Raw genomic sequence first — 54,683 nt, 5'->3', positions numbered from 1 at the left:
AGACCGGACCCCGGGTTCTCGGCGCGGACCCAGCTGGTCCGCCGTCGTGCCGCGGAACTCCGCGCTTCCTCGCTGAGCAGTGCGACAGCTTCCGACCCCCGTCCGGGTGACGTGGTCCGTCGGTGGAACCACTGACTGTCAACTGGTTCCACTTGCTCACTACAGTCAGCTCACCGCAGCCCACGAAGCCGCTGGGAACGCCCGGCCGCACGCGCGGACGGCCGACCGGCGGCGGGCTCCCCCGAGAGGACCCCGACGTGCACCGACGCCCACCGACTCCCCGGTCGACCATCCTGTCCACGAGGCCCCGGACCACCGCGTTCGCCCTCGCCACCGCTGCCTGCACCATCGGTGCCGTGCTGTTCGCTGCCGGCCCCGCCGACGCTGCGACCCGGCACGTGCTGCCCGACTCCGTGCCGACGTGGGCCACCCCGGCCGATGACACCGGCACCGTCGCCGCCTCGACCGACGTCGAGGGCGAGGTCTACCTGCCCCTGAAGGACCAGGCCGGTGCCGAGGCCCTGGCGACCGCGGTCTCGACACCGGGGACCAGCCGCTACCGGAAGCCGCTCAGCCCGAAGGCGTGGATCGCGGCGTACGCGCCGACCAAGAGCGACGTGGACCAGGTCACCGGGTTCCTGCGGGCCCAGGGCCTGTCGATCACGGCCGTCCCCGCGAGCCACGAGTTCGTCGTGTTCCGCGGAGCGGCGTCGGTCGTGAACTCGGTGCTCGGGATCTCCCTGCACTCCTACCGGCACGCGCAGCAGACCCTCGTCGCCCCGTCGACCGCCCCGAGCCTGCCCGCGTCCGTCGCGGGACTCGTCAGCGGCGTCAGCGTGGACCAGGGGCGGCTGCTCACGCACCCGGAGCTCGTGCAGCAGGGCGAGACGCCGGCGTCCGCGGCCCCGACCCACACCCTGCGCCAGCAGGCGGCGGCACCGACCGGCATCAACGCCCAGTGCTCGGCGTACGACGGCCAGCACACCGCGACGGTCCCGGCCGCCTACGGTCGCACGAGCGTCCCGACGTTCGCCTGCGGCTACGTGCCGAACCAGATCCGGTCGGCGTACGGCGTCGACGCGCTCGGCAAGCGGGGCATCTCCGGCCAGGGGCAGACCGTCGCGGTCATCGACGCGTACGCCTCGCCGTCGATCATCCACGACACGGACAGCTACTCCGCCCAGCACGGGGAGCCCGCGCTGACCAGCGCGACCTTCGCGCAGCGCATCCCCGCGCCGTTGCAGTTCACCGACCAGGTGCTCTGCCAGCAGCCGAGCGGGTGGCAGGGCGAGGAGACGCTCGACGTCCAGTCGGTGCACGCGGTCGCCCCGTCGGCGAAGATCCTCTACGTCGGCGGCACGAACTGCGGTGGTGGCCTCGACGTCGCGATGTCCCGGATCCTCGACCAGGGACTCGCGGACCTGGTGAGCAACAGCTACGGCGACGTCGGTGAGAACCTGTCGCTCTCGAGCATCCGCGGGCAGGAGAACCTGCACGTCCAGGCTGCCGGCGAGGGCATCGGCCTGTACTTCTCGAGCGGTGACAACGGCGACGAGTCCGCCTCGCTCGGCAGCGCGCAGCCGGACTTCCCCGCCTCGAGCCCGTGGGTGACCGCGGTCGGCGGCACGAGCCTCGGCGTCGCGAAGGACGGCCACAAGACGTACGAGACCGGGTGGGGCGACCTGCTCGACCAGATCGTCACGAGCCCGCGCGGCAACGTCTACACGACGCCGCTCCCCGGCGGCACCGTCGGCGGCGGTGCCGGCGGTGGCCGGAGCACGCTCTTCGACCAGCCCGCGTACCAGCGCGGTGTGGTGCCGGCCGGACTCGCGAACGGCAAGCGCGTGTCGCCCGACCTGGCGGCGCTCGCGGACCCGTACACCGGGTTGTCGATCGGCATCCGGCCGATCACCGACGACGGCACGCTCGCCACGGGTGCGTTCGAGAACGAGACGTACGGCGGCACCTCGCTCGCCTCGCCGATCACCGCAGCGTTGTCGGCGCTCGTGCAGCAGTCGACGAACACCCGGCTCGGGTTCGCGAACCCGACGCTGTACGCGACGTACCGGGCCGCCCCCGCGTCGTTCACCGACGTCGCGCCGCCCGCGTCGCCGATCGCGCTCGCCTACACGAGCGCGACCTCGGGGCACGACTTCCTCGTGACGCTCGACCACGACACGTCGCTGACCACGGCGACGGGCTACGACGACGTCACCGGTCTCGGGGCGGTCTCGTTCCGCGGGCTGTCAGCGGTGGCGCGCCGGTAGGCGCACGGCCGGGTCGTGGGGGGGGGGGGGGGGGGGGGGGGGGGGGGGGGCCCCCCCCCCCCCCCCGCCTCCAGGCCGTTGGTCGCGTCAGCGACCTACTTGCTCCACGTCCACTGGGACGGGTGGAAGTTGGCCAGCGAGTCCTGCTCGAACCCGGTCAGACCGTTCTTGACGACCGAGATCTGGTAGTCCGGGCTCGGCAGCCAGATCACCGGTAGGTCCTTCGCGACCGCTTCGCTGTAGTCCTGCACCGCGGCGGAGTCGGTCGACGTCGTGGTCGCGCTGACCAGGTCGTCGACGGACTTGTTCGAATAGCTGCCGAAGTTCGCCGAGCCGCCGGTGGAGAACAGCGCCTCACCGGTCGGGTACGCCGGGAAGTACCAGCTGCCCGCGGTGCCGAAGAAGGACAGGTCCCACTTGCAGCTGTCCTCGTCGCTGGTGCACGTCGGGGTCTGCGAGAGGACGCTCGACACCGGCGCGGTCTTGATGGTGAAGCCGATGCCGGTCTTGGCGAGCGAGGACTGGATCGCGCTCATCATGTTGTCGGTCACGGACGAGCCGGACTGCGACAGCACCTGCATGGTGAACTTCGTGCCCTTCGCGACGCCCTCGCCGCACTGGCTGTCGCCGCTGCCCGGGTCGGTGCAGACCATCGTGCCGCCCTGTTTCGTCCAGCCGTGGCTGGTCAGGAGCGCCGCGGCCTTCTTCGTGCTGAACGGGTACGGATTGTCCTTCTGCGCGTCGGAGACGTAGTCGGACGCCTGGGCCTGCGGGACGGGGCCGTAGGTCGGGGTGGCGGTGCCGTTGAAGACGACCTTCGACAGGCTGGCCTGGTCGACCGACATCTGGACGGCCTGGCGGGCGTAGAGCTGCTTGAAGACGGCGCCCATGGTCGGGTTGTTGAAGTTGTACGGCATGTACGTGATCGCCCAGCCGGTCCACGGCTTGACGTCGTAGCCCTTGCCCGTGAACGAGTCCTTCTGGTCCATGTCCGTGGCCTGGATGTAGCCGTAGTCGACCTCGCCGGAGCGCACCGCGTTCGTCTCGGCGTCAGCCGTGGTGAACGGCAGCAGGTTGACGGTCTTGATCTGGGCCTTCTGGCCGCCGTCGTACTTCGTGTTCGCGACGAGCTGCACCTTGCCGGCGGTCGTGAACGACTTGACGCCGTACGGGCCGGAGATGGTCTTCCACAGCGGGTCGGAGTCGTAGTCCGCGATCTTGCCGGCGGCGGTGTTGATGTACTTCCAGACCTGCTTGGCGCCGGCGGGGGTCTCGTCGGCGTCGGTCACCGTCGCGTCCGCGCCGGTCTTGTCCCAGGCGTGCTGCGGCAGCGGGACGACCAGGCTGAGCTGGTTGGCGAGCATCCAGTCCGAGTTGTAGGCCTTGTCGAACGTGATCGTGAAGTGGGTGTCGTCGACGGTCTTGAACGCGGTCCAGTTGTCCGGGACCTTGCCCTCGGAGTAGGAGCCCCACTGCGCCTTGTTGGCCTTGATGAGGTTGTACCAGAACTCGACGTCGCGGCTGGTGATCGGCTTGCCGTCCGACCACGTGCGGTCGCCCAGGGTCACCGTGACGCTCTTGCCGTCGCTCGCGAAGTCGGCGGCGGTGGCGATCGAGCCCTTCTTGTTCCAGGCGATCTTGCCGGTGGAGCCGTCGTACGCCACCAGGGGCTCGTACAGGGACTGCGCGATGGAGCCGTTGTTCGTGTTGAGGTGCGCGGCGGTGCCGATCGGCAGGATCCAGTTCGGCGTGAAGTTCGCCGGCAGCGCGTAGTTGATCTCGTCGGACTTCGCGTTCGTGGTGGCGGAACCGCCTCCGGAACACCCGGCGAGCAGTGCGCTCACCGCGAGCGCGGCTCCGGTGAGGAGGGCCCAGCGACGGGGCTTGGTCATGCGGACTCCTAGTGCGAGTGGTTCTGGTGGTCGGGGTGGGCCACAGTCAATGGCAAAAGGTGTTGGAAAAACAAACGTTCTCGTGTAAATACTTCGTTTCTGCGGATCGGGCGAAAGGGCTCCCGGCTCCGTCGGGCGGTTAGGCTCCCGGAACGACGGCGGTTTCCGTGCCGTCACCGGCCGCAGTGCTGGTCTTCGTGCCGGATTGGAGAAAGTCGTGCCGGACCTCAGTTCGCGGGTGCTCGAGCTCGTCGCGTCGGGGCAGGCGTCGAGCCGCACCGAGATCGCGCAGCTCCTCGGCGCCGCGCCGTCGACCGTCTCGCACGTCGTCGCCCAGCTGCTCGACCACGGGATCCTCGCCGAGGAGGGCACCGACGTCTCCACCGGCGGTCGCCCCCGCAAGGTGCTCCGGATCGGCGGGGTGGACGAGTACGCGGTCGCCGCGGACGTCGGTGGCGGACACGCGCGGGTCGGCATCGTCCTGCCGGGAGGCTCGCTCGAGTCCGTCTCGAACGTCCCGTTCGCGCTCTCCGACGGTCCGACCGCCGGGCTGGCCCGGCTGGCGGAGCTGCTGGGACAACTCGTCGAGTCGCGCGGGCGCGACGGCCTGCGCGGTGTCGGGCTGAGCCTGCCCGGCCCGGTCGACGTCGAGGCCGGGGTGGTCGACCTGCCGAGTCGCATGCCCGGGTGGAACGGCTTCCCCGTGGCCGCCTGGCTCGAGGAGCACTTCGGCGTCCCCGCGGCCGTCGACAACGACGCGAACTGCATGGCGGCGGGTGAGCAGACCGTCCAGCCGTCGTCGCGGCGGCAGGCCATCACGATCAAGGCCGGGTCGGCGATCGGTGCCGGGATCGTCATCGACGGCCGGCTGTACCGCGGCTCGACCGGGGCCGCCGGCGACATCACGCACGTGCGGATCGACGCGGCCGGGGACACCCCGTGCTCGTGCGGCAACACCGGGTGCCTGGAGACCGTGGCGTCCGGGGCCGCCCTCGTGCGGATCCTCAGCGCGGCCGGCGTGCCAGTGTCCTCGACCGCCGACGTCGTGCGGCTCGCGTCGGACGCCGACCCCGAGGCCACCAGGGCCGTGCGCCTGGCCGGTCGGTACCTCGGCGAGGTGCTCGCCGCCAACGTGAACTTCTTCAACCCGGACGCCGTCTACCTCGGCGGCATCCTCTCCACCCTCGACCCGTTCGTCGCCGCGGTGCGGAGCCAGCTCTACGAGAGCTGCCACCCGCTCGTGACGCAGCACCTCGTCATCGAGCGCGCCTCGCTCGGTGCCGATGCGGGTCTCGTCGGTGCCGGGCAGTTCGCGCTGCAGCGGGGTCTCGCGGCCTCGTTGCAGGAGCTGTCCACGCCGATCCCCCAGTCGACCACCAGGAACAGGAGTGTCCGTGTCTGACACCGTGCCCACGCATCGTCCCGTCATCGCCATCGCCGGGTTGGCCATCGAGACGTCGACGTTCACGCCGACCAGGACCCAGGCCGAGGCGTTCCACCCGGACCGCGGGGACGAGGTCGTGGCGCGCTACGACTTCCTCGCCGAGCTGTCCGCCGTCGCCGACTTCCGCGGTGCACTGATCGGGCACGCGCTGCCCGGCGGCATGGTGACGCGGGAGGCGTACGAGTCGCTCGCCTCCGAGATCGTCTCGCGGCTGCAGGCGCTGGTGTCGTCGACGTCCTTGGACGGCCTCTGGTACGACATCCACGGCGCGATGGTCGTCGAGGGCCTGGACGACGCCGAGACCGACCTGCTCGGACGCATCCGCGCGGTGATCGGCCCAGACGTCATCGTGTCGGCGTCGATGGACCTGCACGGCAACGTCACCGCGGAGCTCGCCCACCAGGTCGACCTGGTCACCTGCTACCGGATGGCCCCGCACGAGGACGCGATGGAGACGAAGGAGCGCGCGGTCCGCAACCTCGTCGACGTGCTCACCACCCGCCCGGTCGGGTCGCAGCGCCCGGTGAAGGCGTGGATCCCGATCCCCGTGCTGCTGCCCGGTGAGCAGACCTCGACGCGCCTCGAGCCCGCGGCGTCGCTCTACGCCCAGGTGCCCGCCGTCGAGGCCGTCGACGGCGTGCTCGACGCCGCGATCTGGGTCGGGTACGCGTGGGCCGACCAGCCGCGCGACCGTGCCGTCACCGTCGTCACCGGGTGGTCGTCGGACGCGGTCGCCGCAGGTGCCGAACGGCTGGCGCAGGCGTTCTGGGACGTCCGCGAGGACTTCGTGTTCGTGGCGCCGACGGGCTCGTTCGCCGAGTGCCTCGACGCCGCGCTCGCACCCGGTGCCGCCCGGCCGTACTTCGTCTCGGACTCGGGCGACAACCCGACCGCCGGTGGGTCCGGCGACATGACGTGGGGGCTGACCGAGGTGCTCGCACGGCCGGAGTTCCAGTCGGCCGACGGCCCGACCGTCATCTACGCGAGCGTCCCCGGCCCGGACGCCGTCGCCACCGCGGTGGCCGCGGGCGTCGGTGCGACCGTCACCGTGACCGCCGGTGCGGCGGTCGACGACCTCCACGCCGGACCGATCACCATGACCGGGCGGGTGCACGCGGTCAAGCACGGTGACCGCGACGCCGAGACCGAGGTCGTGCTGCAGGTCGGCAGCGTCTTCGCCATCCTCACGACGCTGCGCAAGCCGTACCACCACGAGCACGACTTCACGGACCTCGACCTCGCACCGCGCCAGGCCGACGTCGTCATCGTGAAGATCGGCTACCTCGAGCCGGAGCTGTTCGACATGGCCGCCGACTGGATGCTCGCGCTGACGCCCGGCGGCGTCGACCAAGACCTCGAGCGCCTGGGACACCACCGGATCGCGCGGCCGATGTTCCCGTACGATCGGGTGTTCCCGTCGGCGCCCGACCTCGGTGCCCGGATCATCCCGCCCTCGAACGAACCGCTCGGAGCCATCGCGTGACCACTGCCCCCTCCGCCGCTCCGGCCGCCGCTGCTGCTCGCTCCGTCGCGCTCGAGATCGCGGTCACCTCGCCGGCCGGGGCGGTCGTCGCCCGTGACGGTGGCGCCGACCGCGTCGAGCTCTGCGTCGGGCTCGAACTCGGCGGGCTGACCCCGTCCCAGGGGCTCGTCGAGGCCGCGGTCGCGACGGGCGTCCCCGTGCACGCCCTGGTCCGGTGCCGCCCGGGTGGCTTCGTGTACGGCTCGGACGAGATCGACCTGATGGACCGCGAGCTCGAGGCCGTCGTGCGCTCGGGCGTCGCCGGCGTCGTCGTCGGTGCGCTCGGGGCGGACGGGTCGCTCGACCTCGAGGTCCTGCGACGCTTCGTCGGCACCGCCCGCGCACTCCGTGACGACGTCGAGGTCACCCTGCACCGGGCGATCGACCACGCGGCGGACCCCGTCGCCGCCGTCGCACTGCTCGCCGACCTCGGGTTCACCCGCGTCCTGACCTCCGGCGCGGCCCCCACCGCCCTCACCGGCGCGGCGACGATCGCCCGCATGGTGTCGGCCGCCGGGCCCGTGCAGGTCATGGCCGGCGCCGGGGTCATCCCCGCGGACGTGCCGGCCCTGGTCGCCACCGGAGCTGCTGCCGTGCACCTCTCCGCGAAGCGCCCGGCCGCCGACAGCGCCCACGCGGGCGTGCCGATGGGCGGTGCCGACGACGGCTCCGCGCACTTCGTCACCGACAGCGACGTGGTCCGGGCGGCGCGGGCCGCACTCAGCAGCTGACGAGCCCGTCACGGGTCAGCGGAAGTCTCGTGCGCTCGTCGGCATCCGGAGGAAGGGACGATCTGCACGGTCGATCGCGACAGCGACCTCGAAGGCCTGAGATCCGGTGATCTCGTTGAACGCCACGAGCTCCTCGAGGACATCGCGTGAATCGCGCGTGATGATCCCCATGGTCCGCGCAACGCGAAGGGCGCCGCCGTCCTCGCTCATCCAGACGCTCCCCGCGAACTCTGGGCGGGTCCAGAGCAGGTGCAGGGTCTGGCTCTCTCCGAGGTGTTCGAGTGGACGTTCGTCGTCGCCGCCGAAGCGGATCCGACGCGTGCTCTCGATCGCCCGCTGGTCCTTCTCGTCCTGGAAGCTGATGGCATCACCGAACCACTCGTTCGTGTCGAGACCTCGGAGATGCGGGACGTGTGCAGAAGACCGCTCGATCTCGTACTCGACGGCTTCGACGATCCGTCCGGAACCGTGAAGACTCGTCCGCAGGAGTCCGAGTTGATCGACGGCGGCGAAGTTGCAGATCAGTGAGTTGTCCGGGAACCAGTGGATCGGCATGGCTCAGTCCTCGATCAGACCGGATTCTGCGTCGAGCTCGTCACCGTCGAGCGCGAAGAACGCTTCGGTCTCCTCCGTGGTCCATCCGAGAAGACGCGCGACAGGCTTCACTGTCGTCTCGCCAGCGCGGTACGCGTCGACACAGGCGTTCACCAGCAGCCATCCCGGGCGTGGTTCTCCTGCCGCGAGGGCCAGGTCGAAGTAGTCCGCAGGCTTGCCCATCTGGAGGTAGATCGACTTCGCAGTGAGTCCGCGGAGCCGCTCGCGGGTCGTCTCGTCGATCAGGTCCTCGTTGAACAACCGCCAGGCCATCGCGTCCGGGGAGAGCTGGAACCGCTCCACGAGCTCGGGGAAGACGTCCGATGCCGATCGGTCACCGAGCAGGTTCCGGAGTTCCTCCGCTGGCGCGAGGAACGCGGCCGCGAACGCGTTCGCCCGTGACTCCGTGTTCGACCGGACGGCCCACAAGCGTTCCTCGAGCATGCCCTGGCGGGCGTCACCGAAGGCGATGTGCGCGAGCTCATGAGCGAGCGTGAATCGCTGCCGCAGCGGGTGGTCGGTCGGAGCGAGGATGACCACACGGGCATCAGCGTCTTCGTAGGACAAGCCGTCGATGCCGTCCGGGAGCTCGTCGATCACGACGATCACGCCGAACTCGCGCTCGATCGCCGCCACCAGCTCCTGCATCGTGAGACCTGCGACACGGCGTCCGAGAGCGTCGACGTACCGAGCTGCGAGTTGCGCGGCTTCGACGAGGTACCAGCTCGATCGCTGCGCGAGCTGCGGAAGCTCGGGCAGCGCAAGGGGGCGGTCGAGTTCTGCGAGACCTCGCACAGCCAGGACCAGGCGTTCCACCACGCTCGCGCCCGCCTCGTCTCCGACGTCGACAGCTCGCGCTCGTCGGGCGAAGACCGGGCGGAACGGTGCGCTCCCGGTGATGAGCCAGTCGACACTCATCCGGCCGACATCAGCGACCCTGGCCAACTCCAACGACGAGAACCGACGCCGTCCCGACAGCGACTTCGAGAGTTTCGTCGGGTCCATGCCGATGGCGTCAGCGAACTCGGCCTGGGCCATGCCGGAGCCGTCGATGACGCTCCGGACGCGTTCTTCGAGCGTTTCGGACATGCCTCGATCGTACCGAACTTGCGATTTTCGCAACAGGCTTCTCACCTGTGCGAACCAATAGGGTTCTCCCCATGCAGGTAGCCCTTCTCCGTCCCACCGTCGACGACGTCCGCCGCGCCGCCCGCGCGGCCTGAGACCGGGGACCGCACATGTCCGTGGGACTGCTCGCCGTCGTCGACGACATCCTCTCCGCCGCGCTCAAGGCGAGCGCGAAGACCGCCGGGGTCGTCATCGACGACGCCGCCGTCACCCCGCAGTACGTGCAGGGACTCGCGCCCGCCCGCGAACTCCCCGTCGTCGGGCGGATCGCCCTCGGCAGCCTGTTCAACAAGTTCGTCATCATCATCCCGGTGGCGCTGCTGCTGTCGTCGTTCGCGCCGTGGGTGCTGCCGTGGCTGCTCGTCATCGGCGGTACGTACCTCTGCTTCGAGGGCGCGGAGAAGGTCGCCGAGTGGTTCGGCCACCACCACGTCTCCGCCGAGGACGACTCCCGCGACGAACGCAAGCTCGTGTTCGGCGCGATCCGGACCGACCTGATCCTCAGCACCGAGATCATGCTCATCGCCCTCGCCAGCCTCGACCCGGACATGGGCTTCTGGCTGACGCTCGGCGCGCTGGCGCTCATCGCCCTCGGCATGACGGCGCTGGTCTACGGCGCAGTCGCACTGCTGGTGAAGATCGACGACGTCGGGCTGCGGCTCATGGAGCACCCGTCCCAGGGGCTGCGCCGCTTCGGCGACGGTGTGGTGCGCTCGATGCCGGCCGTGTTCCGCACCATCGGCATCGTCGGGACCGTCGCCATGCTCTGGGTCGGTGGGCACCTCGTGATCGCGAACCTCGCCGAGACGTTCTGGCACGGGCCGTACGACCTGCTGCACGTCATCACCCACGCGGTGGAGCCCGCCGGCCCCGTCGTCGAGTGGCTCGCGGACACGGCGTCCTCGGCCGTGTTCGGTCTCGCGCTCGGCGCCGTCGTCGTGCTCGTCGTCACCGGCATCCGCCGCCTGCGTCCCGCGCCCGCCGAGACGCCGGCGTCCCACCCCCAGACGCCGGCGTCCCACTGACCCCGGCCTCACCCCGCACGCAAGACACCGGCGTCTCGCTGAGCTACCGCGCGCACCACGTCGAGACACCGGCGTCTCGATCTCAGACGCCGGTGTCTCACTGGAACACCTCCGAGTGCCCGAGACGCCGCCGAAAACCACGGCGTCTCGCGAACAACGAGGCGTCTCGCACAGACACCGGCGTCTCACACCCACACGCCGGCGTCTCGACAACGACCAACGACCGACGACCGGCGATCGGTCATCTGCTCCGTCGGCGCTGGACACGGACCGCGATCAGTGCGGCCCAGGCGAAGCCGGCCAACATCGCGATCGACGCGAACGCAGCGAACGCGATGAACGCGACTCGTCTCGGACCGTCACCAACCGATGCCGAGGGCGCCTGCTGCATGAGCGACACCAGCCACAGCGGCAGTGCGATCGCGCAGAGCGACAGTGCGATGGCGACGACCAGGAGCAGGACGACCCACCACGGCCACCGTCGGCGCTGCGTCTCTGTCGTCATCCTCCGACCGAACCAGAGCGACCTGGACGACTCCTCGGTTGACAGTTAGAGATCGAACACTTAGAGTTCTGATCATGCAGGCACCGCACTTCGACACGCCCCTCCAGCTCATGCGTTGGATCGGGTGGGCCCAGCGCAAGGCCGCCGAGGAGTGGGTGCGGGAGCGCGAGCTCTCGCACGAGCAGAGCTTCGTGCTCGGCTACCTGCAGCAGAACCCGGGCGCCATCCAACGCGACATCGCCGAGATGACCCGGACCAGTGCGGCCAGCGTGTCGAGCCTCCTGCAGGGGCTCGAGAAACGGGGCCTCATCGAACGACGAGCCGACGCCGGCAACGCCCGGACGAAGCTCGTGTACGCCACCCCCACCGGCATCGACCTGATCGCCGGGTTCGAGGACGCGATGCTCGCCCTCGACGACCGCCTGCTCGCCCCGCTCAGTCCGGACGAGCGCGCCACGCTCCGCGAGCTCCTGCTCAAGGTGACCGCAGAGCTGCCGGAACCCACCCGGTAACCGCAGCAGAGCCTCCCGGCCGTCCGCCGGAGGCGCCAGCCTGCCCACGCGACGGTTCCGCCCGACGCGCCGTCCGCCATGCCGTGCCGACGCCCCGTCGGCGCGCGATCCGTGCTGCCCGCACGGAAGGGAACGACCATGACCACCACACCCACCACCGCAGCGGAGAAGAACCGCTGGTACCTCTCCGCCGCCCCGATCGCCAGGGCCCTCGTGCACCTGTGTGTGCCGATGGCCGCCGCGATGGTCGTCAGCGCCCTGTACAACGTCATCAACGCGGGCTTCATCGGCGCGCAGCACGACACCTCGTTGCTGGCGGCGATCACGTTCGGCACGCCGCTGCTCGGGCTGGTGATGGCGGTCGGCGGCGTGTTCGGCGTCGGCGGCAGCTCGCTCATGTCGCGGTTGCTCGGCGCCTCGGAACACGACCCGGCGAAGGCCGGCGAGATCAAGCACGTCGCGTCCTTCGCCGTCTGGGGGTCGGTGGTGACGGGCATCGTGCTCGGTGGCCTGGGGCTGCTGTTCCTGCGGCCGCTGGTCGGCCTGCTCGGGGCGGATGCCGCCGCGGTGCCCGCGACCAGCGCCTACGTCAGCGTGATGCTCGCCTTCGTGCCGGTGCTCGCCGCGTCGTTCTGTCTGGAGCAGATGATCCGCGCCGAGGGTGCCGCCCGCCAGGCGATGGTCGGGCTGATCCTGTCCACCGTCGGCAACCTGGTGTTCGACGTGCTGTTCATCCTGGTGCTGCACTGGGGCGTCGCCGGGGCTGCACTCGCGGTGGGGCTGGCGAACCTCGTGAGCATCGTCTACTGGGTGCACTGGCTGGGGGTGCACAGCGAGAACGTCAGCCTGTCGCTCCGCTGGTTCACGCTCCGTCGCTCGGTCCTGCAGCCGGTGTTCGGCATCGGCGTCAGCGAGCTGCTGCAGGCCGGGTTCCTCATCGTCACGACGCTCGTGCTCAACAACCTGGCCGCGCAGTACGGCGACGACCCCCTGGCCGCGATGGGCGTCGCCGTCCGCATCGCGCAGGTGCCGGAGTTCCTGGTGATGGGCGTCACGATCGGGGTCCTGCCGCTGCTGGCCTACGCGTACGGCAAGGGCGACCGGGAGCGTCTGCGCTCCGCACTGCGGGCATCGGCACTGACGGTCGGGGCGATCGTGCTGCTGTTCTCCGGCACGGTCTTCGTCTTCCGGGAGCAGGTCTTCACCGTGTTCTCCTCGGACCGCTCGGTGCTGGCGATCGGCCTGACCATCCTGGTCGCGCAGCTCGTCGCGACGGTGGTGAACGGGTTCACGGGGCTGTTCACGTCACTGTTCCAGGCGGCGGGGCTCGCCACGCCGGCGATCGCGATGTCGCTGGCGCAGGGCGTGCTGTTCATCCCGATCGTCCTGCTCGGCAACCTGTGGTTCGGGCTCGCCGGCATCATCTGGGCGCTGACGATCACCGAGGTCCTGGTCTTCCTGGCCGGTGTCGTCATCTGGCTGGCAGCGCGAGCCCGCATCGACCGCGGGCTCGACGCGGGCAGCGCGGAGCGCGCCGAGGCGGTGCTGGAACAGGCGGCGGCCTGACGGGCGGGCGGACCACCGGACTGGAGGCTCCCCACCGGTCCGGTGGGGAGCCTCCAGTCTGTTCACCCGCGCGTTCACCGCAGGTGGCAGGCTGGTCGGCGGGCACCGCCGCCCGCAGCCCCACCAGCCGCGAGCGGAGACCGATGCCAGACCCCGACCTGATGGTCGTCACCGACCTCGACGGCACCCTGCTCGACCACCACGACTACACGTTCGCCGCGGCGCTGCCGACGCTCGACCGGCTCCGGCGAGCGGAGGTCCCCGTGGTGTTCTGCAGCAGCAAGACCGCGGTCGAGATCACGGCGCTGCAGGCGCGGACGGGGCTCACCGGACAGCCGTTCGTCGCCGAGAACGGGGCGGTCGTCGTCGGCGTGGACCGCCGAGTGCTGGTCGGCCCGATCGACGGCGACCTCGACCGGCTCCGCACCGCACTCGAGCGGGTCCGGCGGGCCCTCGACCTGCACTTCGCGACGTTCTCCGGCGCGTCCGACGCGGAGGTCGCAGCCTGGACGGGCCTCGACCTCGACGCGGCGAGCGCTGCCCGCTGCCGGACCGCGTCCGAGGTGCTGCGCTGGGACGCACGCGACGACGACCGCGCGGAGACCTTCCGGTCGGCCCTGACCGAGGTCGGCTTCGACCTGGTCCGCGGCGGCCGGTTCTGGCACGTCCTGCCCGTTGGACGCGACAAGGGCGCCGCCGTCCGGACACTCATCGCCGACCACGAGCGACGGACGGGCTCCGGGCCACGGACCATCGGCCTCGGCGACGGACCGAACGACACCGCGCTGCTCGACAGCGTCGACCTGGCCGTCGTCGTCCGCGGCGTCGGACCCGCACCAGGACCGCTCGCCGACGACCGCGCCGAGCGGGTCCACCGCACGACCACCACGGCCCCGCAGGGGTGGGCCGAGGGACTGAACCACTTCCTGAGGGGCGACCGATGAGCGACTTCCACCAGAACGGCGTCATCACGACGTTCCACGACCTGACCCGACGCAGCACCGCGAGCATCGAGGACGAGCTCCGGGGCTTCGCCGAGAAGCGCCCGATGAGCCTGATCCTGCCGGCGCTGTACTCGGAGCTCGAGCGGCCGGCACTCGAGCGCATCGTCGACGAGCTGGCCGAGGCGGACTGGCTCAGCGAGATCGTCATCGGGCTCGACCGGGCCGACCGCAAGCAGTTCGAGCACGCCCGCGAGTTCTTCTCGCGCCTGCCGCAGCGGCACCGGATCCTCTGGAACGACGGCCCACGCCTCCGTGCCCTCGACGCCGAGCTCGACCGCGCCGGGCTGGCACCGGGCGAGCCGGGCAAGGGCCGCAACGTCTGGTACTGCACCGGGTACGCCCTGGCGTCGGAGCGGGCCGAGTGCATCGCCCTGCACGACAGCGACATCACCACGTACGAGCGTGGCATGCTCGCGCGGCTGCTGTACCCGCTCGCGAACCCGGCGTTCGACTACGAGTTCTCGAAGGGCTACTACGCCCGTGTCGCCGACGGTCGGATCAACGGGCGGGTCGGACGGCTGCTCGTCGGGCCGCTGCTCCGGTCACTCCGCCAGGTCTACGGGGAGTCCGAGTACCTGGAGTACCTCGCGAGCTTCCGCTACCCGCTGTCCGGCGAGTTCGCGATGCGCGCGCACGTGCTCAACGGGCTGAAGATCCCCGGCGGCTGGGGGCTCGAGATCGGGATGCTGTCCGAGGTGTACCGCGACTACGCGACGCGGCAGGTCTGCCAGGTCGAGATCGCCGACGACTACGACCACAAGCACCAGCCGCTCGCCGAGGCCGACGGCAGCGGCGGGCTCGCGCGGATGGGCAACGACATCGTGCAGTCGCTGTTCCGGAAGCTCGCGACGATGGGGGTCCCGCTGACGTCGGACTCGTTCCGCGTGCTCAAGGCGACGTACTACCGGAACGCGCTCGACATCGTCGAGGTCTACCGGCACGAGGCCGTGATGAACGGGCTGGCCTTCGACCAGCACGCCGAGGAAGCAGCGGTCGAGCTCTTCACCCAGGCGGTCCTCGACGCCGGCGGCGCGTTCACCGCGAGGCCCAACGACAAGCCGTTCATCCCCAGCTGGAGCCGGGTGCGGTCGGCGGTGCCGGACGTCCTCGAGCGCCTGAGCGCGGCGGTCGAGGCCGACCAGGTGGACTGAGCCCGACGGCTCAGCGCACCCAGACGTTCGGCGCGAGCGCGTGCATGGCGTCGGTGCCGCGGTCGGTGAAGCCGTCGGACACGAGTGCGGTGTCGTGGCCGTCCTCACCGAGCATGTCCACCACGACGCCGGCACGCTCGATCGGGCCACCGCCGCCACCGCACACGGAGTAGTTCTCGGCGCTGGCCGCGTCGGGGTTCGCCGCGATCAGGCACGCCCCGCCGTCCCGCAGCGCTGCGATCCAGTACGTCGTGCCGTCGTGCTCCACCGCGCGCCGTTGGCTGTTCAGCACCATGTCGTCCGGCGGGTCGACCACGTCGTCGGGCAGGGCGTCCGTCGCTGCGAACGCCCGGTGCAGGATCGCGAACCGGTCCGCGGCGTCGGACGTCGAAGCCCGTGTGGGTCCGGCCACGGCGGACCGGGTCGGCGTCGCGTCGGACGTGACCCCACCCCCGGTGCAGCCCGTCAGTCCCACCACCGTCAGCGCCACCGCCGCCAGTGCCACCGTGCTCACGGCGATCGTCCTCACCGTGACTGCAGCGCGCAGTGCCCCCATCGTCGCTCCCCCGTTCGGTGCCCGAAACGTAGCAGCCCGGCGCGACCGACCGGAAGAGCGCACCGCTGACGTCAGCGCTGCAGTGCCTCGGCGAGCTTGACCCGACCACCGGTCCGGAGCAGGGCGTTCGAGTAGACCCGGGCACCGATCACCACGACGAGCGCTGCCGACGCGACGACGACGAGCAGCGACACGATCGGTTCCCACCACTCGGCGGACCCGAGGAAGATGCGCATCGGCATGCCGATCGGGGCACTGAACGGCACGTAGGACATGATCCCGAGCACTGTGGGGTCGTCCGCCGCGAAGATGATCAGGAAGTACGGGATCATCACGAGCATCATCACCGGCATCGTCACGCTGCCGACGTCCTCCTGGCGGGACACCAGCGCTGCGGACGCCGCGAACAGCGCCGCGATGAGCACGAACCCGACCGCGAAGAACACCACGAACCAGAGCATGCTCGGCCCGAGCAGCGTGAACAGGTTGTCCTGCCCGGTCACCGCGAGCGCCACCGCCGCGGCGATCGCGACCGCGACGATCTGCGCGAGGGCCATCACGCTGTTGCCGAGCACCTTCCCCGCCAGCAGCGCACGAGCGGGGATCGCGGCCATCAGGATCTCGACGACCCTGGTCGACTTCTCCTCGACCACGCTCTGGGCGATGGACTGCCCGAACGTGACCGCGGCGGCGAAGAACACGACGCCGAACGCGATCCCGACGAACGACACGAGCCCCGGCGGCAGGGCGTCCGGGTCGAGGAGCTCGACGGGCGGTGAGACGGCGAGCGCCTGCACGACGTCCGTCGGCGCCTGGTCGAGGCCGACCACCCCGAAGCCGAGCGGACCGGACTCGGGGACGATCGCGGCGTCGACGTCACCGCTGCGGACGAGCTGCTCCGCGGCGGCGCGGTCGTCGACGCGCGTCACGTCGAGGCCGCCGGTGGAGGGCAGCGAGACGCCGTCGACGACCGCGACCGGGGTGGTGTCGCCGGCGCTGGCCTTGCCGACGATCCCGCCGACGACGATCGACGCGACGACCATCACGAGCAGGATGGCGGCCGACACGACGAAGGCCTTGCTGCGGATCCGTGCCTGGATCTCGCGGACGGAGACGAGCCGCACCGCCTGGCTGAAGCTGTTCACTTGACGACCTCCCGGAAGACCTCGCTGAGGCGGGGCACACGGCGGCCGAACGACCCCACCGTCCCCGTGGTGACCGCGCGCTGGAGCACGCGTTGGGCGACGGCGTCGTCGGCCTCGAACACGGCGTACCCGCCGTCGAACTCGCGCACGTGCACGCCGGGCTCGTCGCGGATCCAGGCGGCGTCCCCGTCGACCAGGAGCTCCCACGCGGCCGGGCCGGCGCTGCGTCGGAGTTCCTCCTGCGGACCGGCTGCTCGGATGCGGCCGTCGGCGATGACCACGACGTCGTCGCAGAGCCGCTCGACGACGTCGAGCTGGTGGCTGGAGAACAGCACCGGGACGCCCGACGCAGCGGTCTCGCGGAGCACCCCGAGCACGGTCTCGACGGCCATCGGGTCGAGGCCGGAGAACGGTTCGTCGAGCACGAGCACCTCGGGCCGGTGTGCCAGCGCCGCGGCGACCTGCACGCGCTGCTGGTTGCCGAGGGACAGCTTCTCCACCGGGTCGCCGGCGTGCCCGCCGAGCTCCAGGCGGTCGAGCAGCTCCGCGGTGCGGGCGGCGGCAGCCCCGCGCTCGACGCCGTGCAGTCGGGCCAGGTACGTGACCTGCTCGGCCACGGGCATCTTCGGGTAGAGCCCGCGTTCCTCGGGCATGTACCCGAAGCGACGACGATCGGCCGGTCCGACGGTCTGGCCGTCGATGGACACCGTCCCGCCGTCGGCGGCGAGCACCCCGAGCATGATCCGCATGGTGGTCGTCTTACCGGCACCGTTGCCGCCCACGAACCCGGTGAGCCGTCCGCGGCCGACCGTGAACGTGACGTCGTCGAGCACGCGGCGGTCACCGAAGTGCTTCGTGACCCCGTCGACACTGAGCATCGCGTCTTCCCCTCTCGGCGGCGGGGTCCCCCACCGCACGTCCGACGGTACGGAGCGGGCCGACCCCGCGCCTCCCTCCCGGGGCGGGTCCTGGCCCTCCCCCGCGGGGAGGAGACCGGTCACCCGCGCGAGCGGACCACCCCGTGCTCGTACGCCCACACCACGGCCTGCACCCGGTCGCGGAGCTGGAGCTTCTGCAGCACGTTCGACACGTGCGTCTTCACCGTGGCGTCGCCGACGAAGAGCAGGCCGGCGATCTCGGCGTTGCTCAGGCCCCGACCGAGCAGCTGGAGCACCTCGGTCTCGCGCTCGGTCAGTCCCGGCACCACGCACGGCGCAGCGACGTTCGCCGCGGACGGGACGGCGACCGCAGAAGCCGCAGACGGCGCGGCCGTGGGCCCAGCACTCGCCCCCGCCGTCGCCCGGCTGATGACGCGCCTGGTCACGTCCGGCGCGAGCAGTGCGTCCCCCGCGGCGACGGTCAGCACGGCGTCGACGAGCTGCTCCGGTGAGGCGTTCTTCAGCAGGAACCCGCTCGCGCCGGCGTCGAGGGCCTGGAACAGCGTGTCGTCGTTGTCGAACGTCGTCAGGACGAGGACGGCCGGCGGGTCGTCCAGCGCCGCGATCCGACGGGCGGCCTCGATCCCGTCGACACCCGGCATCTGCACGTCGAGGCACACGACGTCCGGCCGGTGCTGCTCCACCGCGAGGACGGCAGCGGCACCGTCCACCGCCTCGCCGACGACCGAGATGCCCGGTTCCGACTCGAGGATGACCCGGAACCCGGCCCGCACCAGGTCCTGGTCGTCGGCCAGGACCACACGGACGTTCACGATGTCGGCAGCCATGCGCGCACCAGGTACCCTCCCCGGGCGCGCGGCCCGATCTCCACGGTCCCGCCGACGGCGGCCACCCGTTCGCGCATCCCGACGTGGCCGAGTCCGCTGCCCCGGCTGCGGTCGTCCTCGTCCCCGGTGGACGGCCTGGAGGCTCGGCCCCCGTTCCCGGTGTCCGTCACCTCGACCTCGACCGCGTCCGGCAGGTAGCGCAGGCGCAGGTCCGCGCTGGCGTCCGGCCCGGCGTGCTTGAGCACGTTCGTCACGGCCTCCTGCGCGATCCGGAAGGCCACCGTGGCGACGGTCGGCGGGACCGGGCGTTCCTCACCGACGACGGAGTACCGCGACGGGTGCCCGGCGGTGGTCGCAGCGTCCACGAGTTCGGCGAGACGGCTGATGCCCTCGGTGCTCGGGGCGTCGTCGAGGGGCGCGCGCGTGCCGTCGCCGTCGTTCTCGCGCAGCGTGCCGAGCATCCGCCGGAGCTCCTCCACCGCGGTGCGCGCGTTCTCCTCGACGACGCCGAGCGACGCCGCGGCCTGGGCGGGGTCCCGCTCGAGCACCCGTCGAGCAGCGCCCGCCTGGACCCCCATGAGCGACACGTGGTGCGCGACGACGTCGTGGAGCTCGCGCGCGATGCGGACCCGCTCGAGCGTGACGGCCTGCGCCGCGGTGCGCTCGCGCTCGACGGCGAGCTCGAGCGTCCGTTGGTCGAGGGCGTCCTTGGCGACCGCCGAGGCCCAGGCGCGGTTGCCCGAGTACCAGGCGGCGGCGAAGTAGACGAGGTTGATGATGATCGTCAGGAGCGAGCTCGCGACGTACGACGGGATCAGGGTGTCGCTGTCCCCGGACACCGCCGAGGGGACGGACCAGCGGAACACGATCGCCAGGAACACCCACGCGAACATGCCCACGATGAGCGTCCACCGCACCGCTTCCGCACGCACCCGGTCGGAGCACCACGCGCCGACCGTGTACAGCCCGATGAACAGCGTGAAGTTGATGAACAGGCCCTCGGGGACGCGGAGGAGCTGCGTGGCCGCGAACGCCAGCGCGACGAGCACCGCCACGGTCATCGGGTACCGGCGCCGGAACGCGATCGGCCCGGCGTTCGCGACGACCATGAGGGCACACACCCACCACGCTGCCGGGTCGTCGAACATGCCCGACGAGCCGTACAGCACCGTCGAGATCGCGATGCCCCCCGCGAGCACCAGGGCGAGCACCAGGTCCTGCCGGTGCTCGCGAGGCCCGACGGGCAGGCGGGACCACTCCCCGCTCGTCGCCCCCGCGCTCGTCATGCCGACAACGGTAGCGGGTGCCACGTCCGGCCCGCAGGCCCCGACGTCGCCCCACACGACCCCTCGCGCCGGACCCCGTCCGTGCGTAGCATCCTCACCACCGGGGCCAGGGGTGTCCCCGCCAGGGATCAGGGGCCCTCATGACCGCACGACGATGGACGACGGTCGGCATCACGACCGCGATGACACTGATCGGGGTCCTCGCTGCCCCGGTCGCCGCATCTGCCGCGACGGAGGACGGTGCACTCACCGTCATGCTCACGGGCCCGGACAAGCGCCCGCTCGCGATGGACGGCGTCGTGGTCGACCTCCGCGACGCGTCCGGCCGCACCGAGGACACCGCCACGAGCGACCAGCGCGGGCGGCTCACCTTCGACGACGTCCCGGCGGGGACCTGGCAGCTGCACGGGGAACGCCCGGGGTCGCACGGCTTCGACGACGTCATCCCCGCCGACCGCTCCGGGGTCGTCGTCGCACCCGGCAGCCACGACGCCGTGGTCCTGGTCGTGCGACGCGGTGCCTCCATCGGCGGCACCGGCCACAACCCGTACGGCGCCGACCTGTCCGGCGCGGCCGTCGTGGTCCGCGGATGGAACACCGGCACGGTGAAGCGGACCGTGACCGGCGTGGACGGGCGCTACTGGGTGCACGGGCTGCCGAGCGACGACTACAGCGTGCAGGTCAACGCGCACGACGAGACGCTGCCGTCGTGGCCGTCGCACAAGGACCAGTCGTGGGGCTTCCACCGCGACCCGGGCAGCACCGCCGATCGCACCTACGTCCGGGTCGCGCACCAGGCCGCCGGCCGAGCCGAGACCGTCGTCGACGGCATCGACGCGAGCTCGACCGAGGGCGTGTTCATCACCGCGATCGTCAACCCGCAGCTCGACACCGACTTCACGAACGCCCAGGTACACCTGTACGGAGAGTCGATCGGCAGCAGCTTCGACACCCGGCTGATCTCCTGGTCGCCGGGCCGCGGCGGCCTGGTCGGCTCGGTGCTCAGCCCCGGTCGCTACAAGCTGGAGATCGTCGGCTGGTCGCCGAGCCAGCACCGGTGGATCTCGTACTGGTACGGCGGCGAGGGGAACCGGCCCGTCGCCGACAGGGCGTCCTCCCACACCATCGTGATGCGGGACGAGAGCCGGACCGTCAACTTCTGGAGCACGCGCTGACGCGACGGACGGGAGGCTCCCTGCCAGCTGGCAGGGAGCCTCCCGTCCGTCACCTGCTCAGTTGGCGGGCGGTGCGTACAGCTGCAGGTCGTTGCCCTCGCTGTCCTTGAAGGGGACGATCTTGCCCCACGGGTGCTCGCTGATCTCGCCCTGGATGTCGGCGCCCTTCTCGCGGAGCGAGGCGAGCTCGTCCTCGATGCTGCCGTCGGGCTGGAAGGACACGACCGCGCCGCCGTCCTTCGAGGGACCGGCGGACTCGCGCGCGTTCAGGCCGATGCGCAGGCCGTTCGCGTCGATCTCGCTCCAGTCCTCGGACTGGTCGGTGACGGTGAGCCCGAGGGTGTCGCGGTAGAACGCGACAGCGCGCTCCATGTCGGTGACCGGGACCCAGACTGCTGCAACTCCAGTTGCCATGGTGGTGCTTCCTCTCGTCGGTGGTACGCCCGGAACGGTAGGCAGCATCGGTGCGTACCGGCTCAGGAATGCGCCGGGAGCGCTGCCGGCGTAGGTTGCGCCCCATGAAACGGCTGACGGTCTCCATGAGCGTCTCGCTCGACGGGTTCATCGTCGGGCCCGACGGCGGCTTCGACTGGGCACCGCCGGACGAGGAGGAGTTCGGCGCCTTCCTCGACGAGATCCGCGGCGTGGACGTGCACCTGCTCGGCCGACGGCTGTACGAGACGATGTCGTACTGGGAGGACCCGGACCAGACCGACTCGTGGGACGCCGCCGAGCGGGAGTGGGCCGAGCGCTGGAAGCAGCTGCCGAAGGTCGTGTTCTCGAGGACCCTGACGAGCGTGACGGGCACGAACACCCGGCTGGCCACGGTCGGCGTCGCCGAGGAGGTCGCACGGCTCCGCGACGAGCCCGGCGACGGCGAGATCGCGGTCGGCGGGGCAGAGCTGGCGGCCTCGGTGGCGGAACACGACCTGGTCGACGAGTACCGCCTGCGGGTCTGCCCGGTGCTCGTGGGCGGTGGCCGGCCGTTCTTCCCCCGCGGCGAGCGCCAGGTGGGGCTCGAGCTGCTGTCGACGCGGACGTTCAGCACGGGGGCGGTGGCGCTGCGGTACGGGGTCCGGCGCTGATCCGCGTCCGGCCCGCGGGCTGCCATGACCGGTCGCGTCCATGGAGCATCCCCGTCTCGCGCGCTGACGGATCCGGTCGGCGGAACCCGACGATCGTGAACCGGATCCGTCACGGCGCGATCCGAACTCCCGGGCACCGGTGGCCGACACATGGGAATGGACGAGACGCGCTCGGCTTTGCACCGGCCATGACATCGTCAGCAGAGCGCCGCGGGTGGCTCAGCGTGGTCTCCGTCGCACTCGGGTCCTTCGTCCTGGTGCTCTCCGAGTTCCTGCCCATCGGGCTCCTGCCCGCCATCGCCACCGACCTCGACGTGCCGATCGGCACGGCCGGCCTCATGGTGGTGGCGACCGGACTGGTCGGTGCCGTCGCGGCCCCGGTCGTCACCGTCGCCACGTCGCAGCTCGACCGCCGGGTCGTCCTCGTGGCCCTGACCGTCCTGCTCGTGGTCGCCGACGGCCTGGCGGCCATCGCCCCGACGTTCTGGCTGCTCCTCATCGCACGCATGCTCCTCGGCGTCGGCATCGGCGGCTTCTGGGCGATCGGCGCGGGCATCGCCGGGAGGCTCGTCAAGCCCTCCGCCACGATCCGCGCGACGTCCTTGATCACCGCCGGCGTCTCGGTCGCCACCGTCGTGAGCCTGCCGCTCGGCGCGTTCGTGTCGTCGATCGGCAGCTGGCGGCTGGGGTTCGTCATCGGCGGCGTGCTCGGCCTCGTCGCCCTGGTGCTGCAGCTCGCGATGCTGCCGAGCATCCCGGCCGTGCAGCGGGTGCGCTTCGGCACGCTCGGCGCGCTGCTCCGAGTCCCTCGGGCGCGTGTCGGGCTCATCGCCGCCGCGTTCGTCTTCGCCGCGCAGTTCGCCGCCTACACGTACGTCGCGCCGTTCCTCCAGCAGCTCGTCGGGGTCGGCCCGGACACGGTGACGCTCGCCCTGCTGGTCTTCGGCGTCGCCGGCATCGTCGGGAACTTCGCCGCGGGCTGGACCCTCAACCGCAGCGTGCTCGGCACGATCGGGGCGTCGAAGTTCGTCCTCGCCGCCGCCGTCGTGGCGCTCCCGCTCCTGGCGCACTCGGTCGCCGGCGTCTTCGCCCTGCTGGTCGTGTGGGGACTGGTCTGGGGTGCCCTGCCGCTCGGGATGCAGACCTGGATGTCGACCGCCTCCCCCGGCGGCAGTGAGACCGGGCTCGCCCTGTTCGTCACGACGATCCAGCTCGCCATCGCCGCGGGATCGGTCCTGGGCGGACTGGCCGTCAGCACCGTCGGCATCGCCGGGGACTTCTGGCTGTCGGCAGCGATCGCCGTGGTCGGGGCGGTCGTGCTGGTCGGGCTGGGCCTGCGGCGGTCGAGTGCCGTGCCGCAGGTCGCGGCCGCCGAGGTCGTGGACCCGACACCGACGGCATCGACGCCGGTCGCCTAGCTCGCAGGCGACGCGAGCGCTCGGTGCCGCGCCGTCACCAGGCCGACCGCCACGCGTGCTGCCCGGTCGGAAGCGTCGTCGAGGTGCAACCGGAACTGCTCCCCCGTCGGCGCGCAGAGGTCGCTGATGCCCCGCACCGAGACGAACGGCACGTCGTGGACGTGGGCGAACTGGGCGATCGCCGCCGACTCCATGTCGACCGCACCGACGTCCGGGAAGACCGCTCGGAGCGCCTGTGCTCGCTGGTCCGCCACGAAGACCTCGCTCGAACCGATGACGTGCTCTCGGACGCGGAACGGAACGACGGCGTCGAGGGCGTGGTCGACCAGGTGTGTGTCGGCGGCGTAGCGCTCCGGCATCCCGGGGACCTGCCCGAGTCGGTAGCCGAAGACGGTGGCGTCCGCGTTCAGGTTCACGTAGTGCCGACCGACGACGACGTCACCGAGTTCGACGTCCGTCGCGAGTCCGCCGGCGGAACCGATGCTGATCATGGGCACCGTCGACCCGAACAGGTGGAAGCAGCGGGCGGCGGCGATCGTCGCGTTCGTGAACCCGATCCCGCTCCGCACCAGTGCGACGCGCGCTCCGTCGACGGTGACGAACCAGGGCGCGCCGCCGACGGGTTCGACCGGCGGGTCCGTGGCGAAGGCGGCAAACGCCGCAGCTTCCTCGGCCATGGCGGCGATCACCACCACCGACGGGGCACCCGGGGCTGCTGGTCCCGCCGCAGCGTCGTTCTCCATGGTGCTCACTGATTGATCCTGACACGGATGTCAGCTCGCCCCGTCATCGCGCGAGCAGCAGGACCACCAGGGTCGCGACCGCGAACACGAACAGCACCGCCGCCGGCTGCAGGTGCTTCTCGTGCGCCCGCACGTGTGCGACGACCGCGCCAGCGAAGTAGACGACCGCACCGATCGCGGCGGCGATGCCGATCCCGGGGACCCACAGGCCGACGACGAGTCCGATCGTGGCGAGGACCTCGAGCACGCCGAGGACGCGCATCTGCGGCACGGACACGTTGACCACGCGCATGTTCTCGGTCATCTGCGCGGTGCCCATGAGCTTCATCACCCCCGACCCCAGCATGGCGACGGCGAGCAGGAGCGAGAGGACGACGGCGGCGATCTGCACGGGGACTCCAGGGTCGAGACGAACGAGGTCTGCTCATTCTCCCTGGGTGGCGGCCCCGGCGGCAGTGGCATGCTGCGTTCACGTCGTCCAGGGCGGACGGCGGGTGGAGGAGAACTCGATGTCCGGAGTGACGCACGTGGTCCTGGTCCAGTGGAACGCCGACGGGGACCGGTCCGCCGAGGCCGACGCGCTCGCGCGGGAGCACCTGACGAAGATCGAGGGGGTGCTCTCCGTGCAGTCGGGGTCGAGCGTGAGCACCGAGGGCAAGGAGGGCGACTTCGACTGGATGCTCGTGGTCGAGTTCCGTGACCGCGAGTCCCTGGCGGCCTACCTGCCGCACCCGTCACACCAGCCCGTCGGCCAGTTCATCGGTGCCGGCAGTCAGCACGTGGTCGTGTTCGACATCGACCAGAGCTGACCGACGACGACGCCTGCTGGCTCAGCTCGCGAGCTCGAGGTCCCAGACGGGAGCGACGTACTCGCGCGCCCAGCCCTCGCGCAGACGGGTGACGGCTCGGTCGTAGGCCTCGAGCAGGTCCATGTCCGGCCGGACCATCGACTGCAGCTGCAGGCCCTCGTACGTGGCGAGGAGCTGCTCTGATCCGCGGGCGGGCTCCATGGTGGCGGGTTCGCGGCCGAGCTGGACGTCCCGCTCCAGCGCGCGCTGCACGAAGGCGTGGAACCGGCGCCACCGCATGTGCAGCATCGGTGCGAGGGGGTGGTCGGGTGCGGCGGCGATGTTCAGCGTCGAGGTCAGGAACCGCATCAACGACGGGTCGGCGATGTTCGACGTCACGATGGCGCGCAGGAACCGGATCGTGCCGTGCTGTTCGGCGATCGGCATGAGCGGCCCGGTGCGGTGCTCGTTCCACTGGTCGATCGTCGCGAGCAGCAGGCCGTCCCAGCTCGGGAACACGGCCTCGACGGTCTCGACGGTGGTGTCGGCCTCGTGGGCGACGCTCGCGACGGAGACCTCGTGCAGGGGGTGGGTGCGCAGCGACTGCATCATCCCGGCGACGATGCGCGATCGCATCGAGTCGGCGTCCCCGACGGGTGCGTGAAGTTGGTGCGTGTGCATACACCGATCCCACCAACCGGCCAGTCGTCGAGCCAGCCCCAGAAAGAGGGGAACGCGCTTTCCGGCAGTCTGCTGGACCGCCCGACCGCCTTGGTAGCGTGCCCCCATGACGACGCTGCCTGCCGACCGACCGTCCTCCGAAGCCGAGGTCCGCGCCGCACTGCTGGCCCTGGACTCCTCGACGAAGCACCCCTTCACGGTCGTGCTCGAGGACGGTGCCGTCGTCGCCGGGTGGCGCGGCGAGACCGGGATCGAGCGGTTCACCTACCGGTACGTCGTGCGGCTGCTGCCCGAGACGGCCGAGTACACGCGCCTGACGAAGACGACCACCAGGACCTCCAGCAGCTCGTCCGGCTCGTACACGTTCAACTCCCTGTGGATCTCGAAGCCCGTGAACGAGGTGCTCCGGGCCCACGGGTGGCGGCCCCGGCGGACCGCGGTCGGGAAGTTCCTCCGGCGGCTGGTCGGGCTCGCGGACTGAGCGCGCCCTGCCCCGCCGGTCAGCTGATCGCGGCGAGCAGCACCGTCGGGTCGCCCTCCATCCAGCGGCAGTCCATCGTGAACCGGGCCACGCGCGGCCCCTCCGGGGTGACACGGACGTGGAAGGTCCAGGTGTTGCCCATCAGGGCGTGCCGGGTCGAGGTCGTGTCGGGGCCCTCGCCGGGCAGGAAGTGCTGCGCGAGGGCGTAGGCCTCGACCAGGTAGCCGTCGCTGAGGCCGCGGGCGGTGACGTTGCTGACTGCGTGCATCGTGTCGAGCGGACCGACGGCGCCGATCATGGTCGGGATGACCGTCTCGCGCCCCTGCAGGACGGGGAACTCGAGGCCGATCTTCGTGGTCGCCGGCGTCATGTCGACGACGACGTCCTCGGTGAGGAGCCCGTCGAGCACGGAGGCGTCGGCGGTGTCCAGCGCGCGGGCCCAGAGGAGCGGCAGGCGCCCGAGCTCCCACTCGGTCTCGAACGGCAGGGGCGTGGTGGTCTCGGTGCTGGTCGCGGTGCTGCTCACGGTGGTGTTCCTCCGGTCGTGGGGTGGTGGCGCCGCCCCTGCTGGGGCGGATGTGGACGAGCACACCAGCGCCCTGTCGACATCGCGTCGACGGCCGATCGACGACTCGTCGACACGACGGACATCGTCGCCGGGACCGACCCCGCCGTCATCCGTGGAAGCACGGAGCGACGGCCACCGGTCGGGATGCTGCATGATCGGTGGGGGACCACGCACGCTGACGGGGATCGGGGGGCTCGTGAAGCGACCACGGCTGCTCGTCGCGCGCGCTCGCGCCCGGCTCGCGCTCCTGGTGCCGGTCGCGTCCGTCCTGGCAGCGGCCGTCGCCCTGCCGCTCCTGGCGATCGGGATCGGCGACGCGGGAGCCGAGTCGGGCGCCGCCACCGTCCTCGCCGCACAGCCGGCGCACGCTGCAGCCGCCGTGGTCACCCAGCAGCTCGGCGACACGCCCGCCACCCAGGCTACCCGGGTGCGCGCAGCGATCGCTGACCGACTGCCTGCCGGCAGCGCCCACGTGACCTGGTCCGCATCGGTGACCGCGGCCGTCGACGCGGGGAGCACCGGACAGGAGGCCCGGATCACCGCCGTCCCGAGCCTCCCGTCCGTCACCCACGTCGTCTCGGGCACGTGGCCGGTCGACCCGGCCACGCGCGGTCCGGTGCCCACCGCCGTGCAGGCGGACGCCGCACGGCGCCTCGGTCTCCGGGTCGGCGACACGGTCGCCGTCGGTCCCCGCTCGTCCCTGACGCTCCGCGTCGCAGCGACGTGGCGAGCAGACGACGCCGGCGCCGCGGTGTGGTCGGGCGCCTCCGACGTCGGGTCGGGGACGGACGACGGCGTGGCCGGACCGTTCGTCGTACCCGCTGGGTCGATCTCCGGGGTACCGGGGTCCGCCACCGCGACCTGGACGATCACGCCGACCACCGACCAGGGGCGACTCGTCGCGCCGGACGGGCTGCGTCGTGGGCTGCGTGCGGTCAGCGCGGCGACCTCCGGCGACACTGGTCCGCTGGCGGGGGCGGACGTGTCCGGCACCCTCGCCGCGACGCTGGCGCGGATCGACGTCGGCATCGCGACCGCGCGCGCCCTCGTCCGGATCGGCATCGCGATCGCCGCGGTCCTCGGCGTCGTCGCCGTGAGCGTGCTCTTCGTGCTCCTGCGCGACGCACGGACCCGCGAGGACGCGCTCTTCACCGCCCGCGGCGCGACCCGCGCCCAGCTCGTCCGCTGGACCTGCCTGGAGGCGCTCGTGGTGGCGGGTGCCGGCGCGGTCGTCGGTGCCGTCGTGGCGGTCGTCCTCGCCGGTGTCCTCGGGCACGGGGCCACACCGCCCGTGTGGGTCGGCGTCCTGACGCCCGTCGTCGCGGTCGTCGTCGCGGTGGCCACCGCCGGGGTCGTCGCGGCGCGGCGGACGTCGTCGTCCGTCGGGACCACCGGCACCTGGGTCGCGGTCGTGCTGACCGTCGCCGTGGTGGCGGCGGCGGCGTTCGCGACCTGGCGGCTCTTCACCGTCGGCGTGCCGGTCTCCCGCGTCCGCGGACAGGTGGAGACCGACCCGATCGCCGCCGTGTCACCGGTCGTGACGGTGTTCGCGAGTGCGCTGGTCACGGTCGTCCTCGTGGGGGTGGTCGCCGCACTCGTCGCCCGCGCCGTCCCGCGGTGGCGCGGGTTCCTGCCCGGTCTCGTCGTCCGTCGGCTCGCCAGGACTTGGGCGTCGACGGCCCCGGTCGTCGTGCTCGTCGCGATGGCGGTCGCGGTGGGCGGGCTCGCGGCCGGACTCGCGGCGACGACCTCGGCCGTGGACGACGCGACCGCCTCCGCCGTCGTCGGCCCCGCGGTCCGGGTGTCCGCCGACGGTGACGACGCCGTGGACGACGGGGTCACGGTCGTCGCGCCGACGGCGGGGGTCACCGGGCGTGACACCGTCTCGACACCCGTGCTCACCGACGAGGTGACCGCGGGGGACCGCCGCGTCCCCCTCGTGGCCATGCCGGCGGCTGCGGCGACGGACGTGCTCGGACGCGCGGGTGCCGCGGCCTTCCGGGACGTCGCCGTGCCGGGCAGAGCCGGCACCGCGCTGCCCGCCGGCGCCCGCCGGGTCGAGGTCACCGTGCGTGCTGGGCAGGCCACGCTCGACGGCACGCCCAGGCCCGACGCACGCGGCGCGGTCAGGTCCGCGCTCTGGGTGGCGGACCAGGACGGTGTGGCCGCCGAGCTGCCGCTCACCGCCGACGACGGCGCCGACGTGGCGCTCGGGGAGACCGCCCGCCTGCACGCGGTGCTCCCCATCACCGCCGGGGCGCGGGGGACGACCTGGCGGCTGCTCGCCGTCGAGCCCACCCTGACCTTCAGCAGCCGTCCCGCCGACGTCGACGCGGGGATCACACCCTCGCGGCTCCGGGTGACGGTCGCCGTCGCCGTGGCCGACGTGCCGGCAGCGGCTGGTGACCGCGTGCTCGAGGACCTCGGTGCTCTCACCCGGATCCCCCTCGGAGCGGCGGCGTCCGGGAAGCCGCTGCCCGTCGTGGTCACCACCGCGCTCGCGGCGGAACTCGGGCTGCGGCCGGGGTCGCCGCTCGACCTCGGCGCGGCGTCGACGGCGCGCACCCTGCACACCCGGGTCGCCGGTGTGGTCGAGCGGGTGCCGGGCAGCGCCTCCACGACCGCGGTCGCCGCCGACCTGCCCGCACTCGTCGACGCGTCCGTCCTCGGCGGCCCGGCGGTGGACGGCACGGCGGGCGCGGTCCCCCGGGTCGACGAGACGTGGATCGCCGGCCCCGACCCGACGACGCTCGCCGCTCAGGCCGCTCGGAACATGACCGTGTCCGGGTCCGTGAGCACCCGGGCCGCCGTGTCGTCGACGCCCGTGCTCACCCCGGCGGTCGGAGCCCTCGCGGGGGTGGCGGCGTTCGGCACCCTGCTCGCACTCCTGGCGTTCGTCGGGGGTGTCGTCAGCAGTGCCGACCCGCAGCGCTCCGCGACCTCCCGAGCGCTCGGCGTCTCCCCCGCTGCGGCAGGACGGGCCCGCGTCGCGGAGCTCGTCCCCCCGGTCGTCGCTGCCACGCTCGGCGGGCTCGTCGGCGGAGGCGTGACGGTCGCGACGGTCGCCGCTCCGTTCGCGATCGCCGCCGTCCCCGGTGCGACCGGCCTGGTCACGGCCGATCCCGTCGTGGTCTCCGCCGGCACCTTCCTCGTGCCCGTCGTCGTCCTGACGGGAGCCGGTCTGCTGGCGGCCGTCGCTGGCCGCCGCACCCGCAGAGCCGTGGCCGAGGGAGGACGCCGATGAGCGGCCGGCACACCCGTCGGCGTCCTGGCAGTCCCCTCGGGCGAGTCGTCGCGGAGCACCGCGCACCCCTCGTGGCCATCGCGGTCGTGACCCTGCTCGCCGCACTGCTGGCCGGGTCCGTGCTGTCGGTCCTCGGCGCGCTGGCGACGGCCGGCACCCGAGCCGACCTCGACCGGGCGACCGCGACGGACCGGGACCTGCAGACGACCTTCGCCGTCGTCGCCGGGGACGCCGAACCACCCGCGACGGCGCAGACCGTGTTCGACGGGCTCGGCGACGACCTCGACGCCGTGCACCGGTCGATGCCCGGTGCACTGCGCGCCGCCACCGGACCGGCCGGCTGGTACGCGGCGACCGGGTACCTCGGGCTCGACGCCCTGCCGTCGAAGGTCCCGGCGTCGGTGTCCGTCGCGACCGACCCCGCGTTCGCCGACGTGGTGCGCTTCAGTGAGGGCCGGGCGCCACGACCGGCGCGGGACTCGGCCACGATCGAGGTCGCCGTCTCCCCCGCCGTCGCCGCGGCCGTCGGGTGGCGGGTGGGCCAGGTCAGGACCGTCGCCGGCGAACTGTCGCTCGAGCTCGTGGGTGTCTACCAACCGCTCGACCGGCACGACCCGACGTGGGGACACGTGCCCACGACGCTGCGGCCGGCGACCGCGGGAACCGGGGACGGCGGCACGACGGTGTCGGCCACGGCGTTCGCCGCGGCGGGGTCCTTCGGCCACGTCGCCGACGACGGCCGCACCACCCAGGGCCACGCGTGGTTCCCGGTCCGCACGGACACCGTCTCCGCGGCCGGACGCCCGGGCCTGGTGGACGCCGTCGGTCGGTTCCTCGCCACCCGGCAGCCCCTGCCGAGCACGGCGGCCGGGTCGGTGGCCTTCTCGACGGGCCTGCCGGGGCTGCTCGACGCCGCCGTGGCCCGCGACGCCACGGTCGGCACGCTCGCGGCGGCCATGGGCTCCGGGCCGGCCGGCGCGCTCGTCGCACTCGGTGCACTCCTCGCCCGACTCGTGCTCGACCGTGCCGAGGCCGGCCTGCGGCTGCTGGGAGCGCGCGGCGCCTCCGACCGTGTGGTCCGCTCGGTCGCCGCCGGGCTCGTCGCCGTCGCCGCGGTCCCGGGTGCCGCCGCGGGCGGGGTGCTCGCGGTCCTCGTGCAGCTGACGCCGCTGGGCGGGTCGGCCCCGTCCCCGGTGCAGGCCGTGGTCGGTGCGCTGCTCGCCGCCGTCGTGCCGTGCGCCGCGGCGGCGGTCCTCGCGCCGACGCTGCGGGTCGGAGCACGTCGTCACGCCGTGCGACCGGTCGTGGAGGCAGCCGTCCTCGTGGCGACGGCGGCGGCGGTCGTCGTCACGACCAGGAGCGGCGTCACGACGAGCGCGCCCGGTGGCTCGGTGGACCCCCTGGCCGCGGTGCTGCCGCTGCTGCTCGCGGCGTCCGGCGTCGTGGTCGTCCTGCGCCTGCTGCCCGTCGTGCTCGGACGACTCGTCGCCGTCGCACGACGTCGCCGTGGCGTCGCGATGCTCGTCGGGGTCGTGACCGCCGCGCGCTCCGCCGTCGCGCAGGCCGTCCCGCTCGTCGTCGCCGTGATCGGCATCGCGGTGGCCCTGTTCGCGACCGTCGTCGGCAGCACGCTCGAGGACGGTGTCGCCCAGGCAGCCCGCCGGAGCGTCGCGGCGGACGTCGCCGTGTCGTCGGTCGCCCTCGACCCCGACCAGGTCGCCCGCATCGCCCGTGTCCCCGGCGTCGCCGCCGCGGTCGGTGTCTCCACCACGGACGAGGTGTCCTTCGACACCCCGGACGGCGCGGTCCAGGCCGTGGTCCTCGTCGCGGACTCGGACCGACTCGCCGCCGTGCAGCGCGACGTCCCAGGGGCACTCCCCGCTCCGGCGGCACTCCGGACGACCCGCGGCGACCGTGTCCCCCTCGTCGCGTCGCGGTCCCTCGCCGAGGCCACCGGGCGGGACTCGAGCGTCCTGGGCACGGACACGCGCGTGGTGACGACCGCCCCGGACGCGGTCCCGTTCACCCTCGCGAAGCGCTGGGTGCTCGTCGACACCCGCACCGCAGAGGCCCTCACCGAGACCGGCAGCGTCGACCGGGTGCTCGTCCGGACGGCTGACGGTGCGTCGCCCGACCGCGTCGCCGCGGCCCTCCGACGCCTGGTGCCGTCCGGGGACGTCGACACGGCCGTCGGGGTGGCGCGGACCATCGACGCCGACCCCCGGATACCGGGCACGCGTGCCGTCGCGGTCTCGGCAGCGGTGCTCGGTGGCGTGCTCGGCCTCGGCACGCTCGTCGTCGCGGGGCTGTCGGCAGGGGCGTCGCGCCGCGCTCGCACCCGCCTGCTCGGGGTGTTCGGCACGACCCCGGGCGACGCCCGGGCCGTCGTCGTGGCCGAGACGCTCCCGCTCCTCGTCGCCGCACTGGTCACGGGGACCGCCGTGGCCGTCGGGGTCGTCGCGACCACGCTGCCCTCGGCCGACCTGCGCTCGTTCACCGGCGCCGTCGTCCGGCCGGTGGTCTCGGTCGACCCCGGGCTGCTCGCCGGGGTGGCCGGTGGGCTGCTCGTGGCGCTCACGGGTGTCCTCGTCCTGACCGTCCGTGCCGGCGCCCCCGCGCACCACCGCCCGACCAGGAGGAACCGATGACCCCCACCCTCGACATCGTCTGCCGCGACCTCGTGCGGATCTACCGGTCCCGCGACGTCGAGGTGCAGGCGCTCCAGGGCCTGACCCTGACAGTCCGAGCGGGCGAGATGGTCGCGCTCGTCGGTGCCTCGGGCAGCGGCAAGTCGACGCTGCTCGGGATCCTCTCCGGGCTCGACGCCCCCTCGGCCGGGCAGGCCGTCGTGGCGGACGTCGACCTCGGGTCACTCGACCGTCGCGGTCGCACCCGCTTCCACCGCCACAGCGTCGGCTTCGTCTGGCAGCAGACCGCGCGGAACCTCGTGCCCTACCTCACGGTCACCGAGAACGTCGCAGCGGTCCTCAGGGTCGCGGGCGTGCGTGGCCGTCAGCGCGACGAGCGGGTCCGCGAGGTGCTCGACCTGGTGGGCATCGCCGACCACGGCCACGAGCTGCCCGGGGCGTTGCCGGGTGGTGTGCAACAGCTCGCCGCGATCGCCGTGGCCCTGGCCAACCGCCCGCGGGTCCTGCTCGCCGACGAGCCGACGGGTGCGCTCGACCGTGCCGCTGCCCGGGCAGTGCTCGCGACGATGCGGGCGGTGAACGAGCACGAGGGCGTCACCGTCCTCATCGTCACCCACGACCAGACCGTCGCTGAACAGGTGCGGCGGACGGTCCGGATCCGGGACGGACGCACCTCGACCGAGACCATCCGCGACGACCTCGGGGACAGCCCGGGAGAGGAGTTCGCCGTGATCGACGAGGCGGGGCGCCTGCAGCTGCCCGAGTCCTTCCAGCTGGCGCTCGGGCTGCGCGACCGCGTCCGGCTCAGCCTGCAGGACGACCACGTCGTCCTGCGCCGCGGCGACGACGAGGTGGACCGGTGAGCGGCCCCGTGCTCGAGGCGTCCGGCCTCGGGTGGGACGTGACCACGCCCGCCGGTCCGCTCCGGGTCGTGCACGACGTCGACCTGCGCGTCGACCGTGGCGAACTCGTGGTCGTCCGCGGTGCCTCCGGTTCCGGCAAGACCTCGCTGCTGCGACTACTCGCCGGCCTCGAGCGTCCGGACCGCGGCACGGTCGCCGTCGACGGGACGACCTTGGCCGACCGGAGCGAGGACGAGCTCCGCGCACTCCGCCGCGACCGCCTGGCGATCGTCTTCCAGGACTTCTCGCTCCTGCCCGTGCTGACCGCGGCCGAGAACGTCGAGGTGCCGCTCCGCATCCGGCGGACCGACCCGGCCGAGCGGGACGCGATGGTGGCCGAGGCGCTCGAGCTCGTCGACCTGACCGGCCACGAGCACCAGCGCCCCGACGAGCTCTCCGGCGGTCAGCAGCAGCGGGTCGGCATCGCCCGAGCGGTCGTGGGTCGACCGGGGCTCCTGCTCGCCGACGAACCGACGGCCCAGCTGGACAGCGCGACCGCCGCGGGGATCGTCGACCTGGTCGCCGGGCTCGTGCGCGACACCGGGCTCGCCGCGGTGGTCACCACGTCCGACGACGCGTTCCTCGACCGGGCGACACGGATCGTCGACATCGAGCGCTGAGGGGCAGCGGCCGTCAACGCCAGAGGAACAGCAGCACCACGAGCCCCGACATCGTCAGCGCCATCGCGCTGCAGATCACCGCGACCACGACGTCGTCCTGCGGCACCTCGTCCACGTCGACCTCGCCGGTCCGACGGGGTCCGTACGGCTCGACCTGGCCCGTCCGCCCGTCCCCGTTCACGAGAACCGCGCGACGAGGCCGGGCACGACGGCGTGCGGCTGGATCGCGACGAGGCGGTAGGACGCGCCCTGGTCGAACGTCAGCACGACGGTGTGCGGGCCGAACAGGTACGGCGCCGCGGTGAGCCGGGGCCGGTTCGCGGTGAACTCGTAGACGACGTCCGTCCTGGCGATCCCGGAACCCGTATTCTCGTAGATCGACACCTCGTCTGGTGAGGTCGCCGTCGCGCCGTCGCAGGTGCTGTCGACGAGCCACTGCGTCGTGCCGATGCCGCGCAGGTCACTCGCGCTGATCACCACGGACGACACGTCGTCGCCGCAGATCTGCAGGCCGGGGTGGTCGGCGGCGCGGACGGCCGCCGTCAGCCCGGGGACGGTGTCCGTCCACGGCAGCGGGTCCTGCACGCCGGGCCGCGGTGGCTGACCGGGTGGGAACACCGCGGGCGACGCCGACGCAGCATCCCCGTCCGCGGCCGGCGCGTCGGTCCCCTGGCCGGACGCCGACGGGCTCGACGACGCGGCGCTCGACGACGACGCGGGGCCTGACGACGCCGTGCGCGACGGCCCCGGGCTGCCCGACCCCGTCTCGGGCTCGGTCACGACCGGCGACTGCGCGCAGCCCGCGAGCAGGCCGGACACGACCAGCACCGCCGCGACGACGGCCCCCGCCGTGGTCCTCGTCCGTTCCATGGGTCCTCCTCCTCGTGGGGCACGACTGGGTGTCCGCTCCCGATGTCTGCGAACCTACGGAGCCACGGTGTCGACGACGTGACGGCCGTACCGGCAGGATGGCACCGACGGCACGGACGCCCGCGGCCCCGCGCGGCTCACGCTGTCACCGGACTGTCACACGCCTGCCGCCGTCGAGCCACGCCGGCGCTCCAGACTCATGGGCATCCGGACCAGGAGGACCCCATGCCGAGAACCGCCAGACTCCCCCGCCGCACCGGGCTGACCGCGACCACCGCTGCCGTGGCCATCGCCGTCGTGACCTGCGTGGCCGCCTCGCTGAGCATGAGCGCGCTCGGCGCCCCGCTCGACGACGGCAGGCCCGTGTCGACGACCACGACCGCCACCAGCGCGTACTTCGCCGGCTGCGGGCGCGAGGCCGTCTCCTCGCCCCTCACGATCCCGATCTGGTGCGCGTCGACCGACCAGGTGCTGCAGGACCTCACGTGGTCCTCGTGGGGCGGGCAGACGTCCCGCGGCGTCGGGAGCTTCGTCGACAACCCCTGCGACTGCGCGAGCGGGGAACTGCACCGGTACGCGGTCGCGGTGGCCTTCCACGACCGGGTCGACGTCACCGGCACCACCCGGTACGAACGTCTCCGGATCACCTTCGCGAACGGCCGCCCCGCGTGGGCCACCCGGCCGACGATGTCGTTCCGCTGGAGCGACCAGGGGTTCGTCACCGACCAGGTGCTCCCACCCCTCGAGCGATCCGTCGGGCGGCCAGCGTGACGGACGCGGGTGACGGCGGCGCGATGGTGCTCCTGGCCGAGGACGACGACGACGTCCGCGAGACGACGCGCCTGCTGCTCCTCCGGCGGGGGTTCCGCGTCCAGGAGGCCCGCGACGGCGTCGTCGCCCTCGAGCTCGCCCGGGCCGCCCTGCCCGACATCGCCCTGGTCGACGTCGCCATGCCGCGGATGGACGGCATCGCCCTGGCGCGGGAACTCGCCGAGCTGGCCGTCCCCGTGGTGTTCCTCACCGCCAGGGACCTGCCGACCGACATCGCCGGCGGGCTCCACGCCGGTGCGGACGACTACGTCACGAAGCCGTTCGACCCCGACGTCCTCGCGGCCCGGCTCACCGCCGTCCTCCGTCGGACCGGAGCACGGCCGGCGCGGACGGAACGGCTCGGCGCCCTGGTCGTCGAGCACGACGCCAAGCGGGTGCTGCGCGGATCGACCCCGATCACGCTCAGCGCGACGGAGTTCCGCGTCCTGCAGGCACTCCTCGCGAACCGCGGTGCCGTGCTGTCCCGCGAGCAGGTGGTCGCGATCGTGTGGGGCTCGACGTGGCAGGACCCGCGCATCGTCGACACCAACGTGCAGCGCCTCCGCCGGAAGCTCGGGGGCGACGTCGTCGAGACCGTCCGCGGCTTCGGCTACCGGGTCGCGGCGGCCGTAACGTGACGACCTGGAGCTCGACGCCGGGGACGACGACCCCGCGCCCGGTCATCACCACGCACGTGCCGTGGCACCGCTCGCTCCGGGTCAGGACCGCCGCCGCCATGGCCCTGCTCGCCCTGACCCTCGTCCTCGCCGCCGGGGCCGTGTTCGCGCACACCTCCATCACGGGTGCCCGCGACCAGCTCCGGGCGCAGGCCACGACGCAGCTCCGGGAGATCGCCGCCACGGACGCGTTCGGCGGCGCGCTGCCCTCGCGTGCGACCCGTGACCCCGCGGCACTCCCCGCGCGGCTCCGCGAGGCCCTCAGCGCACGAGCCGTCGTGACCTACGACGACGGCACCTCGATGTGGGCCGCCCGAGGACAGGGCGACGACCTGCTCGCCACCCGGGTCTCGGGTGCCCCGGTCCGGCAGCAGTGGGCCGACCTGGTCCGCACCTTCGCGGTGAGCGGAGCCGGTGCCGCGCTGATCGCCGCGCTGGTGTCCTGGTTCGTCGCCGGACGGCTCACCCGACGGCTCCGCACCACAGCCAGCACCGTCAACGACGCCATCGCGGGTCGGCAGGCGGAGCGCCCCACCGCCGAGGACGACGAGGTGGGCGTGCTGTCCCGCGGCATCACGGACACGGCAGCGGCGCTCGCCGTCCGGCTGGAACAGGAGCGCGCCGTCAGCGCCGACGTCGCCCACGACCTGAAGACCCCGCTCACCGCGCTCAGCAGTGCGGCCGCGCTCCTCGGGGACGACGAGGACGCCGAACGCATCCGTCGGCTCGTGCGGCGGCTGCGGGACCTGGTCGACGACCTCCTCCGGCTCGCCCGCGCACAGCACGACGCCCCGGCATCCGACGTCCGCCCCCGGTCCCTCGCGCGGTCCGTCGAACGGGTGCTCGCCGACTCCCCGTCGAGCCAGATCCCGGTCCGGGTGCTCGCGGACGCCACCGTCGGGCTCGACCCCGACCGGCTGGCCCGTGCCCTGACGAACCTCGTCGTCAACGCCGAGCGCCACGGCGACGGCGACGTCGAGGTGGTCGTCGACGGCACCGAGGTCCGCGTCACCGACCGCGGCCCGGGCTTCCCCGAGGCGCTCCTCGCGGACGGACCGCGGCGGTTCGGGGCCCTCGGCACCGCCGGCGGCACCGGGATCGGCCTGGCGATCGCCCTGCACCACGCCGACGCCACGGGCGCCCGGCTCGTGCTCCGCAACACCGACCGGGGCGCGAGCGCGAGCCTGGTCTTCGACCCCGCCGGCTGAGCCCCACCGATCGCCCCGGCCGGCTGAGCCCCGCCGACCGACCCGGCCGGCTGAGCCCCGCCGACCGACCCTGTCACCGGACTGACACACGGCTGCCGCAGCCGAGCCACGTGCCGGGCACACGCTGGACCCATGACCACAGCACGCGTACGGACCATCCTGCCGATCATCGGCATCACCGCCATGGCGGTCCTGCTGACCGCCTGCTCCGGCGGCGGCAACGGAGCAGCAACGGCCGCGCACCCGCCGACGGGGGCCTCGACCGGCACCTCGACGTCCGCCAGTCCCACCACCGGCCCGACCACTGCGCCGAGCCGCTCCACGCCCGCCGCGACGGCACCCTCCACCGTGGGCAGCACCTCTGCCCCGGCGCCCTCCCGCGGCTCCGGCACGGCCGCCGCGCCCGCCCCCGCCGGCACCGGCGCGTCCGCAGCGGGTGCCCGGTGCGCCACCTCCCAGCTCTCCGGGTCGGTCGCCGACGGCGGCGGCAGCAGCGCGGGCGCCACCCGGGTCGCGATCATCCTGCGGAACACCGGCGCACAGTCCTGCACGCTGCAGGGCTGGCCCGGCATCTCCTTCGTGGGCGGCGGCAACGGCACGCAGATCGGCAACGCGGCGACGCTCGACCGCTCGACGCCGCACCAGACCCTCACCCTCCGCCCGTCCGGCGAGGTCCAGGCGGTCGTCACTGTCCGGGACGCCGGCGACTGGGACTCCGCCACGTGCCACCCGCGTGTGACGGACGGCTTCCGCGTGATCCCGCCGGGGTCGCGCCAGGCGCTCTTCGTGCCCGCCTCCGGGGCGCTGTTCGAGTCCTGCGCCGCGCCAGCCGTCCACCAGCTCAGCACCAGTGCGCTCGCGTCGTTCTGACGCCTCCACCCACCGGACGGGAGGCTCGTCCCGCGACCGAGCCTCCCGTCCGGCACGTGGTCACCGCCGCCGGCAGCGCCGGAGGTGCGCGACGGCCGCCGTCGCCCTAGGGTGGCAGCTGCACCACGCTGTCGGGGGATCTGGGGGGACCATGGCTGGGGAACTGCGAGTCGACGCGGGCGGGCTCTCGTCGCTGGTCGGCGACCTGAACGTGAACGGCGGGACCGCCGGCGTGCAGGCGGCTGCCGCTGACGCCGCGCTGAGCGCGGCCGCCGCCGCTGCCACCTCGCCGCAGCTGAGCGGTGCCCTCGGTCGGCTCGCCGGCCGCTTCCGCGGGCGCAGCGACGACGTCGGTGTCCGCATGACGAGCCTCGCCGCGTCGCTCACCACGGCGCACGACGCGATCACCGCGACCGACAGTCACCTCGCTGCCGATGCCAGCGGCATGGGTCGGTGAGCGTCCTCGCGGGCGCGCTGACCGCCGCCGACGTCACGGACGTCACCGACGACGCCGCCGCGCTCCGCTCCGCAGCACAGCGGTTCGCGACCGCCACCGACGGCGTCCTGTCCGCCGCGACCGCCGCGTCGCGGTCCTGGTCCGGCCTCCCCGCGGTCTTCACCTCGGACGCCCTGCAGCCGGCGCTGACGCCGCTGATGGACCCAGCCGTGACGAAGGCCAGGCACCTGCAGAGCGCCGGGGACGCGTTCCTGCGGGTCGCCTCCCGCGCCGCCAACCGCATCGAGGAACTCGAGCAGAGCCACGACGCGCTCGTCCGGCAGATCGACGCCTTCCACGCCTCGGCCCCCGGCCAGGTCGCCGCCGAGGCCGCCAAGGCTGCCTCCCAGGGGGACCTCCTCGGCGCGGTCGGGGCCGTCGTCAGCAACTGGCAGCAGGTCCCCGCGCTCGTCACCGAGGAGCTCGGGCTGCGGATGCGTGTGCAGGCCCACAACGACCACGTCACCTCGACGCTCGACGCCGTCGCGGCCGAGCTCGACGGGATCACGCCGTCGACGGTCGACGCCCACGCCGTCAGCACCGCTGCGTCGGCGACCAGCAACGAGGCCGGCGGCGGTGACAACTGGTTCGAGGACGCCTGGCACACGGTGAAGACCGTCACCGAGCTCGGGGTGACGATCGCGGGCGTGCAGGCCACCGCCGGGCTGCCCTACCTGCAGGACGCAGCCGCCACCGCCGGCAACGTCTTCGCCTCCCTCGGCAACGCGATGGTGAACCACCCGGACGAGGTGCTCGAGCTCCTCGGGGGCCTGGCGACGATGGCCCTCGGGACCGCGATGGAGGGCGGCGGGGTCGCCCTCGACCTGACCGTCGTCGGAGCCCCCGCCGGCGTCGCACTGAACGTCTCCGGCGCCGGCGTCATCGCGGCCGGCGCAGCCCTCGCCGGCACCGGTGCCATCGGGCTCGGCGTGCACGCGATGACCGACGACCGGAGCACCCCGTACCGGACGGACAACGCCGAACGCGCTCGGAACGCCAAGGAGCCGAACGAGCAGCACCCGGGGCGCAGCAACGACGGGACGTACCGGTCGGACGGGAACCAGCTCTCGCAGGCCGAGGTCAAGGAGAAGGAGCTCCGCGGCGTCCGCGAGGTCGCCGAGGACGAGGGGCTGCCGTTCCGCACGGACCAGAAGCTCGCCCATGTCGACGGTGCACCGAACGGTCGCCTGTTCGACGGTCTGCTGGAGAAGCCGGACGGCACGCTCGCCGGGGTCGAGGTGAAGAGCGGCACCGCGTCGAGGAACGCGCAGCAGCGGCTCTTCGACGACATGGTCAGCTACGACAACCCCGCCACCGTCACGATCGACGGCAAGGTCTGGAAGATCACATCGGTCATCCTGAAGGAAGTCCCGTAGCGTCGACTCCGACGCCCACACAGCCGCGCGCTCCGCCGTGCTCACACCACCATCCAGACGGGGACCTCGTGTTCATCCACACTGTCAACAGCGCCAGCAACTCGAAGCTGTCGAACGAATTCCGCTCTTACCGCGACCAGATCCGGCGCATGCTCGGGCTGCTCGACGGCACGAGCGAGGGCCGCTTTGCCTACCAGCTCTGGTTCGTCCCGGACGAGGCTGGCTGGCCCGATGCTCCGGGCTACTCGAACGAGGACTGGAACAGCCGGTACCTGCAGGCCGGTGGCAGCGCCGACCGCATGAGCGTGGAGCTGCAGCGCGTCGAGGACGGTCAGCTGCGCCACTACGTCGTCGGGCGGCCGCACGACCTCGGCGAACCACTCACCGAGGCCGTGAACGTCGCGGGCACCGACCACGCCGTGCACTCAGCAGAGGTGTTCGACGCCGACGAAGCCACCGACCTGTTCTTCCACTACATCGGCGACAGCGGCACCGTCCCCGACGGGTACGTCCTGCGGCTGCTCGACCTGTCGTAGGACGTCATCCTCCAGGGCGCCCCGGTCGGGGGAAGGCAGCTTCGCGACATGCGTCGTGCGAATCCATCGCGTACTGTTGTCCACGGCTCGGAGCTTCTCGAAGTTCCGTGGCCGTGCACCCCGACGGTCTCGCCACCGTCGGGGTGCTTCTGCGTGAGCCGGCGCTGAGGTCGCCGTCAGACCGTCCTCCGCGCAGATGGATTGGGCATGGTCATCCCGCGACGGGAGGCTCCCTCCGGCAGGACCTCAGAACGGCACGCCGCACACCAGCACCGCGTTCGCGAAGGCCGTCGCTTCTCCCGTCCGAACGAACAGCCGGGCGTCGGCGGACATCGCCTTGAGCTCCTCGTGCGACACCGCACGTCGCTCGGGGAACCGCTCCGCGAGCCACGCACCGGCGTCGGTGCCAGCCGCCTCGGTCGCGACGACGCACTCCTGGAACACTGCGTCGCCGAGCAGCGCATCGAGCACGTCGACGAATCGCGGAACCCCGTGCACGAGCGCGAGGTCGACGACCTGGACCCCGGGTGGGATCGGCAGCCCACAGTCCGCGACGACCACGAGGTCTCCGTGCCCGAGTCGGCTGAGCCCGGCATTGAGCTCCGCGTTGAGGATGCCTGTCTTCTTCATGGGGTTGCTCCGGTCGTGGTGCTGACGCCGTTGGGCGCGGGCTCCGGCAGGACGTCGGAGATCGTCGGGTACGACGGCCGCGTCCCGGCGGACTGCACGGCGAACCCACCGGACCGGACGGCCGGACGGGCAGCTTCGAGCAGGCTGTCGCCCGCGGTGAGCCCCGCTGCGAGCGAGTCGATCCCCTTCGACATGAGCGCGCCCTGGGCCCCGGGCCTCACGACGACGGAGCGCATGCTGAGTGCACGGAGGGTCGGGTCGTCGATGTTGAGCGACTCGCTGTCCATGGCCCCTCCCCGGGTCAAGCGAATCATAGGTCGGGTCCCCACTCGCGCTTCACGGCACGCCGGCTCCGCGAGGGCACAACGTTTGCACCAGAGGCGCTCGCACAAAGAAGAAAACCCCCGCGTGAGCGAGGGTTTTCTGTGGCGGTACCGGTGGGATTTGAACCCACGGTGGAGTTGCCCCCACACATGTTTTCGAGACATGATCCTTCGGCCGCTCGGACACGGTACCGGGAGAGAGTTTACACGATCCAGGAGGCCCCCGGCGACACCGCAGGTCGGCCTGCCCTCCACAGGCGGCCGACTCGAAGGCCGCTCCACACACCCAGCGTCCGCTCTGATCCGATGAGTCCCGCGGGCGTAGCGTCCTCGACATGAAGACGCGCACCCTCATCGCCCTGATCTCCTCCGTCGGCGGCGGCCTCGTGGTCGCCGGTGGCGCGGCCGTCGGCGCGCGCGCCGGGGTCAAGGGACAGAAAGCGGCCTCGCAGCGCGTGGTCGAGATGCTCCCCATCCACGCGGACTGGTGGCGCGAACGGCTCCACCACGAGGGGCAGATCACCTACCTGGCGATCGGTGACTCCGCGGCGCAGGGCGTCGGCGCGACGGTCCCGTCCCGTGGGTACGTCGGCCTGCTCGCCCGACGGATCCGGCACCGTTCCCGCATGACGGTGCGGGTCGTGAACCTCAGCGTGTCCGGAGCGACGACGTGGGGCGCGAAGCGGGACCAGCTCCCGAAGCTGCAGCACTTCACGCCTGACGTCTGCACGGTGTCGATCGGCGCGAACGACATCGCCGACTTCCACCCCGACAAGTTCGAGCGCAACATCCGGGCGATCTACGGCGCCGTCCCCTCGCACGCCGTGGTGGCCGAGCTGCCGTGCATGTTCTCCCCCGACCGCGAGCGCAAGGTCGCCGTCGCGAACGAGATCATCCACCGCGTCGCCGACGAGCTCGGGCTGACCGTCGCCCCGCTGCACGGCATCACCAAGCGCGTGGGCATCCGCCGCACGTTCTTCAACACCTACGGGGACCTGTTCCACCCGAACGACCGGGGCTACGAGGTCTGGGCCAGCGCCTTCGAACCGGCGGTCGACGCCCGCGTGGACACCGTCGCCGCGATCCGGCACTACCTCTCCGCGCGAGAGGCCGAGGACCTCGGCCGCGAAGCCGGCGCCGTCGCGAACGCCCGCGCGGAACAGGACACCGAGGGCGCCGACGACCTCGACCTCGCCCACCAGGCCGGTCCCGTCGAGCGCCTCCGGCAGCGGATGACCGGGTCGGTCCCCACGCAGCAGGAGCCCGACGAACCGACCGACCCCGACGCCCCGTCTGAGCAGTCGGGTGATGTCGGCGGCCGGGCCTAACCTCGTCGCATGGCCCGCCCCCAGTCCACGTTCCGCTGCTCCGAGTGCGGGTGGACCACGATCAAGTGGGTCGGCCGCTGCGGTGAGTGCCAGTCCTGGGGAACGGTGGAGGACACTTCGGCCACCACCGCCAGTGCCCGCGGCACGAACGCCATCGCGGTCACCGGCACCCGCGTCGCGCAGCCGATCACCCAGGCCCGCGTCGGAGCCGTCCCCCGCTGGCAGACCGGCATCGGCGAGTTCGACCGCGTGCTCGGTGGCGGGATCGTCCCCGGTGCGGCCGTCCTGCTGAGCGGTGAGCCTGGCGTCGGCAAGTCGACGCTCCTGCTCGAAGTCGCCTCGCGTGCGGCAGCGATGGGCAAGCGTGTGCTCTACGTCAGTGCCGAGGAGTCCGTCGATCAGGTCCGCCTGCGCGCCGAGCGCACCGGTGCGATGCACGACGACCTCTACCTGGCGAGCGAGGTCGACCTCGGCGTCATCCTCGGGCAGATCGACCAGGTGCAGCCGGACCTGCTCATCGCCGACTCTGTGCAGACGATCTCCTCGGCCTCGATCGACGGCATCGCCGGTGGCACCTCGCAGGTCCGCGAAGTCGCCTCGACGCTCATCCGCGAAGCCAAGCAGCGCAACCTGCCGGTGCTGATCGTCGGCCACGTCACCAAGGACGGCAGCATCGCCGGCCCGCGTCTGCTCGAGCACCTCGTCGACGTCGTCTGCCACTTCGAGGGCGACCGCCAGACCGCACTCCGCTTCGTCCGGGCCTTGAAGAACCGCTTCGGCCCCACCGACGAGGTCGGCTGCTTCGACATGGCTGGCGACGGCATCCACGAGGTCCCCGACCCCAGCGGCCTGTTCATGTCCCGCAACGGCGCCCCGGTGTCGGGCACGTGCATCACCGTCGCGATGGAAGGCCGCCGCGCGCTCCCCGTCGAGATCCAGGCCCTCGTCGTCCCCAGCTCCGCGCCGCAGCCCCGCCGGGTCGTGAACGGGGTCGACTCGTCACGCGTGGCGATGCTGCTCGCGGTCCTCGAACGCCGTGCGGGCATCAAGCTCTCCGACGTCGACGTGTACGTCTCCACCGTCGGCGGCATCAAGATCACCGAGCCGGGCGCCGACCTCGCCATCGTGCTCGCCCTCGCCAGCGCTGCGCGGGACCGCCCCTACCCGCATACGCTCGCGGCCATCGGCGAGATCAGCCTCGCCGGCGAGATCCGTCAGGCCACCGGAGCGAAGCAGCGTGCCAGCGAAGCCAGACGCCTCGGCTTCACGACCGTCCTCGGCGCAGATGCCGAACACCTGCGTGAGGCACTCCGCGTCGCGTTCTCGATGACGAAGTCCGTTCGAGAACGTGAGCTCGACGCCGCGTTCTGACCGAACGGTGGGGCTCAGGTGCGCAATGCGGCCAGCAGGTCAGCGGGGTCCGACTGCATCGTGTTCGGGCCGGCGATGTCGAAGAAGACGCCCTCGAGCGAGTCGAGGTGTGCGGCGAGGAACTCCTCGAGGCGCTCGGCGTCGTAGACCATGACCTGCCGGACCTTCTCGTCGGGGACCATCGCGGTGTAGGCATCAGCCGACGAGAACAGCAGCAGGATGCGCTTCTCGGACCCTTCGCGGCCGAAGACACGCACCTGCATGTCCTTCTTGCCGGTGACCAGGCGGGGGACGATCACGATGTCGTTCCGCAGCGCGAACGCGACCGCGGCGACGTCCTGCTGTGCGAGGGCTTCCTCGAGCTGTTCACTCCGGAAGCGCTGTTCCTTGTCTGCCATCAGGACCAAGTTCACCAGATTTTGCTCGATCACGGCGACTTCGTCTGGTCCTGGCGCTCCAGACGCGCTAGGTTGGTGGAACCGCTTCGGCGGCGCCCAACGTCTGGACGAGGTGCAATGCCCCTCAACCGGACTCACGGGTCACTGGCCTCCGGGTCTGACCCCGAACCCGTCCCGCCGGCACCTGCCCGCGTGGCGCATCACCCTCGTCGACATACGACGAGGCTCCGTCTGCGTGTCATACCGCGATGGAAAGCAAGAACAGTTAAGGAAACGCCATCATGGCAACTGGAACCGTCAAGTGGTTTAACAACGAAAAGGGCTTCGGGTTCATCGCCCCGGACGACCAGAGCGCCGACGTCTTCGCGCACTTCTCGGCGATCTCGGGCAGCGGCTACCGCGGCCTCGAGGAGAACCAGAAGGTGGAGTTCGAGATCACCGAGGGCCGCAAGGGCCCGCAGGCGGAGAACATCACCGTCATCGGCTGAACCCCTGAGGAACGCTGACCGTCATCCGGTCGGCTGACCTCGAACACGACCGCGGTCGGACTCGATCGATACTTCGTCATGACGAAGTTCGATCGGCCGGCCGCGATTGTGTTTTCATGCACAAAACACTTGCAGCAGTCGCCGCCCTCGCCGCGGTCACCCTCACCCTGACGGGCTGCTCCCAGCTCCACCAGCAGGTCGGCGACGCCTGGGCGGTCACGTACCAGGTCAGTGTCGACGCCCCCGACGCCAGCATCCTGCACGACGTCCGCTACCTCGGTGCCGAGAAGCGTGGCGACGCAGCGACCACCCGCACGATCTCCAAGGCCGCCACCCGCCCCGGCGCTGCCCACGGCGGTGTGGCCACCTGGACGCACGAGTCCATCGTCCTCGCGAAGGACCCCGCTTCGGTCCGGGCAACGCCTCCTGCTGGCCGGACCGCGAGCTGCAAGATCCTGCTCGACGGCCAGAAGGTCATCGCCGAGGAGCACGGCTCTGCGGGCAAGCCGGTGCGGTGCCACGCGGAGACACCCGCGTTCAAGTAGCACGCGACCCGCGCTCGAACCTCGGTCGCAACCAGTCCGCTGATATGCTGCCGTACCATGTCCAGTGGGTACATCGTTTACGTGGACGAGAGCGGCGATCACAGCCTCACGAAGATCAACCCGGACTACCCGATGTTCGTCCTGGCCTTCTGTGTCTTCCCGATCGACGTCTACGTCGACCACGTGGTGCCCCTGGTCCAGCGGATGAAGTTCGACTTCTTCAACCACGACATGGTCGTGCTGCACGAACGCGAGATCCGCCAGGCCACCCCACCGTTCGACATCCTGCTCCGAGCCGACGTCCGCGCGTCGTTCATGGACCGGATCGACGCCGTCTTCGAACAGCGGTTCGGGATCGTGGCGACCGCCATCCGGAAGACGGAGTTCCGAGAGCAGAACGGCGGGGCGAGAAGTCCCTACGACGTCGCCCTCGAATTCGGACTCGAACGCGTGTTCCTCCAACTCCAGCGGTGCGCCGCCGCGGGTCAGGAGACTGTTGTCATCTTCGAGAGCCGAGGGCGACGGGAAGACCAGGATCTCGAGCGCGAGTTCGACCGGATCATGTCGACCACCCGCATGCGTGGGATGTCCGGCTCGTTCCGTTTCAGGATCGCCAGCAAGCAAGCGAACAGCACAGGGCTACAGATCGCGGACATGGTGGCACGTCCGATCGGTACGCACCTCCTCAAGCCGGATCAGCCCAATCGGGCGTGGGAGGCGATCCTGAGCAGGATGCCTCGCTCACCACAGGGACGGGTCGAGGGGTGGGGGCTGAAGATCTACCCCTGAGATCGAGCCGTGGGACAGCATCACCCAGGACAGCGAAAACCCCCGGACAAGCCGGGGGTTGAACGCCGATCGGGCTTTCCCAATCCACTTGATGAAATGTTACCACGCACCGCGGCCACCCCTCAGTTCAGGACGAACTGCGCCGACCCCTTCGCCTTCACGTCGCCCACCGCAACCTCCAGGTGGTAGCTGGCCCCACCGGCGGTCACGGCGGGCCGTGCGGCGTCGCAGGTGTCCTTCGACGACCGGGTGCGGTCCCACGCGATCGCCGGCGTGGTCAGGGTTTGCCCGGCCTTGATCGTGACGTCCTGGTTCGTCCCTCCGGTCTGGCAGTCCTTCGACGACCAGTACTGCTCCGCTCCGGAGCTGATCGTCAGGACCTGCTGCGCCGAGCCGAGGTCCATGCTGCACGCGTTCGACCCGGTGTTCGCGATCGACATCGCGATCTTCGGGTCCTCGGTCGGGCCGTAGGTGCTCTTGTCGAGGACGGGCTCCAGCGTGATCTGGTCGGCCGTGCACGCTGCCCCGTCAGCGGCAGCGCTGGCCGACGGCGCCGGGGCCCCCGACGCGCCAGACCCGGACGGACCAGACGGCCCGGAACCCGCATCAGACCCACCGGCGTCAGCAGCAGCACCAGCGCCCGCGGACGCAGACGCTGACGACCCAGCCACCGGAGCCCCGGTCCCCCGCCCCACGACGATGAGCACGACGACGACCACGATGACGACGATGGCCGCGATCACGAGCAGACGACGGCGCCAGTAGACGACCGGCTTCTCGGGGCCGACGGGGTGACGGAGCGACGACATGCGCTCAGGCTAGACAACGCCGCCCAGCCCAGAGCGGAACCCCGCCGAGCACCGGGAGAACCCGTCAGAGGATCTTCAGCATGCGGGTGTTGCCGAGTGTGTTCGGCTTCACCCGGGCCAGGTCGAGGAACTCCGCGACGCCCTCGTCCGACGACCGCACGAGCTCGGCGTACACGTCCGGGTCGACGACCTGCTCGCCGATCTCGAGGTAGCCGTGCTTGGCGAAGAACTCGACCTCGAACGTCAGGCAGAAGATCCGGGCGACCCCGAGTTCACGGGCGTCGTGCTCGAGCGCCTCGAGCATCCGGTGCCCCACGCGCTTGTGGATCCAGTCCTCGTCGAGGGCGAGCGTGCGCACCTCGGCGATGTCGTCCCAGAACACGGCGAGGGCACCGCACCCGATGGGCGTGCCGTCGGGTCCCTCGGCGATGCGGAACTGCTGGATCGAGCCGTACAGCGCGACGTTCTCCTTGCCGAGCAGGATGCGTCGGTCCACGTACGGGGAGATGAGCCGCTGGATGTGCGGCACGTCCGACGCGAGTGCGGGGCGCACCAGGATGCCGTGGTCGTCCCGTTCGTCGAACGCGTGCTTCCCGTGGTGAGTCATCCGCACCACCCTACGGCGGGCTGGCGGACCAGGCGGACAGCAACGACACCCACGGCCCAGCAGAGCCGTCCCGACAGCACGAGCGCGCCCGGGGGACATCGACGGGGCCCGCGTCCAGGGCATCGGCCTACGTTCGGCAGGGCAAGACGACGAGACAAGAAGCTCAAGGAGTTCCAATGCCCCAGATCATCGAGACCGTCGACGTCAGCGTCCCCGTTCGCGCCGCCTACGACCAGTGGACTCGCTTCGAGGAGTTCCCCACCTTCCTCGACGAGGTGGAGAAGATCGTCCAGGTCGACGACACCACCACCGACTGGACCGTCAAGGTCGCGGGCCAGGAGCGTCAGTTCCGCGCGGTCATCACCGAGCAGCACCCGGACGAGCGTGTCGCCTGGACCGTGAAGGACGGCGAGACCGACCACGCCGGCGTCGTCACGTTCCACAAGCTCGCTGACGCCGAGACCCGTGTCACCGTGCAGATCGACTGGCAGCCCTCCGGCTTCCTCGAGAAGCTCGGCTCCGCAGTCGGTGTCGGTGGCCACGCCGTCAAGAAGGACCTGCAGAACTACAAGGAGCGCGTCGAGGCGGCCCCCACGGCCGACGGCTGGCGCGGCGACGTCCAGGCCTGATCAGGCCGACTCGCGTCGCATGACGTGAGCGCAGACGGACGGGAGGCCCGGTGCCAGCTGGCACCGGGCCTCCCGTCTGTCATGTGGTGACGTGACGTCCCTGTCGGGACCTAGCTCTCGATCTCGCCCTGGGGCGCGTCGGTGCCGGCCTCGACTGCCGGCGCACCGGCGAGGACCTCTTCGCGGCCCGGCTGACGCCCGGTCTCGAACTCGAACTTGCCCTCGCGGAAGTCGACCTTCACGTGGTCGCCAGCGGTGAGCTCACCCTGCAGGATGTGCTCGGACAGCTGGTCCTCGACCTCGTGCTGCATCGCGCGACGCAGGGGGCGAGCACCGAGGGCGGGGTCGAACCCGACCTTGATGAGCTGCTCCTTGGCGGGGACCGTCAGCTCGACGGTCATGTCGCGGTCCAGCATGCGGTCCGACAGGCGCTTCACGAACAGGTCCACGATCTGCAGCAGCTCGGGCTGCGACAGCTGCGGGAACACGATCGTGTCGTCGACGCGGTTCAGGAACTCCGGCTTGAAGTGCTTCTTCAGCTCCTCGTTCACCTTCGAGCGCATGCGGTCGTAGCCGACGCCCGAGTCCCCCTCGACCTGGAAGCCCACCGGGCCACCGGCGATGCCCTGCGAACCGAGGTTCGTGGTCATGATGATGACGGTGTTCTTGAAGTCGACCACGCGGCCCTGACCATCGGTCAGGCGACCTTCTTCGAGGACCTGCAGCAGCGAGTTGAAGATGTCCGGGTGGGCCTTCTCGATCTCGTCGAACAGGACCACGGAGAACGGCTTGCGGCGCACCTTCTCGGTGAGCTGGCCGCCCTCCTCGAACCCGACGAACCCGGGAGGGGCACCGAACAGGCGCGAGACGGTGTGCTTCTCGCCGAACTCCGACATGTCGAGGGAGATCAGTGCGCCCTCGTCGTCGAACAGGAACTCCGCGAGCGCCTTGGCGAGCTCGGTCTTGCCGACGCCCGTGGGCCCGGCGAAGATGAACGAGCCCGAGGGGCGGTTCGGGTCCTTGAGGCCGGCGCGCGTGCGGCGGATGGTCTTGGACAGGGCCGAGATGGCCTCTTCCTGACCGATGACGCGCTGGTGCAGGGCCTTCTCCATGAAGACGAGACGCGAGGTCTCCTCTTCGGTGAGCTTGAACACCGGGATGCCCGTGGCCTGCGCCAGGACCTCGGCGATGATGCCCTCGTCGACGGTGCCGGATGCGGCAACGTCTCCGGCACGCCACTGCTTCTCGAGGCGGAGACGCTCGCCGAGGAGCTTCTTCTCCTCGTCACGGAGCGACGCGGCCTTCTCGAAGTCCTGCTCCTCAATGGCGGCTTCCTTCGACCCGCGGACCGTCGAGATCTTCTCGTCGAACTCGCGGAGCTCCGGCGGCGCCGACAGGATCGACAGACGCAGGCGGGCGCCGGCCTCGTCGATCAGGTCGATGGCCTTGTCGGGCAGGAAGCGGTCCTGCACGTAGCGGTCCGCCAGGTTCGCCGCGGAGACGATCGCCCCGTCGGTGATGGACACCTTGTGGAACGCCTCGTACTTGTCGCGGAGGCCCTTGAGGATGTTGATCGTGTGGGGCAGCGACGGCTCGTTGACCTGCACCGACTGGAAGCGGCGCTCGAGTGCTGCATCCTTCTCGAAGTGCTTGCGGTACTCGTCGAGGGTGGTGGCACCGATGGTCTGGAGCTCACCACGAGCCAGGAGCGGCTTGAGGATCGACGCCGCGTCGATCGCGCCCTCGGCAGCACCGGCACCGACCAGCGTGTGGATCTCGTCGATGAAGACGATGATGTCGCCGCGGGTGCGGATCTCCTTCGTGACCTTCTTCAGGCGCTCCTCGAAGTCACCGCGGTAGCGGGACCCGGCGATGAGCGACCCGAGGTCGAGCGAGTAGAGCTGCTTGTCCTTGAGCGTCTCGGGCACGTCGCCCTTGACGATCGCCTGGGCGAGGCCTTCGACGACGGCGGTCTTGCCGACGCCGGGCTCACCGATCAGGACGGGGTTGTTCTTGGAGCGTCGGGAGAGGATCTGCATGACCCGCTCCATCTCCTTCTCGCGCCCGATGACGGGGTCGAGCTTGCCGTCGCGCGCGGCCTGGGTGAGGTTCCGACCGAACTGGTCGAGGACCTGCGAACCCTGCTGCGCGTTCTGCTGCTGCTCGCCGCCGACGGCGACCGCTTCCTTGCCCTGGTAGCCGGACAGGAGCTGGATGACCTGCTGGCGCACCCGGTTCAGGTCGGCGCCGAGCTTCACGAGGACCTGGGCTGCGACACCCTCGCCCTCGCGGATCAGGCCGAGCAGGATGTGCTCCGTGCCGATGTAGTTGTGGCCGAGCTGCAGCGCCTCGCGCAGGGACAGCTCGAGCACCTTCTTGGCGCGCGGCGTGAACGGGATGTGCCCGGTCGGCTGCTGCTGGCCCTGGCCGATGATGTCCTGGACCTGCTCACGGACGGCATCGAGCGAGATGCCGAGCGACTCCAGCGCCTTGGCAGCGACGCCCTCGCCCTCGTGGATCAGGCCGAGGAGGATGTGCTCGGTCCCGATGTAGTTGTGGTTGAGCATCTTCGCTTCTTCTTGAGCGAGGACGACAACACGACGGGCCCGGTCGGTGAATCTCTCGAACATGTGCTCTCCCTTGGCCCCTGCGATCGGAGCCGACAGCTGTGCCGGTCTCGTGTGAGTCCGGCCAAGTACTTCGAGAGTAACCAGCGCTCCGCCCCGGGGCTGCCCCTGTTCGCCGTGGGCGTGACCTGGGTTGGCTGGGTGCGTCCAGCGGTGACGGACGGACCGCCGGGAGGCTCGGGGCGCGTCCGGCGCGGAGGCTGCGGTCCGCCTGTCGTCGCGTCAGGAGCGGCGGGCCGCCCGACGGATCGCGCGGCGGAAGCGGCGAGGCTCGACGCCCAGGCGCTCCAGCACGTCGTTCGCGGCGCCCATCAGCGGGTCGTCGATGCCGTCGAGCACGGCGAGGACCACGTGGTGCGGCCGGACCCGCTCGTGCGGACCCGCGATCTGCGCCGCTCGTGCGAGCACTCGCGCTCCCGCCGGCGTGCACACGACGCGGTCCTCCTCGGACGGGTACGGGACGGACCCGGCGCCGACGAAGACCCGGATCGACTCACGGACCCGTGCCGGCGTCACACCGTGCGCATCCAGCACTGCCGCGAGCCGCGGCACGCCCCCGCAGAGGACGACGGCCGCGACGAGGAGGTGCTCCGCGTCGACGAAGCCGAAGCCCGAGTCCTGCGACTCGTGTTCGGCGAGGAGCACGATCTCGCGGCCGTGTCGGAGGGTGGGCACGGCAACGGAGAGGGCGGCGGTCTGCATCAATACAGAATATCGCGTTTCGTGTGTGTATGGAAGCCGTTCAGCCGGAGTCCACTGTCTGGCGCAGGTCCGCCCGGTAGCATCCGGCCATGGAGCAGCCCGTCGTCGGCCTCGTCGTCCACCCGACCAAGAACGTGCAGGAGTCCGTCACGACCCTGCGGCGCTGGAACTCCTCCGGCCTCGGTCGCCTGGTCGCTCGGCGCATCGACGCCGCCCGCATCGGGGACACGATCGAGGTGGTCGAGGACGACGACTTCACCGCCACCGTCGACCTCGTCGTCGCACTGGGCGGCGACGGCACGATGCTCGGAGCCATGCGACTCGTCGCGAAGCGCCCGGTGCCCGTGCTCGGCGTCAACTACGGCAACGTGGGCTTCCTGGTGGAGATCGAACCGCCGGAGCTCGAAGCCGCCCTCGAACGGCTGTCGGCGGGCGAGTACCAGCTCGAACCGCACCACGCGCTCGAGGCCCGGCTGGCCTGGAGTGGCGCCCGGACGGACTACCTGGCGTTCAACGACCTGACGATCGTCCGACGTCCGGGCTCGGGGCAGGTGTCGGCCGACCTCAGCGTGGGCGGCCTCGGCTACGGGTACTACCGGGCGGACGCCATCGTCGCGGCCACCCCCGCCGGGTCGACGGCCTACAACTACGCGGCGGGTGGTCCGGTGCTCTCCCCGGCGCTCTCCGGCTCCGTCGTCACCCCGGTCGCGCCGATGGCCGGCATCGACCGCGCCGTGGTCCTGGCGGCACGGGAGCGCTACCGCTTCGACATCGCCGAGGGCACCAGGAGCGCAGCGCTCGAGGTCGACGGGCTCGTCGTGGGCGAGGTGGCCACCGGCGCCCAGATCGACATGCGCCTGCGGAAGGACGCGGGCAGCGTGGTGCGCCTCGACGCCGAGCGACACGGCCGCACCGGCCGCGTGAAGCTCAGCCTGCTCGACCTGCCGGTGCGCCCGGACCAGCTCGTGGAGCTCATCCCCAGCGACCTGCGCCAGAAGCTCCGACGCGAGGTTGAGGACTGAGACCCGAGCGCGCGTCAGGCGAGCAGACGCGCCCGGAGCCGGTCGACGCCATCGTCGGGCAGGCCGTGTGCCCACAGGTAGCCGGCCGCTGAGCCCCACTGGTCGTCCACGTGGTCGATCGCCGCGGCGAGGGCAGCGCGTGGTGACCGGGTCGCGAGCGCCAGGACCGCGTCGTCGTCGACGGCGATGCCGCGTTCCCGCACCTGACGGGCCATCGCGATCGCCGCGGGGCCGAAGGACGCCGGCAGGAACCGTTCCGTCGCCGTGTAGTCGTCGAGCACGTCGTCCCGGTCGACCCCGAGGGCGAGCAGGACGAGCGCGACCACCACGCCGGTCCGGTCCTTGCCGGCAGAGCAGTGGACGAGCACCCCGCCCGGCCGTTCGAGGAGGACCCGCACGGACTCGACGATGCCGGCTCCCTCGTCGTCGAGCAGACCGCGGTACAGGTCGTGCAGCGTGGGGACGGACACCATCGAGGACGCAGCACCGGCGAGCAGCGGGATCGTCATCCCCTGCGCCGCTGACCCCACCAGTGCGTCTGGGGCGGCGGAGCGCTCCGGATCGGTCCGGAGGTCGACGACGGACCGGACGCCCAGCCGGTCCAGCTGTGCGCGACCGGCACTGCTCAGGCCGGCGAGGCTGCCCGACCGGAGGAACCGGCGGCGTGCGAGAACCCGCCCGTCCACGGTGGGCAATCCGCCGAGGTCACGGAGGTTGAAGGTGCCGCCGACCTCGAGCGTCCGCTCGTCGACGGTCGGGGTGACGGTCGGGGTGACGGACGGGGATGCAGCAGCGGACACGGGGACCTCCTCGAGACGATGCAGAACACCGTACATCACATGCCGCGGAGGTCACTCGGCGTCCCGGAACGATGTGAGGCCCGCCCGAGCATCGCTCGGGCGGGCCTCACGTCAAGGGGTCGCTGACCTACTCGGTCAGGTACAGCTGCATGTCCTGCGAGACCGCCTTGGCGAACAGGCGGAGCTTGGCGCGGGACTCGACACGGCTGACCGCCTGGCGGGTCGTGTGCACGATCTTCGAGATCTCGTCGAGCGTCATCGGCTTGTCGTCGTCGAGGCCGTAGCGCATGCGGATCACGTTGGCCTCGTCGCTCGGGAGCTCCGCGACGATCGAGCGGATGTCGCGGTGCAGGAGCGTCGTCTCG

General features: G+C 71.8%; 57 protein-coding genes and 1 tRNA gene (1 of these 58 cut by a window edge). 32 read left to right on the top strand and 26 right to left on the bottom strand.

Translation table 11 applies throughout. The features are described 5' to 3' along the window. Window positions 1-257: 257 nt before the first annotated feature. Window positions 258-2,267 carry a S53 family peptidase gene (locus ITJ54_RS07820; RefSeq protein ID WP_323741632.1) on the top strand — a complete coding sequence of 670 codons (2,010 nt, stop codon included), beginning with the start codon at window positions 258-260 and terminating at the stop codon, window positions 2,265-2,267. Window positions 2,268-2,362: 95 nt separating this feature from the next. On the opposite strand, the gene ITJ54_RS07815 is transcribed toward ITJ54_RS07820, so the two are convergent. Continuing rightward, window positions 2,363-4,159, bottom strand: coding sequence for a peptide ABC transporter substrate-binding protein (locus ITJ54_RS07815; protein WP_194627051.1), 1,797 nt, complete (start codon window positions 4,157-4,159; stop codon window positions 2,363-2,365). Between the two features lie 217 nt (window positions 4,160-4,376). On the opposite strand from ITJ54_RS07815, the gene ITJ54_RS07810 reads away from it, so the two are divergent. From ITJ54_RS07810 to ITJ54_RS07800, 3 genes are read left to right on the top strand one after another with little or no spacing between them, the layout of a single operon-like run. Continuing rightward, on the top strand, window positions 4,377-5,561 hold the full coding sequence (locus ITJ54_RS07810; protein ID WP_194627050.1) for an ROK family protein: 1,185 nt from the start codon (window positions 4,377-4,379) through the stop codon (window positions 5,559-5,561). Beyond that, window positions 5,554-7,086: a M81 family metallopeptidase gene (locus ITJ54_RS07805; RefSeq protein WP_323741631.1), complete on the top strand. Its 1,533-nt coding sequence runs from the start codon at window positions 5,554-5,556 to the stop codon at window positions 7,084-7,086. The genes ITJ54_RS07810 and ITJ54_RS07805 overlap by 8 nt, the downstream gene beginning before the upstream one ends. Continuing rightward, on the top strand, window positions 7,083-7,856 hold the full coding sequence (locus ITJ54_RS07800) for a copper homeostasis protein CutC (protein WP_194627049.1): 774 nt from the start codon (window positions 7,083-7,085) through the stop codon (window positions 7,854-7,856). Before ITJ54_RS07805 ends, ITJ54_RS07800 begins: the two co-directional genes overlap by 4 nt. A 15-nt stretch (window positions 7,857-7,871) precedes the next feature. Here the strand turns inward: ITJ54_RS07800 and ITJ54_RS07795 are convergent, their stop codons facing one another. After that, a complete protein-coding gene (locus ITJ54_RS07795) occupies window positions 7,872-8,411 on the bottom strand; it encodes a hypothetical protein (RefSeq protein ID WP_194627048.1) in 540 nt (179 codons plus the stop codon). 3 nt (window positions 8,412-8,414) lie between these two features. Further along, complete coding sequence (locus ITJ54_RS07790; protein WP_194627047.1) at window positions 8,415-9,539, bottom strand: helix-turn-helix domain-containing protein; 1,125 nt, start codon at window positions 9,537-9,539, stop codon at window positions 8,415-8,417. Between the two features lie 149 nt (window positions 9,540-9,688). On the opposite strand from ITJ54_RS07790, the gene ITJ54_RS07785 reads away from it, so the two are divergent. Beyond that, complete coding sequence (locus ITJ54_RS07785; protein ID WP_194627046.1) at window positions 9,689-10,603, top strand: DUF808 domain-containing protein; 915 nt, start codon at window positions 9,689-9,691, stop codon at window positions 10,601-10,603. Between the two features lie 241 nt (window positions 10,604-10,844). Here the strand turns inward: ITJ54_RS07785 and ITJ54_RS07780 are convergent, their stop codons facing one another. Next, a complete protein-coding gene (locus ITJ54_RS07780; RefSeq protein ID WP_194627044.1) occupies window positions 10,845-11,108 on the bottom strand; it encodes a hypothetical protein in 264 nt (87 codons plus the stop codon). 74 nt (window positions 11,109-11,182) lie between these two features. On the opposite strand from ITJ54_RS07780, the gene ITJ54_RS07775 reads away from it, so the two are divergent. The 4 genes from ITJ54_RS07775 to ITJ54_RS07760 all read left to right on the top strand — a co-directional run bounded on the left by ITJ54_RS07775 (window position 11,183) and on the right by ITJ54_RS07760 (window position 15,341). Then, complete coding sequence (locus ITJ54_RS07775; protein ID WP_228508738.1) at window positions 11,183-11,620, top strand: MarR family winged helix-turn-helix transcriptional regulator; 438 nt, start codon at window positions 11,183-11,185, stop codon at window positions 11,618-11,620. 138 nt (window positions 11,621-11,758) lie between these two features. Next, entirely contained in the window at window positions 11,759-13,186 is a 1,428-nt protein-coding gene (locus ITJ54_RS07770; RefSeq protein ID WP_228508736.1) for an MATE family efflux transporter, read from the top strand. A 143-nt stretch (window positions 13,187-13,329) separates the two neighbouring features. Continuing rightward, a complete protein-coding gene (locus ITJ54_RS07765) occupies window positions 13,330-14,130 on the top strand; it encodes an HAD-IIB family hydrolase (RefSeq protein WP_194627042.1) in 801 nt (266 codons plus the stop codon). Then, window positions 14,127-15,341, top strand: a complete 1,215-nt coding sequence (locus ITJ54_RS07760) for a glycosyl transferase (protein WP_194627041.1) — start codon at window positions 14,127-14,129, stop codon at window positions 15,339-15,341. Before ITJ54_RS07765 ends, ITJ54_RS07760 begins: the two co-directional genes overlap by 4 nt. A gap of 10 nt (window positions 15,342-15,351) precedes the next feature. Here ITJ54_RS07760 and ITJ54_RS07755 read toward each other — a convergent pair whose 3' ends face one another. The 5 genes from ITJ54_RS07755 to ITJ54_RS07735 all read right to left on the bottom strand — a co-directional run bounded on the left by ITJ54_RS07755 (window position 15,352) and on the right by ITJ54_RS07735 (window position 20,054). Next, the gene (locus ITJ54_RS07755) at window positions 15,352-15,855 is read right to left on the bottom strand and encodes a hypothetical protein (RefSeq protein WP_194627040.1); all 504 of its coding nucleotides are present in this window, start codon (window positions 15,853-15,855) and stop codon (window positions 15,352-15,354) included. Between the two features lie 113 nt (window positions 15,856-15,968). Then, on the bottom strand, window positions 15,969-17,042 hold the full coding sequence (locus ITJ54_RS07750; protein WP_194627039.1) for an ABC transporter permease: 1,074 nt from the start codon (window positions 17,040-17,042) through the stop codon (window positions 15,969-15,971). Beyond that, window positions 17,039-17,920 carry an ABC transporter ATP-binding protein gene (locus ITJ54_RS07745; RefSeq protein WP_194627038.1) on the bottom strand — a complete coding sequence of 294 codons (882 nt, stop codon included), beginning with the start codon at window positions 17,918-17,920 and terminating at the stop codon, window positions 17,039-17,041. Before ITJ54_RS07745 ends, ITJ54_RS07750 begins: the two co-directional genes overlap by 4 nt. Before the next feature lie 119 nt (window positions 17,921-18,039). Further along, a complete protein-coding gene (locus ITJ54_RS07740) occupies window positions 18,040-18,768 on the bottom strand; it encodes a response regulator (RefSeq protein WP_194627035.1) in 729 nt (242 codons plus the stop codon). After that, window positions 18,750-20,054, bottom strand: a complete 1,305-nt coding sequence (locus tag ITJ54_RS07735) for a sensor histidine kinase (protein WP_228508734.1) — start codon at window positions 20,052-20,054, stop codon at window positions 18,750-18,752. Before ITJ54_RS07735 ends, ITJ54_RS07740 begins: the two co-directional genes overlap by 19 nt. Before the next feature lie 140 nt (window positions 20,055-20,194). Here ITJ54_RS07735 and ITJ54_RS07730 point away from each other — a divergent pair, with 140 nt between their 5' ends. Then, window positions 20,195-21,229: an MSCRAMM family protein gene (locus tag ITJ54_RS07730; RefSeq protein WP_194627034.1), complete on the top strand. Its 1,035-nt coding sequence runs from the start codon at window positions 20,195-20,197 to the stop codon at window positions 21,227-21,229. Window positions 21,230-21,286: 57 nt separating this feature from the next. Here the strand turns inward: ITJ54_RS07730 and ITJ54_RS07725 are convergent, their stop codons facing one another. After that, the gene (locus ITJ54_RS07725; RefSeq protein ID WP_194627033.1) at window positions 21,287-21,643 is read right to left on the bottom strand and encodes a VOC family protein; all 357 of its coding nucleotides are present in this window, start codon (window positions 21,641-21,643) and stop codon (window positions 21,287-21,289) included. A gap of 104 nt (window positions 21,644-21,747) precedes the next feature. On the opposite strand from ITJ54_RS07725, the gene ITJ54_RS07720 reads away from it, so the two are divergent. Both ITJ54_RS07720 and ITJ54_RS07715 read left to right on the top strand, forming a co-directional pair. Then, a complete protein-coding gene (locus tag ITJ54_RS07720; RefSeq protein WP_194627032.1) occupies window positions 21,748-22,314 on the top strand; it encodes a dihydrofolate reductase family protein in 567 nt (188 codons plus the stop codon). A gap of 188 nt (window positions 22,315-22,502) precedes the next feature. Beyond that, the gene (locus tag ITJ54_RS07715; RefSeq protein WP_194627031.1) at window positions 22,503-23,732 is read left to right on the top strand and encodes an MFS transporter; all 1,230 of its coding nucleotides are present in this window, start codon (window positions 22,503-22,505) and stop codon (window positions 23,730-23,732) included. On the opposite strand, the gene mtnN is transcribed toward ITJ54_RS07715, so the two are convergent. Together mtnN and ITJ54_RS07705 are read right to left on the bottom strand one after the other, a co-directional pair. Further along, the gene (mtnN, locus tag ITJ54_RS07710) at window positions 23,729-24,475 is read right to left on the bottom strand and encodes a 5'-methylthioadenosine/S-adenosylhomocysteine nucleosidase (protein ID WP_194627400.1); all 747 of its coding nucleotides are present in this window, start codon (window positions 24,473-24,475) and stop codon (window positions 23,729-23,731) included. The two genes, ITJ54_RS07715 and mtnN, sit on opposite strands and share 4 nt — an antisense overlap. Window positions 24,476-24,518: 43 nt before the next feature. Then, window positions 24,519-24,866: a DoxX family protein gene (locus ITJ54_RS07705; RefSeq protein ID WP_194627030.1), complete on the bottom strand. Its 348-nt coding sequence runs from the start codon at window positions 24,864-24,866 to the stop codon at window positions 24,519-24,521. A 118-nt stretch (window positions 24,867-24,984) separates the two neighbouring features. Between ITJ54_RS07705 and ITJ54_RS07700 the strand changes: the two genes are divergently transcribed. Beyond that, window positions 24,985-25,284 carry a Dabb family protein gene (locus tag ITJ54_RS07700; RefSeq protein WP_194627029.1) on the top strand — a complete coding sequence of 100 codons (300 nt, stop codon included), beginning with the start codon at window positions 24,985-24,987 and terminating at the stop codon, window positions 25,282-25,284. A gap of 21 nt (window positions 25,285-25,305) precedes the next feature. On the opposite strand, the gene ITJ54_RS07695 is transcribed toward ITJ54_RS07700, so the two are convergent. Next, complete coding sequence (locus ITJ54_RS07695; RefSeq protein ID WP_194627028.1) at window positions 25,306-25,899, bottom strand: TetR/AcrR family transcriptional regulator; 594 nt, start codon at window positions 25,897-25,899, stop codon at window positions 25,306-25,308. Between the two features lie 151 nt (window positions 25,900-26,050). On the opposite strand from ITJ54_RS07695, the gene ITJ54_RS07690 reads away from it, so the two are divergent. Continuing rightward, window positions 26,051-26,425 carry a hypothetical protein gene (locus ITJ54_RS07690; protein WP_194627026.1) on the top strand — a complete coding sequence of 125 codons (375 nt, stop codon included), beginning with the start codon at window positions 26,051-26,053 and terminating at the stop codon, window positions 26,423-26,425. 19 nt (window positions 26,426-26,444) lie between these two features. On the opposite strand, the gene ITJ54_RS07685 is transcribed toward ITJ54_RS07690, so the two are convergent. Next, window positions 26,445-26,951: a nuclear transport factor 2 family protein gene (locus ITJ54_RS07685; protein ID WP_194627024.1), complete on the bottom strand. Its 507-nt coding sequence runs from the start codon at window positions 26,949-26,951 to the stop codon at window positions 26,445-26,447. A gap of 238 nt (window positions 26,952-27,189) precedes the next feature. Here ITJ54_RS07685 and ITJ54_RS07680 point away from each other — a divergent pair, with 238 nt between their 5' ends. From ITJ54_RS07680 to ITJ54_RS07665, 4 genes are read left to right on the top strand one after another with little or no spacing between them, the layout of a single operon-like run. Continuing rightward, window positions 27,190-30,237 carry an FtsX-like permease family protein gene (locus ITJ54_RS07680; RefSeq protein ID WP_194627022.1) on the top strand — a complete coding sequence of 1,016 codons (3,048 nt, stop codon included), beginning with the start codon at window positions 27,190-27,192 and terminating at the stop codon, window positions 30,235-30,237. Next, window positions 30,234-32,885: a hypothetical protein gene (locus ITJ54_RS07675; RefSeq protein WP_194627020.1), complete on the top strand. Its 2,652-nt coding sequence runs from the start codon at window positions 30,234-30,236 to the stop codon at window positions 32,883-32,885. The genes ITJ54_RS07680 and ITJ54_RS07675 overlap by 4 nt, the downstream gene beginning before the upstream one ends. Beyond that, entirely contained in the window at window positions 32,882-33,748 is an 867-nt protein-coding gene (locus ITJ54_RS07670) for an ABC transporter ATP-binding protein (protein ID WP_194627018.1), read from the top strand. The genes ITJ54_RS07675 and ITJ54_RS07670 overlap by 4 nt, the downstream gene beginning before the upstream one ends. Then, window positions 33,745-34,407 carry an ABC transporter ATP-binding protein gene (locus ITJ54_RS07665; protein WP_323741630.1) on the top strand — a complete coding sequence of 221 codons (663 nt, stop codon included), beginning with the start codon at window positions 33,745-33,747 and terminating at the stop codon, window positions 34,405-34,407. Before ITJ54_RS07670 ends, ITJ54_RS07665 begins: the two co-directional genes overlap by 4 nt. A 13-nt stretch (window positions 34,408-34,420) precedes the next feature. On the opposite strand, the gene ITJ54_RS07660 is transcribed toward ITJ54_RS07665, so the two are convergent. Both ITJ54_RS07660 and ITJ54_RS07655 read right to left on the bottom strand, forming a co-directional pair. Further along, window positions 34,421-34,588 carry a hypothetical protein gene (locus ITJ54_RS07660; protein WP_194627016.1) on the bottom strand — a complete coding sequence of 56 codons (168 nt, stop codon included), beginning with the start codon at window positions 34,586-34,588 and terminating at the stop codon, window positions 34,421-34,423. Next, the gene (locus tag ITJ54_RS07655; protein ID WP_194627014.1) at window positions 34,585-35,277 is read right to left on the bottom strand and encodes a hypothetical protein; all 693 of its coding nucleotides are present in this window, start codon (window positions 35,275-35,277) and stop codon (window positions 34,585-34,587) included. Before ITJ54_RS07655 ends, ITJ54_RS07660 begins: the two co-directional genes overlap by 4 nt. 225 nt (window positions 35,278-35,502) lie before the next feature. Here ITJ54_RS07655 and ITJ54_RS07650 point away from each other — a divergent pair, with 225 nt between their 5' ends. The 7 genes from ITJ54_RS07650 to ITJ54_RS07620 all read left to right on the top strand — a co-directional run bounded on the left by ITJ54_RS07650 (window position 35,503) and on the right by ITJ54_RS07620 (window position 41,250). Then, the gene (locus ITJ54_RS07650) at window positions 35,503-36,048 is read left to right on the top strand and encodes a hypothetical protein (RefSeq protein ID WP_194627012.1); all 546 of its coding nucleotides are present in this window, start codon (window positions 35,503-35,505) and stop codon (window positions 36,046-36,048) included. Continuing rightward, a complete protein-coding gene (locus ITJ54_RS07645) occupies window positions 36,045-36,725 on the top strand; it encodes a response regulator transcription factor (RefSeq protein ID WP_323741629.1) in 681 nt (226 codons plus the stop codon). Before ITJ54_RS07650 ends, ITJ54_RS07645 begins: the two co-directional genes overlap by 4 nt. Next, window positions 36,722-37,972, top strand: a complete 1,251-nt coding sequence (locus ITJ54_RS07640) for a sensor histidine kinase (RefSeq protein WP_194627010.1) — start codon at window positions 36,722-36,724, stop codon at window positions 37,970-37,972. The genes ITJ54_RS07645 and ITJ54_RS07640 overlap by 4 nt, the downstream gene beginning before the upstream one ends. A 132-nt stretch (window positions 37,973-38,104) precedes the next feature. Next, the gene (locus tag ITJ54_RS07635) at window positions 38,105-38,842 is read left to right on the top strand and encodes a DUF4232 domain-containing protein (RefSeq protein WP_194627009.1); all 738 of its coding nucleotides are present in this window, start codon (window positions 38,105-38,107) and stop codon (window positions 38,840-38,842) included. 151 nt (window positions 38,843-38,993) lie between these two features. Next, window positions 38,994-39,299, top strand: a complete 306-nt coding sequence (locus ITJ54_RS07630; protein ID WP_194627007.1) for a hypothetical protein — start codon at window positions 38,994-38,996, stop codon at window positions 39,297-39,299. Beyond that, complete coding sequence (locus ITJ54_RS07625) at window positions 39,296-40,714, top strand: hypothetical protein (protein WP_194627005.1); 1,419 nt, start codon at window positions 39,296-39,298, stop codon at window positions 40,712-40,714. The genes ITJ54_RS07630 and ITJ54_RS07625 overlap by 4 nt, the downstream gene beginning before the upstream one ends. Window positions 40,715-40,782: 68 nt before the next feature. Beyond that, window positions 40,783-41,250 carry a hypothetical protein gene (locus ITJ54_RS07620; RefSeq protein ID WP_194627003.1) on the top strand — a complete coding sequence of 156 codons (468 nt, stop codon included), beginning with the start codon at window positions 40,783-40,785 and terminating at the stop codon, window positions 41,248-41,250. Between the two features lie 246 nt (window positions 41,251-41,496). Here ITJ54_RS07620 and rbsD read toward each other — a convergent pair whose 3' ends face one another. The 3 genes from rbsD to ITJ54_RS07605 form a co-directional block, all read right to left on the bottom strand. After that, window positions 41,497-41,880, bottom strand: a complete 384-nt coding sequence (rbsD, locus tag ITJ54_RS07615; protein ID WP_194627001.1) for a D-ribose pyranase — start codon at window positions 41,878-41,880, stop codon at window positions 41,497-41,499. After that, complete coding sequence (locus ITJ54_RS07610) at window positions 41,877-42,167, bottom strand: hypothetical protein (protein ID WP_194627000.1); 291 nt, start codon at window positions 42,165-42,167, stop codon at window positions 41,877-41,879. The genes rbsD and ITJ54_RS07610 overlap by 4 nt, the downstream gene beginning before the upstream one ends. 139 nt (window positions 42,168-42,306) lie before the next feature. After that, window positions 42,307-42,396, bottom strand: a tRNA-Ser gene (locus tag ITJ54_RS07605). A 142-nt stretch (window positions 42,397-42,538) separates the two neighbouring features. On the opposite strand from ITJ54_RS07605, the gene ITJ54_RS07600 reads away from it, so the two are divergent. After that, window positions 42,539-43,531: an SGNH/GDSL hydrolase family protein gene (locus ITJ54_RS07600; RefSeq protein WP_194626999.1), complete on the top strand. Its 993-nt coding sequence runs from the start codon at window positions 42,539-42,541 to the stop codon at window positions 43,529-43,531. 9 nt (window positions 43,532-43,540) lie between these two features. Continuing rightward, window positions 43,541-44,902: a DNA repair protein RadA gene (gene radA, locus ITJ54_RS07595; protein ID WP_194626998.1), complete on the top strand. Its 1,362-nt coding sequence runs from the start codon at window positions 43,541-43,543 to the stop codon at window positions 44,900-44,902. A 14-nt stretch (window positions 44,903-44,916) separates the two neighbouring features. Here radA and ITJ54_RS07590 read toward each other — a convergent pair whose 3' ends face one another. After that, window positions 44,917-45,333 (bottom strand): SseB family protein, encoded by a 417-nt coding sequence (locus ITJ54_RS07590; protein ID WP_194626997.1) that lies wholly within the window; start codon window positions 45,331-45,333, stop codon window positions 44,917-44,919. A gap of 248 nt (window positions 45,334-45,581) precedes the next feature. Here ITJ54_RS07590 and ITJ54_RS07585 point away from each other — a divergent pair, with 248 nt between their 5' ends. The 3 genes from ITJ54_RS07585 (at window position 45,582) to ITJ54_RS07575 (ending at window position 47,122) form a co-directional block, all read left to right on the top strand. Beyond that, entirely contained in the window at window positions 45,582-45,788 is a 207-nt protein-coding gene (locus ITJ54_RS07585; protein WP_071278847.1) for a cold-shock protein, read from the top strand. A 116-nt stretch (window positions 45,789-45,904) separates the two neighbouring features. After that, on the top strand, window positions 45,905-46,333 hold the full coding sequence (locus tag ITJ54_RS07580; protein WP_194626996.1) for a hypothetical protein: 429 nt from the start codon (window positions 45,905-45,907) through the stop codon (window positions 46,331-46,333). 57 nt (window positions 46,334-46,390) lie between these two features. Further along, window positions 46,391-47,122 (top strand): DUF3800 domain-containing protein, encoded by a 732-nt coding sequence (locus tag ITJ54_RS07575; RefSeq protein WP_194626995.1) that lies wholly within the window; start codon window positions 46,391-46,393, stop codon window positions 47,120-47,122. Window positions 47,123-47,244: 122 nt separating this feature from the next. Here ITJ54_RS07575 and ITJ54_RS07570 read toward each other — a convergent pair whose 3' ends face one another. Continuing rightward, the gene (locus ITJ54_RS07570; RefSeq protein ID WP_194626994.1) at window positions 47,245-47,931 is read right to left on the bottom strand and encodes a hypothetical protein; all 687 of its coding nucleotides are present in this window, start codon (window positions 47,929-47,931) and stop codon (window positions 47,245-47,247) included. A gap of 64 nt (window positions 47,932-47,995) precedes the next feature. Continuing rightward, complete coding sequence (locus ITJ54_RS07565; RefSeq protein WP_071278843.1) at window positions 47,996-48,538, bottom strand: amino-acid N-acetyltransferase; 543 nt, start codon at window positions 48,536-48,538, stop codon at window positions 47,996-47,998. Window positions 48,539-48,714: 176 nt separating this feature from the next. Between ITJ54_RS07565 and ITJ54_RS07560 the strand changes: the two genes are divergently transcribed. Next, a complete protein-coding gene (locus ITJ54_RS07560; RefSeq protein ID WP_194626993.1) occupies window positions 48,715-49,167 on the top strand; it encodes an SRPBCC family protein in 453 nt (150 codons plus the stop codon). Window positions 49,168-49,277: 110 nt separating this feature from the next. Here the strand turns inward: ITJ54_RS07560 and ITJ54_RS07555 are convergent, their stop codons facing one another. Both ITJ54_RS07555 and ITJ54_RS07550 read right to left on the bottom strand, forming a co-directional pair. After that, window positions 49,278-51,797 (bottom strand): ATP-dependent Clp protease ATP-binding subunit, encoded by a 2,520-nt coding sequence (locus ITJ54_RS07555; protein ID WP_194626991.1) that lies wholly within the window; start codon window positions 51,795-51,797, stop codon window positions 49,278-49,280. 219 nt (window positions 51,798-52,016) lie between these two features. Next, the gene (locus ITJ54_RS07550) at window positions 52,017-52,496 is read right to left on the bottom strand and encodes a Clp protease N-terminal domain-containing protein (RefSeq protein WP_194626989.1); all 480 of its coding nucleotides are present in this window, start codon (window positions 52,494-52,496) and stop codon (window positions 52,017-52,019) included. Window positions 52,497-52,585: 89 nt separating this feature from the next. Here ITJ54_RS07550 and ITJ54_RS07545 point away from each other — a divergent pair, with 89 nt between their 5' ends. Beyond that, window positions 52,586-53,518 carry an NAD(+)/NADH kinase gene (locus ITJ54_RS07545; RefSeq protein WP_194626987.1) on the top strand — a complete coding sequence of 311 codons (933 nt, stop codon included), beginning with the start codon at window positions 52,586-52,588 and terminating at the stop codon, window positions 53,516-53,518. A gap of 14 nt (window positions 53,519-53,532) precedes the next feature. On the opposite strand, the gene ITJ54_RS07540 is transcribed toward ITJ54_RS07545, so the two are convergent. Next, entirely contained in the window at window positions 53,533-54,318 is a 786-nt protein-coding gene (locus tag ITJ54_RS07540) for a tyrosine-protein phosphatase (RefSeq protein WP_194626985.1), read from the bottom strand. Between the two features lie 127 nt (window positions 54,319-54,445). Continuing rightward, window positions 54,446-54,683, bottom strand: the 3' portion of a protein-coding gene (locus ITJ54_RS07535; protein WP_194626984.1) for a sigma-70 family RNA polymerase sigma factor. The gene runs 824 nt beyond the window's last position; 238 of the gene's 1,062 nt are visible here — the last part of the coding sequence; its start codon lies beyond the right edge, outside the window — the gene reads right to left on this strand; its stop codon occupies window positions 54,446-54,448.

The organism is Curtobacterium sp. VKM Ac-2865, from assembly GCF_015350905.1.
GTDB lineage: Bacteria > Actinomycetota > Actinomycetes > Actinomycetales > Microbacteriaceae > Curtobacterium.
The sequence above is the reverse complement of the archived record's forward strand: the minus strand, read 5'-3'. Positions and strand labels throughout refer to the sequence as shown.

What these genes read in the sequence shown, in the direction of transcription:
- ITJ54_RS07815 (WP_194627051.1), bottom strand. Translation starts at nt 4,159, where the DNA reads ATGACCAAGCCCCGTCGCTGGGCCCTCCTCACCGGAGCCGCGCTCGCG.
- ITJ54_RS07795 (WP_194627048.1), bottom strand. Translation starts at nt 8,411, where the DNA reads ATGCCGATCCACTGGTTCCCGGACAACTCACTGATCTGCAACTTCGCC.
- ITJ54_RS07790 (WP_194627047.1), bottom strand. Translation starts at nt 9,539, where the DNA reads ATGTCCGAAACGCTCGAAGAACGCGTCCGGAGCGTCATCGACGGCTCC.
- ITJ54_RS07785 (WP_194627046.1), top strand. Translation starts at nt 9,689, where the DNA reads ATGTCCGTGGGACTGCTCGCCGTCGTCGACGACATCCTCTCCGCCGCG.
- ITJ54_RS07780 (WP_194627044.1), bottom strand. Translation starts at nt 11,108, where the DNA reads ATGACGACAGAGACGCAGCGCCGACGGTGGCCGTGGTGGGTCGTCCTG.
- ITJ54_RS07775 (WP_228508738.1), top strand. Translation starts at nt 11,183, where the DNA reads ATGCAGGCACCGCACTTCGACACGCCCCTCCAGCTCATGCGTTGGATC.
- ITJ54_RS07770 (WP_228508736.1), top strand. Translation starts at nt 11,759, where the DNA reads ATGACCACCACACCCACCACCGCAGCGGAGAAGAACCGCTGGTACCTC.
- ITJ54_RS07765 (WP_194627042.1), top strand. Translation starts at nt 13,330, where the DNA reads ATGCCAGACCCCGACCTGATGGTCGTCACCGACCTCGACGGCACCCTG.
- ITJ54_RS07760 (WP_194627041.1), top strand. Translation starts at nt 14,127, where the DNA reads ATGAGCGACTTCCACCAGAACGGCGTCATCACGACGTTCCACGACCTG.
- ITJ54_RS07745 (WP_194627038.1), bottom strand. Translation starts at nt 17,920, where the DNA reads ATGCTCAGTGTCGACGGGGTCACGAAGCACTTCGGTGACCGCCGCGTG.
- ITJ54_RS07740 (WP_194627035.1), bottom strand. Translation starts at nt 18,768, where the DNA reads ATGGCTGCCGACATCGTGAACGTCCGTGTGGTCCTGGCCGACGACCAG.
- ITJ54_RS07735 (WP_228508734.1), bottom strand. Translation starts at nt 20,054, where the DNA reads ATGACGAGCGCGGGGGCGACGAGCGGGGAGTGGTCCCGCCTGCCCGTC.
- ITJ54_RS07730 (WP_194627034.1), top strand. Translation starts at nt 20,195, where the DNA reads ATGACCGCACGACGATGGACGACGGTCGGCATCACGACCGCGATGACA.
- ITJ54_RS07725 (WP_194627033.1), bottom strand. Translation starts at nt 21,643, where the DNA reads ATGGCAACTGGAGTTGCAGCAGTCTGGGTCCCGGTCACCGACATGGAG.
- ITJ54_RS07720 (WP_194627032.1), top strand. Translation starts at nt 21,748, where the DNA reads ATGAAACGGCTGACGGTCTCCATGAGCGTCTCGCTCGACGGGTTCATC.
- ITJ54_RS07715 (WP_194627031.1), top strand. Translation starts at nt 22,503, where the DNA reads ATGACATCGTCAGCAGAGCGCCGCGGGTGGCTCAGCGTGGTCTCCGTC.
- mtnN (WP_194627400.1), bottom strand. Translation starts at nt 24,475, where the DNA reads ATGGAGAACGACGCTGCGGCGGGACCAGCAGCCCCGGGTGCCCCGTCG.
- ITJ54_RS07700 (WP_194627029.1), top strand. Translation starts at nt 24,985, where the DNA reads ATGTCCGGAGTGACGCACGTGGTCCTGGTCCAGTGGAACGCCGACGGG.
- ITJ54_RS07695 (WP_194627028.1), bottom strand. Translation starts at nt 25,899, where the DNA reads ATGCGATCGCGCATCGTCGCCGGGATGATGCAGTCGCTGCGCACCCAC.
- ITJ54_RS07690 (WP_194627026.1), top strand. Translation starts at nt 26,051, where the DNA reads ATGACGACGCTGCCTGCCGACCGACCGTCCTCCGAAGCCGAGGTCCGC.
- ITJ54_RS07675 (WP_194627020.1), top strand. Translation starts at nt 30,234, where the DNA reads ATGAGCGGCCGGCACACCCGTCGGCGTCCTGGCAGTCCCCTCGGGCGA.
- ITJ54_RS07670 (WP_194627018.1), top strand. Translation starts at nt 32,882, where the DNA reads ATGACCCCCACCCTCGACATCGTCTGCCGCGACCTCGTGCGGATCTAC.
- ITJ54_RS07655 (WP_194627014.1), bottom strand. Translation starts at nt 35,277, where the DNA reads ATGGAACGGACGAGGACCACGGCGGGGGCCGTCGTCGCGGCGGTGCTG.
- ITJ54_RS07650 (WP_194627012.1), top strand. Translation starts at nt 35,503, where the DNA reads ATGCCGAGAACCGCCAGACTCCCCCGCCGCACCGGGCTGACCGCGACC.
- ITJ54_RS07635 (WP_194627009.1), top strand. Translation starts at nt 38,105, where the DNA reads ATGACCACAGCACGCGTACGGACCATCCTGCCGATCATCGGCATCACC.
- ITJ54_RS07630 (WP_194627007.1), top strand. Translation starts at nt 38,994, where the DNA reads ATGGCTGGGGAACTGCGAGTCGACGCGGGCGGGCTCTCGTCGCTGGTC.
- rbsD (WP_194627001.1), bottom strand. Translation starts at nt 41,880, where the DNA reads ATGAAGAAGACAGGCATCCTCAACGCGGAGCTCAATGCCGGGCTCAGC.
- ITJ54_RS07610 (WP_194627000.1), bottom strand. Translation starts at nt 42,167, where the DNA reads ATGGACAGCGAGTCGCTCAACATCGACGACCCGACCCTCCGTGCACTC.
- ITJ54_RS07600 (WP_194626999.1), top strand. Translation starts at nt 42,539, where the DNA reads ATGAAGACGCGCACCCTCATCGCCCTGATCTCCTCCGTCGGCGGCGGC.
- radA (WP_194626998.1), top strand. Translation starts at nt 43,541, where the DNA reads ATGGCCCGCCCCCAGTCCACGTTCCGCTGCTCCGAGTGCGGGTGGACC.
- ITJ54_RS07585 (WP_071278847.1), top strand. Translation starts at nt 45,582, where the DNA reads ATGGCAACTGGAACCGTCAAGTGGTTTAACAACGAAAAGGGCTTCGGG.
- ITJ54_RS07580 (WP_194626996.1), top strand. Translation starts at nt 45,905, where the DNA reads ATGCACAAAACACTTGCAGCAGTCGCCGCCCTCGCCGCGGTCACCCTC.
- ITJ54_RS07575 (WP_194626995.1), top strand. Translation starts at nt 46,391, where the DNA reads ATGTCCAGTGGGTACATCGTTTACGTGGACGAGAGCGGCGATCACAGC.
- ITJ54_RS07570 (WP_194626994.1), bottom strand. Translation starts at nt 47,931, where the DNA reads ATGTCGTCGCTCCGTCACCCCGTCGGCCCCGAGAAGCCGGTCGTCTAC.
- ITJ54_RS07565 (WP_071278843.1), bottom strand. Translation starts at nt 48,538, where the DNA reads ATGACTCACCACGGGAAGCACGCGTTCGACGAACGGGACGACCACGGC.
- ITJ54_RS07560 (WP_194626993.1), top strand. Translation starts at nt 48,715, where the DNA reads ATGCCCCAGATCATCGAGACCGTCGACGTCAGCGTCCCCGTTCGCGCC.
- ITJ54_RS07555 (WP_194626991.1), bottom strand. Translation starts at nt 51,797, where the DNA reads ATGTTCGAGAGATTCACCGACCGGGCCCGTCGTGTTGTCGTCCTCGCT.
- ITJ54_RS07550 (WP_194626989.1), bottom strand. Translation starts at nt 52,496, where the DNA reads ATGCAGACCGCCGCCCTCTCCGTTGCCGTGCCCACCCTCCGACACGGC.
- ITJ54_RS07545 (WP_194626987.1), top strand. Translation starts at nt 52,586, where the DNA reads ATGGAGCAGCCCGTCGTCGGCCTCGTCGTCCACCCGACCAAGAACGTG.